47 protein-coding genes and 5 tRNA genes (1 of these 52 running past the window's edge) are annotated in these 56,220 nt (G+C 74.8%); 32 read left to right on the forward strand and 20 right to left on the reverse strand.

Features of this window, described 5'->3' with window-relative positions; genetic code table 11:
• The 3 genes from cysS to AC0VX4_RS09330 form a co-directional block, all read right to left on the reverse strand.
• Positions 1-823, reverse strand: the 5' portion of a protein-coding gene (cysS, locus tag AC0VX4_RS09320; protein WP_002856488.1) for a cysteine--tRNA ligase. It extends 635 nt beyond the left edge of the window; 823 of the gene's 1,458 nt are visible here — the first part of the coding sequence; its start codon is at positions 821-823; the stop codon falls past the left edge of the window.
• Between the two features lie 73 nt (positions 824-896).
• The gene (gene ispF / locus AC0VX4_RS09325) at positions 897-2,195 is read right to left on the reverse strand and encodes a 2-C-methyl-D-erythritol 2,4-cyclodiphosphate synthase (protein ID WP_002856486.1); all 1,299 of its coding nucleotides are present in this window, start codon (positions 2,193-2,195) and stop codon (positions 897-899) included.
• A gap of 130 nt (positions 2,196-2,325) precedes the next feature.
• Positions 2,326-2,808 carry a CarD family transcriptional regulator gene (locus AC0VX4_RS09330; protein ID WP_002858073.1) on the reverse strand — a complete coding sequence of 161 codons (483 nt, stop codon included), beginning with the start codon at positions 2,806-2,808 and terminating at the stop codon, positions 2,326-2,328.
• 201 nt (positions 2,809-3,009) lie between these two features.
• Here AC0VX4_RS09330 and AC0VX4_RS09335 point away from each other — a divergent pair, with 201 nt between their 5' ends.
• Positions 3,010-3,561: a hypothetical protein gene (locus AC0VX4_RS09335; RefSeq protein ID WP_002858072.1), complete on the forward strand. Its 552-nt coding sequence runs from the start codon at positions 3,010-3,012 to the stop codon at positions 3,559-3,561.
• A gap of 91 nt (positions 3,562-3,652) precedes the next feature.
• Here AC0VX4_RS09335 and AC0VX4_RS09340 read toward each other — a convergent pair whose 3' ends face one another.
• Positions 3,653-4,333: a response regulator transcription factor gene (locus AC0VX4_RS09340; protein ID WP_002858071.1), complete on the reverse strand. Its 681-nt coding sequence runs from the start codon at positions 4,331-4,333 to the stop codon at positions 3,653-3,655.
• Positions 4,330-5,559: a sensor histidine kinase gene (locus AC0VX4_RS09345; RefSeq protein ID WP_002858070.1), complete on the reverse strand. Its 1,230-nt coding sequence runs from the start codon at positions 5,557-5,559 to the stop codon at positions 4,330-4,332. The genes AC0VX4_RS09340 and AC0VX4_RS09345 overlap by 4 nt, the downstream gene beginning before the upstream one ends.
• Positions 5,560-5,722: 163 nt before the next feature.
• On the opposite strand from AC0VX4_RS09345, the gene phoU reads away from it, so the two are divergent.
• On the forward strand, positions 5,723-6,391 hold the full coding sequence (phoU, locus tag AC0VX4_RS09350) for a phosphate signaling complex protein PhoU (RefSeq protein ID WP_002858069.1): 669 nt from the start codon (positions 5,723-5,725) through the stop codon (positions 6,389-6,391).
• Positions 6,392-6,452: 61 nt separating this feature from the next.
• Here phoU and AC0VX4_RS09355 read toward each other — a convergent pair whose 3' ends face one another.
• Positions 6,453-7,211: a phosphoglyceromutase gene (locus AC0VX4_RS09355; protein ID WP_002858068.1), complete on the reverse strand. Its 759-nt coding sequence runs from the start codon at positions 7,209-7,211 to the stop codon at positions 6,453-6,455.
• A gap of 49 nt (positions 7,212-7,260) precedes the next feature.
• On the opposite strand from AC0VX4_RS09355, the gene AC0VX4_RS09360 reads away from it, so the two are divergent.
• Positions 7,261-8,103 carry a hypothetical protein gene (locus AC0VX4_RS09360; RefSeq protein WP_002858066.1) on the forward strand — a complete coding sequence of 281 codons (843 nt, stop codon included), beginning with the start codon at positions 7,261-7,263 and terminating at the stop codon, positions 8,101-8,103.
• 25 nt (positions 8,104-8,128) lie between these two features.
• Here AC0VX4_RS09360 and AC0VX4_RS09365 read toward each other — a convergent pair whose 3' ends face one another.
• On the reverse strand, positions 8,129-8,425 hold the full coding sequence (locus tag AC0VX4_RS09365) for a DUF2516 family protein (RefSeq protein ID WP_002858065.1): 297 nt from the start codon (positions 8,423-8,425) through the stop codon (positions 8,129-8,131).
• Positions 8,426-8,506: 81 nt separating this feature from the next.
• Between AC0VX4_RS09365 and tmk the strand changes: the two genes are divergently transcribed.
• Both tmk and AC0VX4_RS09375 read left to right on the forward strand, forming a co-directional pair.
• Positions 8,507-9,166 (forward strand): dTMP kinase, encoded by a 660-nt coding sequence (gene tmk / locus AC0VX4_RS09370; RefSeq protein ID WP_060775558.1) that lies wholly within the window; start codon positions 8,507-8,509, stop codon positions 9,164-9,166.
• The gene (locus tag AC0VX4_RS09375) at positions 9,163-10,353 is read left to right on the forward strand and encodes a DNA polymerase III subunit delta' (RefSeq protein WP_049159617.1); all 1,191 of its coding nucleotides are present in this window, start codon (positions 9,163-9,165) and stop codon (positions 10,351-10,353) included. Before tmk ends, AC0VX4_RS09375 begins: the two co-directional genes overlap by 4 nt.
• 29 nt (positions 10,354-10,382) lie before the next feature.
• Here AC0VX4_RS09375 and AC0VX4_RS09380 read toward each other — a convergent pair whose 3' ends face one another.
• The gene (locus AC0VX4_RS09380) at positions 10,383-11,117 is read right to left on the reverse strand and encodes an HAD family hydrolase (protein WP_036335241.1); all 735 of its coding nucleotides are present in this window, start codon (positions 11,115-11,117) and stop codon (positions 10,383-10,385) included.
• Positions 11,118-11,299: 182 nt separating this feature from the next.
• On the opposite strand from AC0VX4_RS09380, the gene AC0VX4_RS09385 reads away from it, so the two are divergent.
• Positions 11,300-11,373, forward strand: a tRNA-Thr gene (locus AC0VX4_RS09385).
• Positions 11,374-11,447: 74 nt separating this feature from the next.
• On the opposite strand, the gene AC0VX4_RS09390 is transcribed toward AC0VX4_RS09385, so the two are convergent.
• Positions 11,448-11,897 (reverse strand): hypothetical protein, encoded by a 450-nt coding sequence (locus AC0VX4_RS09390; RefSeq protein ID WP_002858061.1) that lies wholly within the window; start codon positions 11,895-11,897, stop codon positions 11,448-11,450.
• Positions 11,894-12,955, reverse strand: coding sequence for an NAD(P)H-quinone oxidoreductase (locus AC0VX4_RS09395; RefSeq protein WP_002858060.1), 1,062 nt, complete (start codon positions 12,953-12,955; stop codon positions 11,894-11,896). Before AC0VX4_RS09395 ends, AC0VX4_RS09390 begins: the two co-directional genes overlap by 4 nt.
• Positions 12,956-13,091: 136 nt before the next feature.
• Here AC0VX4_RS09395 and AC0VX4_RS09400 point away from each other — a divergent pair.
• The 3 genes from AC0VX4_RS09400 (at position 13,092) to AC0VX4_RS09410 (ending at position 18,391) form a co-directional block, all read left to right on the forward strand.
• Positions 13,092-13,179 (forward strand) — tRNA-Ser (locus AC0VX4_RS09400).
• 142 nt (positions 13,180-13,321) lie between these two features.
• Positions 13,322-15,586 (forward strand): bifunctional metallophosphatase/5'-nucleotidase, encoded by a 2,265-nt coding sequence (locus AC0VX4_RS09405; protein ID WP_136941020.1) that lies wholly within the window; start codon positions 13,322-13,324, stop codon positions 15,584-15,586.
• A gap of 27 nt (positions 15,587-15,613) precedes the next feature.
• Positions 15,614-18,391 (forward strand): ExeM/NucH family extracellular endonuclease, encoded by a 2,778-nt coding sequence (locus AC0VX4_RS09410; protein ID WP_475464299.1) that lies wholly within the window; start codon positions 15,614-15,616, stop codon positions 18,389-18,391.
• 83 nt (positions 18,392-18,474) lie between these two features.
• On the opposite strand, the gene AC0VX4_RS09415 is transcribed toward AC0VX4_RS09410, so the two are convergent.
• Positions 18,475-20,430: an FAD/NAD(P)-binding protein gene (locus AC0VX4_RS09415; RefSeq protein ID WP_002858050.1), complete on the reverse strand. Its 1,956-nt coding sequence runs from the start codon at positions 20,428-20,430 to the stop codon at positions 18,475-18,477.
• Between the two features lie 292 nt (positions 20,431-20,722).
• On the opposite strand from AC0VX4_RS09415, the gene AC0VX4_RS09420 reads away from it, so the two are divergent.
• A complete protein-coding gene (locus tag AC0VX4_RS09420) occupies positions 20,723-21,625 on the forward strand; it encodes a PRC and DUF2382 domain-containing protein (RefSeq protein WP_002858048.1) in 903 nt (300 codons plus the stop codon).
• Between the two features lie 196 nt (positions 21,626-21,821).
• Positions 21,822-21,913, forward strand: a tRNA-Ser gene (locus AC0VX4_RS09425).
• A 77-nt stretch (positions 21,914-21,990) separates the two neighbouring features.
• On the opposite strand, the gene AC0VX4_RS09430 is transcribed toward AC0VX4_RS09425, so the two are convergent.
• Positions 21,991-22,842, reverse strand: coding sequence for a hypothetical protein (locus AC0VX4_RS09430; protein ID WP_060775563.1), 852 nt, complete (start codon positions 22,840-22,842; stop codon positions 21,991-21,993).
• 196 nt (positions 22,843-23,038) lie between these two features.
• On the opposite strand from AC0VX4_RS09430, the gene AC0VX4_RS09435 reads away from it, so the two are divergent.
• Positions 23,039-24,394 carry a polysaccharide deacetylase family protein gene (locus AC0VX4_RS09435; protein WP_095695324.1) on the forward strand — a complete coding sequence of 452 codons (1,356 nt, stop codon included), beginning with the start codon at positions 23,039-23,041 and terminating at the stop codon, positions 24,392-24,394.
• 45 nt (positions 24,395-24,439) lie between these two features.
• On the opposite strand, the gene AC0VX4_RS09440 is transcribed toward AC0VX4_RS09435, so the two are convergent.
• Positions 24,440-25,591, reverse strand: a complete 1,152-nt coding sequence (locus tag AC0VX4_RS09440; RefSeq protein ID WP_260840804.1) for an MFS transporter — start codon at positions 25,589-25,591, stop codon at positions 24,440-24,442.
• A gap of 141 nt (positions 25,592-25,732) precedes the next feature.
• Between AC0VX4_RS09440 and AC0VX4_RS09445 the strand changes: the two genes are divergently transcribed.
• Entirely contained in the window at positions 25,733-27,208 is a 1,476-nt protein-coding gene (locus AC0VX4_RS09445; RefSeq protein ID WP_060775566.1) for a phosphomannomutase/phosphoglucomutase, read from the forward strand.
• A 10-nt stretch (positions 27,209-27,218) separates the two neighbouring features.
• Here AC0VX4_RS09445 and AC0VX4_RS09450 read toward each other — a convergent pair whose 3' ends face one another.
• On the reverse strand, positions 27,219-29,414 hold the full coding sequence (locus AC0VX4_RS09450; protein WP_475464300.1) for a RecQ family ATP-dependent DNA helicase: 2,196 nt from the start codon (positions 29,412-29,414) through the stop codon (positions 27,219-27,221).
• Between the two features lie 71 nt (positions 29,415-29,485).
• On the opposite strand from AC0VX4_RS09450, the gene AC0VX4_RS09455 reads away from it, so the two are divergent.
• Both AC0VX4_RS09455 and AC0VX4_RS09460 read left to right on the forward strand, forming a co-directional pair.
• The gene (locus tag AC0VX4_RS09455) at positions 29,486-29,944 is read left to right on the forward strand and encodes an RrF2 family transcriptional regulator (RefSeq protein WP_095695320.1); all 459 of its coding nucleotides are present in this window, start codon (positions 29,486-29,488) and stop codon (positions 29,942-29,944) included.
• A gap of 94 nt (positions 29,945-30,038) precedes the next feature.
• Positions 30,039-31,229: a globin domain-containing protein gene (locus AC0VX4_RS09460; protein WP_475464301.1), complete on the forward strand. Its 1,191-nt coding sequence runs from the start codon at positions 30,039-30,041 to the stop codon at positions 31,227-31,229.
• Positions 31,230-31,297: 68 nt separating this feature from the next.
• Here AC0VX4_RS09460 and AC0VX4_RS09465 read toward each other — a convergent pair whose 3' ends face one another.
• A complete protein-coding gene (locus AC0VX4_RS09465) occupies positions 31,298-33,142 on the reverse strand; it encodes a phosphoenolpyruvate carboxykinase (GTP) (protein ID WP_475464302.1) in 1,845 nt (614 codons plus the stop codon).
• Between the two features lie 244 nt (positions 33,143-33,386).
• Between AC0VX4_RS09465 and AC0VX4_RS09470 the strand changes: the two genes are divergently transcribed.
• A tRNA-Arg gene (locus AC0VX4_RS09470) sits at positions 33,387-33,460 on the forward strand.
• Positions 33,461-33,549: 89 nt separating this feature from the next.
• Here the strand turns inward: AC0VX4_RS09470 and AC0VX4_RS09475 are convergent.
• From AC0VX4_RS09475 to upp, 3 genes are all read right to left on the reverse strand, one after another.
• Positions 33,550-34,074 carry a SixA phosphatase family protein gene (locus tag AC0VX4_RS09475; RefSeq protein WP_002854135.1) on the reverse strand — a complete coding sequence of 175 codons (525 nt, stop codon included), beginning with the start codon at positions 34,072-34,074 and terminating at the stop codon, positions 33,550-33,552.
• A gap of 70 nt (positions 34,075-34,144) precedes the next feature.
• Positions 34,145-34,933, reverse strand: a complete 789-nt coding sequence (locus AC0VX4_RS09480; protein WP_002854132.1) for a winged helix-turn-helix domain-containing protein — start codon at positions 34,931-34,933, stop codon at positions 34,145-34,147.
• Between the two features lie 474 nt (positions 34,934-35,407).
• Positions 35,408-36,043 carry a uracil phosphoribosyltransferase gene (gene upp / locus AC0VX4_RS09485; protein ID WP_073117232.1) on the reverse strand — a complete coding sequence of 212 codons (636 nt, stop codon included), beginning with the start codon at positions 36,041-36,043 and terminating at the stop codon, positions 35,408-35,410.
• Between the two features lie 83 nt (positions 36,044-36,126).
• Between upp and AC0VX4_RS09490 the strand changes: the two genes are divergently transcribed.
• Positions 36,127-36,633, forward strand: a complete 507-nt coding sequence (locus AC0VX4_RS09490) for a nucleoside deaminase (RefSeq protein ID WP_036383689.1) — start codon at positions 36,127-36,129, stop codon at positions 36,631-36,633.
• Positions 36,634-36,707: 74 nt separating this feature from the next.
• A tRNA-Ser gene (locus AC0VX4_RS09495) sits at positions 36,708-36,798 on the forward strand.
• A gap of 66 nt (positions 36,799-36,864) precedes the next feature.
• Here the strand turns inward: AC0VX4_RS09495 and AC0VX4_RS09500 are convergent.
• Complete coding sequence (locus tag AC0VX4_RS09500) at positions 36,865-37,953, reverse strand: CocE/NonD family hydrolase (protein WP_475464303.1); 1,089 nt, start codon at positions 37,951-37,953, stop codon at positions 36,865-36,867.
• Positions 37,954-38,058: 105 nt separating this feature from the next.
• On the opposite strand from AC0VX4_RS09500, the gene AC0VX4_RS09505 reads away from it, so the two are divergent.
• The 8 genes from AC0VX4_RS09505 (at position 38,059) to AC0VX4_RS09540 (ending at position 50,556) form a co-directional block, all read left to right on the forward strand.
• A complete protein-coding gene (locus AC0VX4_RS09505) occupies positions 38,059-38,517 on the forward strand; it encodes a 23S rRNA (pseudouridine(1915)-N(3))-methyltransferase RlmH (protein WP_174232859.1) in 459 nt (152 codons plus the stop codon).
• Positions 38,514-43,568, forward strand: a complete 5,055-nt coding sequence (locus AC0VX4_RS09510) for an ATP-dependent helicase (RefSeq protein ID WP_475464304.1) — start codon at positions 38,514-38,516, stop codon at positions 43,566-43,568. Before AC0VX4_RS09505 ends, AC0VX4_RS09510 begins: the two co-directional genes overlap by 4 nt.
• A gap of 137 nt (positions 43,569-43,705) precedes the next feature.
• A complete protein-coding gene (locus AC0VX4_RS09515) occupies positions 43,706-44,239 on the forward strand; it encodes a VOC family protein (protein ID WP_475464305.1) in 534 nt (177 codons plus the stop codon).
• A gap of 14 nt (positions 44,240-44,253) precedes the next feature.
• Complete coding sequence (locus AC0VX4_RS09520; RefSeq protein ID WP_475464306.1) at positions 44,254-45,195, forward strand: DNA-formamidopyrimidine glycosylase family protein; 942 nt, start codon at positions 44,254-44,256, stop codon at positions 45,193-45,195.
• A gap of 76 nt (positions 45,196-45,271) precedes the next feature.
• Positions 45,272-46,522, forward strand: a complete 1,251-nt coding sequence (locus AC0VX4_RS09525; protein ID WP_475464307.1) for a glucose-1-phosphate adenylyltransferase family protein — start codon at positions 45,272-45,274, stop codon at positions 46,520-46,522.
• 46 nt (positions 46,523-46,568) lie between these two features.
• Positions 46,569-47,615 carry a pseudouridine synthase gene (locus AC0VX4_RS09530; RefSeq protein ID WP_475464308.1) on the forward strand — a complete coding sequence of 349 codons (1,047 nt, stop codon included), beginning with the start codon at positions 46,569-46,571 and terminating at the stop codon, positions 47,613-47,615.
• Entirely contained in the window at positions 47,612-48,217 is a 606-nt protein-coding gene (locus AC0VX4_RS09535) for a DedA family protein (protein ID WP_065572909.1), read from the forward strand. The genes AC0VX4_RS09530 and AC0VX4_RS09535 overlap by 4 nt, the downstream gene beginning before the upstream one ends.
• A 2-nt stretch (positions 48,218-48,219) precedes the next feature.
• A complete protein-coding gene (locus tag AC0VX4_RS09540) occupies positions 48,220-50,556 on the forward strand; it encodes a hypothetical protein (protein WP_475464309.1) in 2,337 nt (778 codons plus the stop codon).
• 12 nt (positions 50,557-50,568) lie between these two features.
• Here AC0VX4_RS09540 and AC0VX4_RS09545 read toward each other — a convergent pair whose 3' ends face one another.
• Complete coding sequence (locus tag AC0VX4_RS09545) at positions 50,569-50,892, reverse strand: hypothetical protein (RefSeq protein WP_065572907.1); 324 nt, start codon at positions 50,890-50,892, stop codon at positions 50,569-50,571.
• A 126-nt stretch (positions 50,893-51,018) separates the two neighbouring features.
• On the opposite strand from AC0VX4_RS09545, the gene AC0VX4_RS09550 reads away from it, so the two are divergent.
• The 6 genes from AC0VX4_RS09550 (at position 51,019) to AC0VX4_RS09575 (ending at position 56,216) form a co-directional block, all read left to right on the forward strand.
• Entirely contained in the window at positions 51,019-52,146 is a 1,128-nt protein-coding gene (locus AC0VX4_RS09550) for an oxidoreductase (protein ID WP_475464310.1), read from the forward strand.
• A gap of 56 nt (positions 52,147-52,202) precedes the next feature.
• Positions 52,203-52,742, forward strand: coding sequence for an NUDIX hydrolase family protein (locus AC0VX4_RS09555; protein ID WP_036316089.1), 540 nt, complete (start codon positions 52,203-52,205; stop codon positions 52,740-52,742).
• Positions 52,743-52,744: 2 nt separating this feature from the next.
• The gene (locus AC0VX4_RS09560) at positions 52,745-53,644 is read left to right on the forward strand and encodes a DUF6707 family protein (protein ID WP_240008963.1); all 900 of its coding nucleotides are present in this window, start codon (positions 52,745-52,747) and stop codon (positions 53,642-53,644) included.
• A gap of 79 nt (positions 53,645-53,723) precedes the next feature.
• The gene (locus tag AC0VX4_RS09565) at positions 53,724-54,296 is read left to right on the forward strand and encodes a GNAT family N-acetyltransferase (RefSeq protein WP_475464311.1); all 573 of its coding nucleotides are present in this window, start codon (positions 53,724-53,726) and stop codon (positions 54,294-54,296) included.
• Positions 54,297-54,370: 74 nt separating this feature from the next.
• Positions 54,371-55,162, forward strand: a complete 792-nt coding sequence (locus AC0VX4_RS09570) for a glutamine amidotransferase (protein WP_475464312.1) — start codon at positions 54,371-54,373, stop codon at positions 55,160-55,162.
• Between the two features lie 91 nt (positions 55,163-55,253).
• The gene (locus tag AC0VX4_RS09575; RefSeq protein ID WP_475464313.1) at positions 55,254-56,216 is read left to right on the forward strand and encodes an ornithine cyclodeaminase family protein; all 963 of its coding nucleotides are present in this window, start codon (positions 55,254-55,256) and stop codon (positions 56,214-56,216) included.
• Positions 56,217-56,220: the final 4 nt, after the last annotated feature.

Raw genomic sequence — 56,220 nt, forward strand, 5'->3', positions numbered from 1 at the left:
CATTGTGCAGCCAGAAGCGGGCGAAGCCGTCACCGGCGGCCGTCGACTGGGCCAGCTCATTCTCGTGGTGCGGGAACCGCAGGTCCAGGCCGCCGCCGTGGATGTCGAACTCGGCGCCGAGGTACTTCGTGGACATGGCCGAGCACTCCAGGTGCCATCCGGGGCGGCCGGCCCCCCAGGGCGACTCCCACACGGCGGTGGCGGGCTCGCCGGGCTTGGCGCCCTTCCACAGGGCGAAGTCGCGGGGGTCGCGCTTGCCGCGCGGGTCGGCGTCGGGCGCGTCCTGCATGTCCTCCACGCGCTGGCGGGTGAGCTCGCCGTAGCGCTCCCACGACCGGACGTCGAAGTAGACGTCGCCCGAGCCGTCCTGCGCGGGGTAGGCGTGGCCGCGCTCCATCAGGCGCTCGATGAGCGCGAACATCTCGGGCACGTGGCCGGTGGCGCGCGGCTCGTAGGTGGGACGGCGGACGCCGAGGGCGAGGTAGGCGGCGTCGAACGCCTTCTCGAACCGGTAGGCCAGGGCCCACCACGGCTCGCGGGCCGGGTAGAGGTCCGAGGCCTCGAAGCCGGCCTCGTGGGAGGCGGCCGAGCGGTCGAGGATCTTGTCGTCGATGTCCGTCACGTTCCGCACCGAGGTGACGCGCAGCCCCGTGGCCTCGAGCCAGCGGATGAGGATGTCGAACACGATCGCGCTGCGCACGTGGCCCACGTGCGGCATGCCCTGCACCGTGGCCCCGCAGTAGTACACCGACGCCTCGCCGGGCACGAGGGGCTCGAAGTCCCGGATCTGCGCGGTGCGGGTGTCGTAGAAGCGCTGGGCCATGGGGGCGCGGTCCTTCCGGAGGGGCGGGGTCCTGACGGGGCTCTGCCAGCCTAGTCGGTGCGCCGGTGCGGGCTCAGGCCGCAGGGATGACGAGCGCGGTCGCGATCCCGACCAGCCCCTCCTTGCGCCCGATGAACCCCAGCCGGTCCGTGGTGGCGGCGGAGACGGACACGGGGGCCCCGCCGAGGGCGGCGGACAGGGCGGCCTCCATCTCCGCGCGGCGCGTGCCCACCTTGGGCCGGGGGGCGACCACCTGGACCGCCACGTTCCCGACGGCGACGCCCGCCTCCGTCAGCAGGCGCAGCACCTCGCGGAGCATGTCCGCGCCGGAGGCGTCCGCCATCTCGGGCCGGTCGACGCCGAACACGGCCCCGAGGTCACCGAGGCCGGCGGCGGAGAGCAGGGCGTTGCACGCCGCGTGGGCGGCCACGTCCCCGTCCGAGGTCGCGGCCACGCCCCGCTCGCCGGGCCAGTGGATCCCGCCGAGCCACAGGGGCCGGGGGGCATCCTCGGGTGCCCACGCGTGCACGTCGGTGCCGATCCCCACGCGCGGAAGGGGGGCGGCCGCGACGGCGGGGCGGGTGGGCTGGCTCATGGAGGCCTCCTGGGGGGCGCGGCGGGCGAGCTCGAGGCGGGCGAGGTCGAGGTCGGCGGGGGCGGTGACCTTGAACGCGGCCGGGTCGCCGGGCACCACCACGACCTCCTGCCCCGCGGCCTCCATGACCATCGCGTCGTCGGTGAGCGCCGCGGCGTCGAGCGTGGGGTCCGTGCGCACGGCCTCGTGGGCCGCCAGCAGGGTGTCCAGGTCGAAGCCCTGCGGCGTCTGGATCGCGCGCAGTCCGGCGCGGGCCGGCGTGGCCGCGACGACGTCGACGCCGCCCCGTCCGGGGGTGACCTGCTTGACGGTGTCCGTCAGCGGCAGGCCCGGGACCGCGGCGACCGCGCCGGTCTCGAGCGCCGCCGTGACGGCCCCGAACACGCTCGGCGGGGTCAGTGCGCGGGCCGCGTCGTGGACGAGGACGCGGCGGGGCGCCCCCGCCGGGGCGAGGTCGGCCAGAGCGCGGGAGGCCGCGGCGAGTCCGGCGCGGACCGAGTCCGCGCGCTCGGCGCCGCCGGGCACGCAGTGCACGGGCACGTCCAGGCGCGGGCCGGCGTCGACCTCGGCGGCCACGCGGCCGGCGTCGGCCTCCGCCGGCGGGGTGAGCACCACGACGGCGTCGAGGGCGAGCCCGGCGGCGCGTGCGGCGGCGACGGACGCCAGGCAGTGGTGCAGGAGGGTGCGGCCGTCCGCGAGGGGGGCGAGGGCCTTGGGCAGCCCGGCGCCGAGGCGGGTGCCGGCGCCGGCGGCGGCGATCACGAGGGCGGTGGGCATGGCCTCATCCTAGGGAGCGCGCCGGTGTCCGTGGCCCGGGACCCCCGACGGCGACGGCCGTGGCCGGGGGCGAGACAGGGGCGGGGCCCGCGTCGTGGACGCGGGCCCCTCCCCTGCCGTGTGCTGCTCGTCAGCCCTCGAGCACCTTGTCCAGGCGGCCTTCGGCCTCCTCCTCGGTGACCTTCTTGGCCAGCGCCAGCTCGGACACGAGCACCTGGCGGGCCTTCGAGAGCATGCGCTTCTCGCCGGCGGACAGGCCGCGGTCCTGGTCGCGGCGCCACAGGTCACGGACGACCTCGGCCACCTTGTTGACGTCGCCGCTGGCGAGCTTCTCCAGGTTGGCCTTGTAGCGGCGGGACCAGTTGGTCGGCTCCTCCACGTGCTCGGCCCGCAGGACCTCCATGACGTGCTCGAGCCCCTCCGCATCCACGACGTCACGCACGCCGACGAGGTCGACGTTCTCCGCAGGGACCTCGATGGTCAGGTCTCCCTGTGCCACCTTGAGCTTGAGGTACATCTTCTCCTCCCCCTTGATGGTGCGCATCTTGATCTCCTCGATCCGCGCAGCACCGTGGTGGGGGTAGACGACGGTCTCTCCGACCTCAAAAACCATGTTGTTGTGCCCCTTTCAGTCGTCTCATTCTATCATGCGGCCTCGTCATGCCGCGCGTGCCGTCACATCTTCGGCCTCCGGATGTGATAGTGGAGGACCCCGCGCCACACGCCTGTCGGCGTCCCGGGATGCGGTAGCCTGACCTGGCAGGACCCCTGCCTCGGGGCTCCTGAGCACGTCATCGCACCTGAGGAGACCTCTGTGAAGAACGCATCCCGGCCCGCCCGGCGCCACCTCGCCGCAGGTGCGCTGGCCGCGGTCGCCCTGCTGGGCGCCACCGGCTGCTCCGCCGTGAGCCCGATCGCCACCGCCATCCAGTACTCCGCCTCGGACGGCATCAACGGCCAGGAGCAGGACTTCCTGAGCTACCGCAACCTCGCCCTCGTCGGCGACGGCGAGTCGGGTCCCGCCCGCCTGATCGGCACCGTGGAGAACACCTCCGGCCAGGACCAGACCTACACCTTCCAGGCCGAGGGCGGCAGCTCCGCGACCCTGAGGGTCCCCGCCGGCGAGAGCCGCAAGCTCGAGGACGACGCGAACACGACCGTCCTGGAGCGCGAGGGCGTGTGGGTCGGCGAGAACCTGCCCGTGACCGTCTCCGGCACCGGCGGCACCGCCGACCTGGCCGTCCCGCTGCTGAGCGCCACCCAGGAGCAGTACCGTGACCTGCTCCCCGAGGGCGTCGAGCCCGCAGACGAGGATCTCGTCGGGCACCTCCACGAGGAGACCCACCACTACGGCGAGGAGCACTGACCTCCGCCGGGCCCGCGCCCGGCACGCCACGGCCCCGGCCCCACCGCGAGGTGGAGCCGGGGCCGTCGTCGTCCCGGGCGGAGCGTGCCGGTCAGGCCTCGAACTTGTAGCCCAGACCGCGCACCGTGACGAGGTAGCGGGGGCTCGAGGGGTCGGGCTCGATCTTGGAGCGCAGGCGCTTCACGTGCACGTCGAGGGTCTTGGTGTCCCCCACGTAGTCGGAGCCCCACACGCGGTCGATCAGCTGGCCGCGGGTGAGCACGCGCCCGGCGTTGCGCAGCAGCATCTCCAGCAGCTCGAACTCCTTGAGGGGCAGGGACACCTGCTCGCCGTCCACGGAGACGACGTGCCGCTCGACGTCCATGCGCACGGGGCCGGCGCTGATGGTCGCCGACATCGGCTCCTCCTGCTCCCCCTGACGGCGCAGCACGGCGCGGACGCGGGCCACCAGCTCGCGCGAGGAGTACGGCTTGGTCACGTAGTCGTCCGCGCCGAGCTCGAGGCCGACGACCTTGTCGATCTCCGAGTCCTTCGCGGTCAGCATGATCACGGGGACGTTGGAGCGCTGGCGCACCTGACGGCACACCTCGGTGCCGGACATCCCCGGGAGCATCAGGTCCAGGAGGATCAGGTCCGCGCTGTCGCGCTCGAAGACGCTCAGCGCCTCGTTGCCGTCGGCGGCGACGGTGACCTCGAACCCCTCCTTCTCCAGGAGGTAGGACAGGGGGTCGCTGAACGACTCCTCGTCCTCCACGATCAGAATGCGGCTCATGCGCTCGTCTCCTTCCGGGTCGGGTGTGCGGCCGAGGCGGTCACCCGGTGACCGCGCCGCTCGGTGACGTGGGCGGCGCCCGGCGCGCCGTCGACGGCGACACCGTCCCCCCACTCGGGCAGGCGGATGGTGAAGGTCGACCCGCGGCCCGGCTGGGACCAGAGGGTGACCTCCCCTCCGTGGTTGATGACGACGTGCTTGACGATGCTCAGCCCCAGGCCCGTGCCGCCCGTCTGGCGCGACCGCGCCGCGTCCACGCGGTAGAAGCGTTCGAAGACCCGCTCCTGCTCCTCCGGGCTGATGCCGATGCCCTGGTCCGTGACGGTGACCTGCGCGAGCCCGTCCACGGAGCTCAGGCCGATGCCCACCGTGGTGCCCTCCGGGGAGTAGCGCACCGCGTTGTCCACCAGGTTGCGCACCGCGGTCATCAGCTGGTCCTGGTCCCCGTGCACCACCGCGTCCACGCGGCCGCCCACGCGCAGCGCGATGCCGCGGTCCTCGGCGGTCAGGCGCAGGCGGTCCACGGCGTCGGCGACGACGGCGTTGAGGTCCACGGGCCCCCCGTCCTGGACCACGTCCTTGGCCTGCAGCCGGGAGAACTCGATGATGTCCTGCACGAGGGCCGTGAGCCGGCGGGACTCGACGCCCAGCCGTGCGGCGAAGCGACGCACCGCCTCCTCGTCCTCCGCGGCGTCGCCGATGGCCTCGGAGAGCAGGGAGATGGCACCCACCGGCGTCTTGAGCTCGTGCGAGACGTTGACGACGAAGTCGTGGCGCATGGCCTCGGTGCGGGTCACGTCCGTGCGGTCGTCGGCCAGGATCAGGATGTACTCCTCGTCCAGCGGGGCCACGCGCAGCTCGACGACGAGGCTCGACTGCCCGAGGGGTCCTCGGGGCAGCTCCATGCGGCGCTCGACGATGACGCCGTCGGCCCGCACGGTCCGCGTGAGCTCCCGCAGCTGGTCCTGGACGAGCGAGTGCCCCCGCACGAGGCCCAGGGCGTAGGCCGCGGGGTTCGCCCGCACCACACCGTCGACGTCGTCCACCACCGCGTACGCGCGGCCGACCACGGAGAGGACCTCGGCGGCGCCCGGCGCCAGGGTGGGTTCGCCGACCGTCAGGTCTACCGTCCGCGAGCGCTCGGACGCCCGGAAGGCCAGCATGGAGGCCACTCCGGTGAACAGTCCGACCGCTCCGCACAGCAGGCCGATGATGACGGGATCCACGGCACCAGACTAGCCTCTGGCGGCCCGGAGACGGGCTGCCCCGGCCCCGCCAGACGCCGGACGATCGGCGTTCATGGGCCGTTCATCTTGCCCTGGCAGGATGGGCCGCTGCCCCGCGGACTCGGGGTCGGCGGCGCACGGGCGTCGCCGGGGAGAGGAGACCATGCGCGAGCTCTACCGAGCCGACCTCGAACGGCTGGGCCGCGACCTGACCGAGATCGCCCGCCTGGTGCACCGCGCCATGATGGACGCGCAGGCCGCCCTCGAGGCGGCCGACGTGCACGGCGCCGAACGGGTCATCTCGGAGGACGCGCGGATCGACCAGCTGCAGGAGTCCCTCGACGAGCAGGCCGTGCGCATCCTGGCGCTGCAGGCGCCCGTGGCCACGGACCTGCGCACCGTCGTCGCCACGCTGCGGATGAGCTCCTCGCTCGAGCGCATGGGCGACCTCGCCCGCCACGTGGCCCAGCTGACCCGGCTGCGCTACCCCGAGCATGTCATCCCGGAGCCGGTCCGGACCGTGTTCACCGCGATGTGCGACGCCGCCGTGGAGGTGGCCGAGGAGGTCGTCCTGCTGCTCGAGACCCAGGACCTGGCGCACGGGGACCGGATCGACACCCTCAACGAGGACGTCAACGCGCTGCACGTGTCCGTCTTCCGCGCGATCGCCGCCCCGGACTGGAGCGCGACGCCGGCCACCACCACGGACGTCACGCTGGCCTCCCGCTACCTCGAGCGGTTCACGGACCACGGCCTGTCCGTGGCCGCCAAGGTGCGCTATCTGGTCACGGGCGAGTGGGCGACCCACCGCCCGGACGCCACCGGCTCCTGACCGTCCCCGACGCCACGGGCCGGGCCCCCGAGCGGGGCCCGGCCCGTCGTCGTCGGGCGCGTCAGTGCGCGGAGCCCTGGGCGGCCACGGCGGCGGCGCCGGCCGCGGCGGCCTCCGGGTCGAGGTAGCGGCCGTTCGCGGTGATCGGCTTGAAGTTCTGGTCCAGCTCGTACACCAGCGGGATGCCCGTCGGGATGTTCAGGCCCGCGATGTCCTCGTCCGAGATGCCGTCCAGGTGCTTGACCAGCGCGCGCAGCGAGTTGCCGTGAGCGGCGATCAGCACGGTCTTGCCGGCCTTGAGGTCGGGCAGGACCTGCTCCTCCCAGTAGGGCAGCAGGCGGTCGACGACCTGCTTGAGGGCCTCGGTGCGGGGGGCGTCCTTGCCCAGGTCCGCGTAGCGCTCGTCGCCGACCTGGGAGAACTCGGAGTCGTCGTCCAGGGCGGGCGGCGGGGTGTCGAAGGACCGGCGCCAGACCATGAACTGCTCCTCGCCGAACTCCTCCTTCACCTGGGCCTTGTCCTTGCCCTGGAGGGCCCCGTAGTGGCGCTCGTTCAGGCGCCAGCTGCGCTTGACCGGGATCCACTGGCGGTCCGCGGCCTCGAGCGCCAGGTTGGCCGTGGTGATGGCGCGCTTGAGCAGGGACGTGTGGACCACGTCCGGGCGGAGGCCCTCCGCCTCCAGCAGCTCACCGCCGCGGGCAGCCTCGGCGCGCCCCTTCTCGGTCAGCGGGACGTCCACCCAGCCGGTGAACAGGTTCTTCTCGTTCCATTCGCTCTGACCGTGCCGCAGCAGGACCAGCGTGTACGTGGTGTTCGCCATGTCACCATCCTAGGCGGACCCGTCCCGCCGCTCCCCTACGCTGGAGCCCATGGTGGAGAAGGCCCGGCGGCTGCGCGCGCGCACGACGCCCGGCCCCGGCCCGGCACGGGGCCCGCAGGGCCACATCACCCGCGGCACGACGGCGGCGCAGCGGATGCGCCGGGTGGACCGCTGGCTCACGGACGTGCACGGCCCCCTGCTGCGGCGCACTCCCCGCCCGCTGGCCGTGGACCTGGGCTTCGGCGCGGAGCCGGTGACCGCCGTCGAGATGGCCCAGCGGCTGCGCGTGCAGAACCCGGCCCTCGAGCTGGTGGGCCTCGAGATCGACCCCGCTCGGGTGGCCCGGGCGCGGGAGCGGGCCGGCGGCCTGCCGGGGGTCACCTGGGCGGTCGGCGGCTTCGAGCTGCCCGTGCCGCGGCCGCCCACCGTGGTGCGCGCGTTCAACGTGCTGCGCCAGTACCGGGAGGAGGACGTGCCCGCGATCTGGTCCCTGCTGTGCGCAGGCCTCGCCGACGACGGCGTGCTCGTGGAGGGCACCTGCTCCGAGGACGGCCGGCGGGCGGCCTGGGTGGATCTGCGCCGGGATGGGCCCGCGAGCCTGACCGTGGCCCTCCGGCTGGGGTCCTTCGCCCGCCCCTCGGACGTGGCGGCGCGCCTGCCGAAGGTCCTCATCCACCGGCACGTGCCCGGGGAGCCCGTCCATCGGCTCCTGGCGGAGGCCGACGCCGCGTGGGCCGCGCACGCCCCGCTCGCGGCCTACGGGACGCGGCAGCGGTGGCTGGCGACGGTCGGCACGCTGCGCGCGGCGGGCTGGCCCGTGCTGGGCGGCCCGCACCAGTGGCGGCGCGGGGAGCTGAGCGTGCGCTGGGCGGCGGTGGCGCCGTCGTCATGAGGGCCGCGCCGGCGGCGCGGGGTCCTCAGCGGCGCAGGGCCGGGCCCATGTCCTGGCGGGGGCCGGCGAGGTAGACGCACGCCACGCACGCGGCCACGAGGCCGAACATGCCCATCCCGCCGCCGGCGAGTACGCCGAGGAGCCCGACGACGGCGGCGACGCCGGTCAGGATCAGCCAGAAGCTCCTGTCGCGGCCCCCGGTGCGGGCGAAGTCGTCGGGGCGGCGCCGGACGACGTCCACCAGCGCCCAGACCTCGAGCACGAGCGCGGCGATCGCCAGGACGCGGAACAGCCAGTGGTCGAAGAGCAGGGCGACGTGCATGGGGGCGCTCATGCCGGTCAGTCTAGGCGGTCGACCCGGCCCGGTTCCTTCCCCGTCCGGGGCGGCGTCTAGGCTCGAGGCGTGAGCACCCAGACCGAGCATCGCGGCCTGTTCGTCGCCGTCGAGGGACCGGACGGATCCGGCAAGTCCACCCAGGCGCGCGCCCTGACCGAGGCCCTGCGCGCCGCGGGCCACGAGGTGGTGCTCACGCGCGAGCCCGGCGGCTCGGACCTGGGCGAGACGCTGCGGGAGCTGCTGCTGGACCCCGGGCACGCCCCCGTGGACCCCCGCACCGAGGCGCTGCTGTTCGCCGCGGCCCGGTCCGCCCACGCCGTCCGCACGCTCCGTCCCGCGCTGGCCCGGGGCGCCGTCGTCGTCACGGACCGGTACGTGGACTCGTCCGTGGCCTACCAGGGCGCGGCGCGCGGGCTGGGCGAGGCGCGGATCGCCGCCCTGAACGAGTGGGCCACGGACGGGCTCGTCCCCGATCTGACGGTGCTGATCGACGTGGACGCGGCCACCGCCGCGGACCGGCGTGAGCGCCGCGCGGCGGGGGGCGAGGGCGCCCCCGACCGCATGGAGCGGGAGACGGCGGACCGGCACGAGGCCCTGCGCGCCGCCTTCCTCGCCCGCGCGGCGGCCGCGCCCGAGCGGTACCTCGTGCTCGACGGCGCGCTGCCGCCACAGGAGCTCACCGCCCGCGCGCTGGCCCGCGTCACCGCCCAGGCGGCCGACCGATGACGGCCCCCGCACCTGCCGTGTTCGCGGACCTCGCGGGCCAGGAGGCCGCGGTGGCCCAGCTGCGCCGCGCCGCGGCCGAGGACCGCCCCACCCACGCCTGGATGTTCACGGGCCCGCCCGGCTCCGGCCGATCGACGGCCGCGCGGGCGTTCGCCGCGGCCCTGCAGTGCGAGGTCGCGGACCCGGCGGCGCGCGGCTGCGGCGAGTGCCACGCGTGCCGCACCGTCCTCGGCGGCACCCACCCGGACGTGACCGTGCTGGCCACCGAGGCGGTGAGCTATCGGATCGAGGACGTCCGCGCCCTCGTGGAGGCCGGCCAGTCCACCCCCGCGACCGGGCGCTGGCGGATCTTCCTCATGGAGGACGCGGACCGCATGACGGAGCGCGCCACGAACGTGCTCCTCAAGGCCATCGAGGAGCCGCCGGCCCGCACGATCTGGATGCTGTGCACCCCGTCCCCCGCGGACGTGCTCCCCACCGTCCGCTCCCGCTGCCGGCTGATCACGCTGAGCATCCCCGCGGTGGAGCAGGTGGCGGAGCTGCTGCACCGCCGCGACGGGCTGGACCGCGAGACCGCACTCACCACCGCGCGGATCTCCCAGTCGCACGTGGGCATGGCCCGCCGCCTCGCGCGGGACCCGGACGCCCTCGAGCGTCGCGAACGCATCCTCTCCCTGCCGCTCCAGGCCACCGCCGTCTCCGACGCGATGGCGCTGGCCGCCACGCTGGCCGAGGTGTCCAAGGCCGAGGCCGAGTCCGCCGCCGAAGCCCGGGACGCCGAGGAGCTCGAGGCGCTGCGCCGCTCCCTGGGCCTCGAGCCCGGCGAGCCCGTCCCGCCCAAGCTCCGCCACCACGTCAAACGGCTCGAGGAGGACCAGACCCGACGGCGGCGCCGCGCCGTCCGGGACTCGCTGGACCGGGCCATGATCGACGTCATGGGCCTGTTCCGGGACGTGCTGCGCGTGCAGCTGGGGGCCGACGGCGAGCTCATCAACGAGCACCGCCGGGGCGAGATCGAGGCGTACGCCCGCGGCGCCGCCGGTGACTCGGCCGAGGTGCTCGCCCGGATCGACGCCGTCACCACGGCCCGCGAACGCATCGCCGCCAACGTGCCGGAGCAGCTGGCCCTCGAAGCCATGATGCTGGCGCTGCTGCCCCGCCGAGTGCGCACCCCGCGACGTCGCTGAGCGGCCGCGCGGGGCGGACCGGCGCCGGCTCAGCGGGTGCGGACCACCAGGTCCGGCACATCGGCCAGGCCCGGCACCACCCGGTCCGCGCCCGCCGCGAGCAGGACGTCGTCCGCGTCGCGACCCGTGCGCACCCCGACCACGAGTCCGGCCCCCGCGCGGCGCCCGGCCGTCATGTCCTCCGCGGTGTCCCCGACCACGAGGACGCTGCGGACGTCGTCCAGGTCGAGACCGAGCAGGGCGGTGAGGATCATGTCCGGGTAGGGGACGCCGCGGCCGGCGTCGTCCGGGGAGAGGCTCAGATCCGCCAGGCCCATCCACCCCAGCGACTCGAGGATCATGTTCTGGGTGTGGCGGGCGTAGCCGGTGCACAGGCACACGTGCAGGCCGAGCGCACGCAGGCGGACGAGCGCCTCCTCCGCGCCCCGCACGGCCCGGACGCCGTGCTCGGCCAGCAGCGCGTCGAAGGCCGCCTCGAACGTGCGGGTCGCCGCCGCGGCCACCGCCCGGTCGGCGAACACGCGGGGGAACACGGCCGTGCGCGAGGTGGGCCGGAGCGCGCGGAACCGCCGCGCGGCGTCGTCGTGCTCCGGTGTGCCCGCCGGGACGCCGTGCTGGTCCAATGTGCGGGCGAACGCCGTGTCCTGGAGCCCGTGCTCCACGATGGACGTGCCGGACATGTCCACCACGGCCAGGCGGAGGGGCACGGCCGACGAGGCCGCGGCGGGGGGTGCGGGGGTGCGAGGGGCGTGGGGCAGGCTCATGCGTCTCCCGTCGACGGTGTGTGCCCACCAGGGAACCGCCCCCGTCTGGCCGCGGCATGGCCTGGGGGTGAACGCCCGCAGAAGGGGCGGGCCACACTCGGTGGCCCGCGCACCCGGCCGCGCGGTGGAATCGGGGCCGCGAAACCGGTATGCTCGTCAGCCGTGGCCGTTCACGGTCACGTGCCTCCTTAGCTCAGCTGGCCAGAGCAGCTCCCTCGTAAAGAGCAGGTCGCCGGTTCGAATCCGGCAGGGGGCTCCCCCGGACCCCGCCGCGTGATCACGCGGCGGGGTCCTCTCGTCTCCGGGCCGGCCCTCCGGGGCGCGCCGCCGTCAGAGCCCGGCTCCCAGCTCCTCCGCCCGGTCCAGGTGGCCGAGGGTGCGTTCGGCGTGCCGGCCGACCGACTCCGCCGAGCCCTGACCGAGCCGGTACAGGGCGAGGGCCTGAGCGGTGGCGGCCAGCTCGTGCGCGGCGCGGGAGAGCTCACGGTGGACGTCGGCGGCCTCGGCCGGGATGTGCTCGCCGTCGCCCTCGTGGTCCCGGTGCAGGCGGACGCACAGGGCACGGACCGCGGGGAGCCGTTCCGTGAGGACGTTGCCGGCGTGGACCACGCCGTTGCGCTCCTCGGGGCTCAGCACGTCCGTGCCCCGCTGGCCCTCCAGCACCTGCCAGTAGCGGTCCAGGGCCCGGCCGAGTCGGTCGTGGGCACGGCGCCACAGCCCCGTGCCGAGCTCGCGGTCGTCGGCACGCTCCTGACGGAAGCGTGCGAAGGGCCCCCTCATGCGCGGTCGCCGGACGGCCGGCGCGCGTCGGCGGGGTCGGTGACGAGCACGACCTTGCCCGTGCGGGTGGCGGAGTCGAACCAGTCGAACGCCTCGGCGGCCTCGGCGAGCGGGAAGCACGCCCCGACGCTCGCGTCGATGCGGCCCGCCGCCACCAGGGGCCACACGGCACGTTCGGCCGCGGCCACGATCCCGGCCTTGTCCACGACCGAGCGGGAGCGGAGCGTCGCCCCCGTGAGCCAGCCGCGCTTGACCACCAGCTTCATGATGTTGAAGTCCTCCGGGACGGCGCCGCCCTGGACCGCGAGCGTCACGATGCGTCCCTCGGGGGCGAGCGCGGACACGTTGGGCGCCAGATACGGGCCGCCGACGACGTCGAGGATGACGTCCGCGCCGTGGCCGTCCGTGACCTCCTTGACCCACGGGGCGAAGGCACCGGACTCGGCGGCGCGGTGGTCGAACATGTGCTCGGCGCCCAGCCGCCGACCGAGTGCCACCTTCTCCGGGCCGCCGGCGGTGCCCAGCACCCGTGCACCGAGCGCGGCGAGGAACTGGACGGCGAAGGAGCCGATGCCGCCGGTGGCGCCGTGCACGAGCACCCGGTCCCCGGCCTGCACGCCCGCCCGGCCCACGAGCGTCGAGTGCACCGTGCAGGCGACCTCCGGCAGGGCCGCCGCCTCGACGAGGCCGACGCCGTCGGGGACGGCCATGAGCTGGCCCGCCGGCACGGCGACGTACTCGGCGAAGCCGCCGCCGGCCAGGAGAGCGCACACCCGGTCACCGACGGCGAAGCGCCCCTCCCCCGGCATCCCGGCCTCGGGTCCCAGCGCCGCCACGGTGCCGGAGACCTCGAGCCCGGGGATCTCGGAGGCGCCGCGCGGCGGCGGATAGCGGCCCTCGCGTTGCGCGATGTCCGCGCGGTTGAGACCCGCGGCGGCCACGTGCACCAGCACCTCGCCCGGGCCGGGGTCCGGCACGGGCTCGTGGCCCACGCGGACGACGCCGTTGTCGCCGGCACCGGTGAATCGCACGGCGCGCATCTGTGCGGGGACGTCCATGGGGGTCTCCTCCTCTGGTCGGGGGTCGAGGGTCCATCCTCGCGCGCGGGGGCCGGACTCGCCACCGGTCGCCCGCCGGGCCACGGGCTAGAGTGGGTCCTCGACGCGGCGGCCCATGCCGTCGCGGTCAGGCCCGGGATGGTTGTCCGAGCGGCCGAAGGAGCCGGTCTTGAAAACCGGTGCGCGGTGACCCCGTGCCGAGGGTTCGAATCCCTCACCATCCGCGTGCACACGACGAGAGGCGGCGGGCCGGACGGCCCGCCGCCTCTCGTTCACCTGGAGGCCACCTGGATGTGATGGACTCCGCGCGTCACCCCGCCGTCCACCGGCGGCGCACCTCTGTCATCACGCATCCCGGGGAGAGCCATGCCCAGCCTGTTCCGCCGCCGTGCCGTCACCACGGCCGCCTGCACCGTCCTCGTCCTCGCGCCCGCGAGCGCGGCGCCCGCCCTGGCCGTCGAGACGGCCGCCGCGGACGAGACCACCATCTCGATCCTGTCCTTCAACGACTTCCACGGCGCGCTGTCCGCGGACTACATCGGCACGCAGTTCGCGGACACCGTGGAGGACTACCGCACCGCGTTCGAGGCCGAGCACGGCGCCGGCTCCACGCTGCTGACCAGCGCCGGCGACCTGATCGGCGGCTCGAAGTCCGTGTCCAACGTGCAGCAGGACAACCCGACGATCGACGTGATGAACGCGCTCGGCCTGGCCTCGCTGACCGCCGGCAACCACGAGTTCGACAAGGGCCTGGACGACCTGCAGGGCCGCGTGGAGTCCCGGGCCCAGTTCCCGGTGCTCTCCGCCAACCTGGTGGACCCGACGAGCAAGGAGCCCGTCCTCACCTCGCACGCCGTCTTCGACGTCGACGGCGTGCGCGTCGCGGTCATCGGCGCCTCCCCCAACGAGCTGTACGCGACCACCACCGGCGCGGGCCTGAAGGGCAACGAGGTCCTCGACGAGGTCGCCGCCGTGAACGCGGTCGCGGACGAGCTGGAGGCCCAGGACGCCGCCGACGTGATCGTGGCCTCGTACCACGACGGCGCCGCCGGCGCGGGCGAGCTGGCCGCCGAGCGGGCGGCCCGGGCCGAGTTCGACCGCATCGTCGGCGAGACCTCCTCCGCCGTGGACGTCATCTTCAACGCCCACACCCACCAGCTCTACCGGTACGACACCGCGGCCGGCGGCGCCCACCGCCCCGTGATCCAGGCGGGCGCCTCCGGCAGCCACCTGGCCGCCGTCGAGCTGACCGTGGGCGCCGACGGCGAGGTCACCGGGCTCACCCCGCGCCTGCTGGCCCGGTCCACGCAGGCCCCCGCCGAGGCCGCCGCGGAATCCCCCGTCACCGCCCAGGTGTACGCGATCGAGCAGGAGGCCGTCGCGGTCTTCGAGGACCTGCAGGGCGAGGTCGTGGCCGACCTGTCCGCCTCCATCACCACCGACTACCAGAAGCTCATCGACGCCGGCGGCTCCTGGAAGGCCGGCGGCACGCGCGCCGCCGAGACCACCCTGGGCACCTGGGTGGGCGACGCCGTCAAGCACGCCGCCGAGCAGGCGAACCCCGAGGTGGACCTCGGCGTGACCAACCCCGGCGGCCTGCGCTCCGAGCTGCTGACGGACCGCTTCACCGACGGCGGCGCGTTCCCGGCCAAGCCGGCCGACCTCGTCGGTCGCCTCACCCTGGGCGAGCTGCTCGACATGGCGCCGTTCGGCAACACCATCACCTACTTCGACATCCCGGGCTCCTCCATCAAGCTGGCCCTCGAGGAGAACTGGCGGAACGACGTGCGCAAGTTCACCCTCGGCTGGTCCGAGGAGCTGACCTGGACCTACGACGAGTCCCGCCCCCAGGGGGACAAGGTGACCGGCGTGTGGATCGACGGCGAGCCGCTCCAGGCGGACCGCATGTACACGGTGGCCAGCCAGTCGTTCCTGGCCGACGACACCTGGACGACGCTCGGGGACCCGACCAAGGCCCCCGACGGCTACACCGCCTTCGCGACCGGCCGCCAGAACTTCGTGAACATGGGCCTGCTGGACTCCCAGGCGATCACGGACTACGCCCGCGCCCAGGACGCGGCCCGCGGCGCCGTCGCCCCGGACTTCGGCAAGAACGGCGTGCCGGTCACCGACGCCCCCGCCTCGGTCGAGGCCGGGCAGGCCGTCGGCCTGACCCTCGGGGACCTCGTGGTGGACTCCGACGGCGCCCCCGCGGCGACCGCGGTCGACGTCGCCTTCCGCACGGCCGAGGGCACCGAGACCGGCCTGGGCACCGTGGCCGTCCCGGCGGGCTCCGAGACCGTCACGCTCTCCGGGATCACCGCCCCCGCCGCCGCGGGCACGGGCGAGCTCGTGATGACCGTGCGCTACGCCGACGGCAGCACGACCGTGGTGCGCCATGCCCTCGAGGTCACCGCGGCCCCGACCCCCACCGAGCCGGAGCAGCCCGCACCGACCCACCCGGGCAAGGGTCATGGCAAGGGCCATGACAAGGGCGCCGACCACCCGGGCAAGGGCCGCGTGAAGGGCGAGGACCACCCGGGCAAGGGCCGCGGCGTGCAGCGCGGCGCCCCCACGCACCCCGTCTTCTCCGCCCATGCCTGGCTGACCGCCGCGGGCCTGCCGCGCTGACCCATCGAGAACGAGACCGAGGACGACATGACCCCCCTGCCCCGCTTCGCCGCGCGCACCGCGGTGACCACCGCCGCCCTGGCCCTGCTCGCCCCCGCTGTGGCCCTGCCCTCCCAGGCCAGCCCGGCCGGCGACTCCCTCGTCATCAACGAGGCGTACACCAACGGCGGCTCCGCGAACGCCGTGTACACCCACAAGTTCGTGGAGCTCTACAACCCCACCGACCAGCCGATCAGCCTCGACGGCTGGTCCCTGCAGTACCGCTCCGCCGCCGGCACGGCCGCGACCCAGGGCACGGTCGCACTGTCCGGCACGGTGCCCGCGAAGGGCCACTTCCTGGTCTCCGGCGGCTCCAACGGCACCGCGGGCGCCGCCCTGCCGCAGGCGGACCTCGTGGCCGGCGGGGCGTTCAACCCCGCGGGCACCAAGGGCACGATCGTGCTCGCGCGCCAGGCCGGCACCGTGACGGACCTGCCGGTCGGCTCCGTGGTGACCGGCCAGGTGCCGGGCGTCGCGGACGTGCTCGGCTACGGAGCCACGAACACCTTCGAAACGGCGGCCGCCGGCGCCCCCTCGGCCAACTCGGACCCGAAGTCCCTCACCCGCACGAACGGCGTGGACACGGACGACAACAGCGCCGACTTCACCGTCACCGACCAGGTCACCCCGACCAACGCCGCCGCCACCGGCGGCGAGCCGACCCCGGAGCCCGAGCCGCAGCCGACCCCGGCCGAGCGGATCACCATCGCCCAGCTCCAGGGCACCGGCACGGCCACCCCGTACGCCGGGCGCCAGGTGACCACCACCGGCGTCGTCACCGCCGTGTACTCCACGGGCGGCTACGACGGCTACTACATCCAGACCGCCAGCACCGGCGGCGACACCCCCGACGCCACCCCGGGCGCCTCCGACGGCGTGTTCGTGTACTCGCCGGACACGGTCGGCTCCGTGACGCTCGGCGACCACGTCCAGGTCACGGGCGAAGCGGCCGAGCACTACGGCCTCACGCAGATCAAGGTCGCCGCCGGCGGCGTGCTGCCGGTCGCCGAGCCCGGCGCCGTGGCCCCCACGCCGGTGGAGTTCCCGCTGGAGGAGGCCGACCGTGAGGCGCTCGAGGGCATGGTCCTCGCCCCGCAGGGCGACTGGACGGTCACGGACAACTACTCCCTCAACCAGTACGGCTCCCTCGGCATCGTCCCCGGCACCACGCCGCTGGACAACCCGACGTCCGTGGCGCTGCCCGGCGCCGAGGCGCAGGCCGTCGCGGCCGCCAACGCGCAGCAGCTGATCGTCCTCGACGACGGGGCCACCACGAACTTCATGCGCTCGCCGGGCAACCAGAACCCGCTGCCGTACCTGGACGCGGACCAGCCGGTGCGCGTGGGCGCGGGCCTGGAGTTCACCACCGGAGTCATCCTCGACTGGCGCTTCGACGCGTGGTCCTTCCAGCCGCTGGGCCACCTCACCGACGCCACGGCGGCCGCCGTCCAGCCTGTGACGATCGAGGACACCCGCCCGGCCGAGGCCGCCCCCGAGGCGGTCGGCGGCAACGTCACCGTCGGCAGCTTCAACGTGCTCAACTACTTCACGACCCTGGGCCAGGACGTGGCCGGCTGCAGCGCCTACCGCGACCGCGCCGGCACCCCCGTCACCACGAACGGCTGCCTGCCGCGCGGCGCCTACACCCCCGAGGCGTTCGCCCGTCAGCAGGAGAAGATCGCGGCCGCGATCAACGGTCTCGACACGTCGGTGGTCGCGCTCGAGGAGATCGAGAACTCCGAGAAGTTCGGCCTCGACCGGGACCACGCGCTGGCCCACCTCGTGGAGGCCCTCAACGCGCAGGCCGGCGAGCAGCGCTGGGCCTTCGTCGCCTCCCCGGCCGAGCGCCCCGCGCTCGCGGACGAGGACGTCATCCGCTCCGCGTTCATCTACCAGCCGGCCGAGGTCACCCCGGTGGGCGAGTCGGTGATCCTGGACGACCAGACGAACTTCGACAACGCACGCGAGCCGATGGCGCAGCTGTTCCGCGCCGCCGACGGCACGTCCGAGGGGGCGGCCGGCACCGAGTTCGTGGCGATCACCAACCACTTCAAGTCCAAGGGCGGCTCCGGTGCGACCGGGGGCAACGTGGACTCCGGCGACGGCCAGGGCGCGTACAACGCGGACCGCGTGGGCCAGGCCGAGGCCCTCGTGGCCTTCGCCGAGCGCATGAAGGCCGAGACCGGCACCGACCGCGTCCTGCTGATGGGCGACTTCAACGCCTACGAGAAGGAGGACCCGATCCGCGTGCTCGAGGCGGCCGGGTACGTCTCCCAGGGTGCGCTCACGGGCGAGTACTCCTACGCGTTCGGCGGCGCCGTCGGCAGCCTGGACGGGATCTACGCCTCGCCGTCCGCGGCCGCGGCGATCACCGGCCAGGACATCTGGATGATCAACGCGAACGAATCCGTGGCCCTGGAGTACTCGCGCCACAACTACGTGGCCGAGGACCTGTACTCCGCGGACCAGTGGCGGTCCTCGGACCACAACCCGATCCTGGTGGGCCTCCAGCTCGACGTGCCCGTGACCGAGCCGACCCCGGAGCCGGAGCCGGAACCCACCCCGGGTGAGACCTGCGACGGCGTGACCGATCCGCGCGGCGTGCCCGGCAAGCCCGCGAACTCCGTGCGCGAGTGGCTGCGCTGCATCGGCGCGACCCCGGGCCACGGCGGTGACCATCCGGGCAAGGGCCACGGCCCGGAGCACCCCGGCAAGGGCCACGGCCCGGAGCACCCCGGCAAGGGCCGCGGGCCGGCCCGTCCCTGACGGGGCGCGGGGCGCCGCACCCGGCATGACGACGGCGGGGCCGTCCGGGATCCACCCGGGCGGCCCCGCCGTCGTCGTGGGGTTCAGCCGGCGAGCACGGCCGCCGCGGCGGCGTCGGCGTCGGCGAGGAAGAGGGCACGTCCGGCCGGATCGGCCCCGGCCTCGGCCGCGATCGCGGTGCCCCACTGCACGCCCGAGAGCTGCAGGCCCAGCACGAACACGTCCGCGTGGACCGTGCCGTCCGAGGCCCGCAGCCGGTACGGGCGGGCCGTGACGTCGAAGCCGGTGGCGGGCACCCGCACGCCCTCCTCGTCCTCCCACGTCCCGGCGGCGGCGACACCGTCCGCCAGCATCTGACGGACCAGCGGGGAGGCGGCGGCCTGCACGCGGTTGGGCGGCATCATGGCCTCCACCAGCCAGGCCCCCTCGACGACGGCGGGCTCCAGCGAGTCCTGCGCTCCCACCTGGGGGCTGCGGGCGGTGAAGCCGTGGTCCTCGGCCTCGACCACGGGCGCGGGGCCGGCCCAGGTGAGCAGGCCGGCCCGGTGCACCGCGAGCATCTGCTCGACGCGCCACAGGGGCGGGCCGGAGGCGAGGCCCTCGGCCAGCGGCTCGAACCAGCCCTGGACGTCCCGGATGCGGGAGGCCTCGGCGATCCGGCCCTCGGCGATCCACGCCTTGATCCGCAGTCGGCCGGCATGGAGCGCGCCGACGGCCATCATGAACGGGGACTCCTCCCCGAGGGCGGCCTCCACGCAGGCCTGCTCCATGAGGTCCGCGACGGCCCGCTGATAGTCCTCATGGGAGGCGAACACGGCGTCCTCGAACGGGGACCCATAGGCCAGGATGTCCAGGAAGCGGCGGCCGGGGGCGTACCGCTGGAGGAGCTCCTCGGCGTGCGCGGAGGTCACGGGGGCGCCGCGGCCGGCCTCCTCGAGCTGGCCGACGAGCTCCCCGAGGAACCGGCGCGCCTCGACGGGGCCGCCGAGGATCTCGGGCTGGGCCCGGACGAGCGTGGCGTAGTAGTGCCGGACCACGTCGCGGTGCAGCAGCGGCCAGAGGTGCTCGGCGAGGTCCAGGGCCCCGTGCCGGGCGGCGAGGGCGTCCACGGCGGCGTCGGAGAGGTAGCTGAGGGTGACGCCGCGGGGCACGAAGGCGTCCACCTCCGCCTTGGGCAGGTACGGGATGCCGCGGCGGGACATCAGGTGCAGGCGCGGCTCGTCCCCCGACGGCTCGTACCGCAGGGCCCGGCCGGGTCCGTCGCCGGTGCGGCGGTACACCCCGCCCCGGCCCTGGGTGAGCTGGGCCAGCAGGTCGAACGCGTTCAGGCCCATGCCCCGCACGAGGACGTCCGCCCCGGCCTCCAGGGTCTCCCAGTCCACGTCCGAGGGGATCTGCGGGCCCTGGTAGTGCAGCTCGTCCCGGCCCCGCGCGGCGGCGGCCATCCGGTTCTGGCCGGGGCTGAGTTCCGCCGGCTGATGGCCCAGGCAGAGCACGACGGCGTCCGCGTCGAGCGCGGCGACCGCGCCGTCGGCGTCCCGCAGCTCCAGGCGGGCACCGCCGTCGGGCCGGGGGTGCAGGGCGGTGGCCTCGGCGCGGTGCTCGACGACCTCGGCGACCTCGGGACGGGCGCGCAGCCCGGCGACGACGTCCTTGTACAGATGCCGGAGGTAGCGCCCGTAGACCGCACGGGCCGGGTACTGGTGGCGGCGCACGCCGAGGCTGGCCTCCGGGTGCACGCGTCGCCACTGGTCGAAGGTCTGGGCGGCGGTGGAGGGGCGCAGACCGGGGTTGTCGGCGGCGCACGCGGTCGGGAAGAACGCGGGGGTGTTCATGAGGTACAGCTCGGACTGGTCAGTGCGCCACACCCGCCCTGGCCCGGGCGGATAGGGGTCCACGACGTCGATGCGCATCCGCCGAGGGTGTGCGTCCGGGGCCGCGCCCTCGAGTCGGGCGAGGATCCGCTCCAGCAGCATGACGCCGCGGGGGCCCGCTCCCACCACTGCGAGGCGGCGATCGGCCACCAGGGGCTCGGACATGGGGCCTCCACTCTCCTCGGGATCGTTATTCACGCCTGCGGCGCGCGTATTCCACACAATATCGGTGGCCGTCAAGGGTCGCGGACCGCTTGCGCCACACTCCCACCGATCCCCCAGGATCTACAGCAGGGCCGGACGGAGAATCCGCGGAATCATGCGGATCGCACCGAGATTCTGAGAGAAGTCTGGGAATTAGGAATCTGGGGGGCCGATGGTTGACGCCACTCGGGCCCATGGGGAATTGTGAATGAGCGTAAGGCAACAAAACACCGATTCAGAAGGAGAATTCCTCATGGACCGCAACGCTCTCGACCAGCTGCAGAACTCCACCGTCTTCGCCACCGACGGCGACAAGATCGGCTCCGTCGGTCAGGTCTACCTCGACGACGTCACCAACGAGCCCACCTTCGTCACGGTGAAGACCGGCCTGTTCGGCGCCCGCGAGACCTTCGTCCCGCTGCAGCAGGCCCAGACCACGGCCGACGGCATCACGGTGCCCTTCGAGAAGTCCTTCGTGAAGGATGCTCCGAACGTGGACGCGGACGGCTCGCTGACCCCCGAGGAGGAGCAGCGCATCTACGAGTACTACTCCATGGAGTACTCCGCCGCGGACTACGACGGCGACGTGCGTCGTGACGACGTGCGCACCGACGCCGGCGCCGCTGGCGTGGCTGGCACTGCGGGCGTGGCCGGCGTGGCCGACCGCCGCGACGAGGCCGTCGTGGACGGCGACCGCCACGACGTGACCGACCGCGACCGCCGCGACGTGGCCGACCATGACCGCCGCGACGTGACCGACGCCGACTCCGTCGTCGTCAAGGACGAGCACCTGAACGTCGGCACCGAGCGCCGCGCCTCCGGCCGCGTCCGTCTGCGCAAGCAGGCCTACACCACCACCGAGACCGTCGAGGTGCCCGTCACCCGCGAGGAGGTCGTGGTGGAGCGCGAGTCCGTCGACCCGAACTCCGCCGAGGCCCGCACCGCCGGCCGCGACGGCGACGTCGAGGTGACCACCTACGAGGAGACCCCGGTCGTCAACAAGACCGTGGACGCCGAGAAGGTCTCCCTGGGCAAGCGCCAGGTGCAGGACACCGAGACGGTGACCGAGGAGGTCCGCCACGAGGACGTCAAGGTCGACGGCGACGCCACCGATCGCGACCTCGACGGCCGCAACGACCGCAAGGATCGCATCTGATCTGAACGGACGCGTCGGCCTCAGGCCGGACGGCTGACAGATCACGCGGGGCCCCGGATCCATGGATCCGGGGCCCCGCTCGTGCGCGGTGGTGGTCCGACCGTGAGCACGTCGCTCCTTTGCCCTGCCCTGGCCTGGCGCGCTAAGCTGGACCGGTCTGACCGCGCGTCGCCCCGTGCGAGGCGCGCCGGACGGAGGAGACGTGCCAGAGCGGCCGAATGGACTTCACTGCTAATGAAGGGCTCGGCGAAAGTCGGGCCGGGGGTTCAAATCCCCCCGTCTCCGCCAGAGAGGGCCGGAATCCACGCGATTCCGGCCCTCTTCGCGTCTGCGCGCGGCGACCTGACATGGCGACCGGCTGGTGACTAGCCCTCCCCGCGACGCTCGCGCATGCGGCGCAGCAGCTCGTACGCCTCCGGGACGGAGAGCTCCGAGTGGCTGGACAGCTGGACGGCGGCGGACTCGAGGTTGCCGTCCCGCACCATGGCGGAGAGCTGGTCGCGCAGCCACGGCGGCAGGTCCTGCGAGGAGAGGCGGACGGACTCCGTCCCCCGCATCACCTCGACCTCGAAGGGGAACTCCTCCTCGGCAGGGGAGGCGGTCCACTCGGCCGGGACGGTCAGGGTGGTCAGCTCGTCGGCGGGCGGCGCCGTCGGACGCGGCGCTGCTGAGTCGTGGTCGGCGTCCTGCCGGGCGTCGTCCTCGGCCACGGCGCCAGAGGTCTCGCCCTCGGTCGTCTGGGCGTCCGGCTCCCTCCGCCCACTCGGATCCTGTCCGGGCCGCTCCGGCCCGGGGGTCTCGGCCGGGGCCGCGTCGTCCCGGTGGGGCTCCCCATGGTCGGCGGGAACGGGCCCCGCGACTCCGGCGGACGTGGCGTCCGGTTCCTGCACCGGCTCGGAGTAGACCTGCGGATGCACGGCGAGGGACTGCACGTCCATGACGGCGTCCTTCAGGCCGCGTCCCGTGTGGGCGCGGTAGTCGCGCACGGCCTCCATCACGCGGCTCTGGGCGATGTGCCCGTACACGCGCCGATGGGCGTCCTCGTCCAGCAGCCCCGCCGCCAGACGCGCCCGCTCCGGTCCGATGTCCAGCCCGCGACCGGACGGCGTGCGCGGGTCCCCCGCCTGACGCGCTCGACCGGCCGACATCCACCGGGCGGCGGCGAACGCGAGGGCGCCGATGACGACCACCGCGAGGACAGGGACGAGATATTCCATGCCTCCATTCTAGGTGTGGCCCGCGAGGGCCATGCCGGCGGCCGCGGCGCCACATCACAACCTGGTCACAGTTCTGCCAGGGCTCCAGGGCCACCGGGGGGCCTCCCCTACGGTGGAATGTGGAGTCCTCCGTGTCGGGCCACGGCGGCCCTGGAGGAGACACTCCGCCCGCCACTCGACCGAGCCAGGAGACCGCATGTCCTTCCCCCGCCCGTCCGCCCGCACCGTCGACACCCCCTCGCCCCGGCGACGCCGCTGGTGGGGGACGTCGGTGGCGCTCGCCCTCGTGCTGGCCGGCTGTGCCGCCCCGCAGGGGGACGAGGGGACGACGGCCGGGTCCTCGGGCGCCACGGACGCTGCCGTCTCGTCGCCCGCATCTGCGGACGGATCGGAGGCCTCGTCGTCGCAGGGACGGTCCTCGGATGCGGCCTCCTCACAGGCTGCGGCGTCGTCCGGCGAGGGCTCGCCGTCGGCCGCCGCGGACCCCGCGGTCCCCCTGGCCGCCCGCTCCCATGAGGGCGTGCCGATGCGGGCCTTCACGGCGGAGGAGCGCCCGCCGCAGTTCGTCCTCTTCTCCTTCGACGGCGGCCGTCAGGACGCGCGCTGGAAGACCTTCCTGGACGCGGCGGCGGACTCCGACGCGAAGTTCACGGTGTTCCAGTCCGCGATCAACCTCATCGAGACCGCCAACCGGGAGAACTACACGGCGCCCGGCAACACGCCCGGCTACGTGGGCACGGAGTTCGGCGGCGACGAGGCCGAGGTGGCGCAGCGCATCGAGAACATCAACACGGCCCACGCCGCCGGCCACGAGATCGGCACCCACTACGCGGGCCACCTGTGCGCCCTTGCGACATACGGCGGCGACCAGTGGTCCACGGCCGAATGGGAGCAGGAGTACGGCTCGTTCGCGGACATCCTCTCCGACCCCGGCGCCTACAACCCGGGCAGCTCCCTGCCGGCGCTGGAGGTCACCCCCGAGGACGTCAAGGGCGGACGTCTGCCCTGCCTCGACGGGGAGTGGGACCAGCTCGTCCCGATGTGGAAGGACAACGGAATCGAGTACGACACGTCGCGTGCCGCGGCCACCTCCGGCGTCGCCTGGCCCTACCAGGAGGACGGGATCTGGGAGTTCGAGATGCCGATGACCTGGTCCCCCGTGCTCGCCGAGAAGGGTGCGACCAGCCCGTTCGTGATGGCGATGGACTACAACTTCTGGATCTCCGGCAACGGCGGCAAGGACATCCCGGAGGACGTCGCCCGGCTCACCGACTTCCAGTACCGCACCTACCGCTACATGTACGACTCGGCGTTCGCGGGCAACCGCGCCCCGCTGGTCTTCGGCAACCACTTCAACGACTGGGGTCTCAACGCGTTCAACCCGGCCGTGGAGAAGGTCATGCGGGAGGTCTGCGTCGAGGAGGACACCTACTGCGTGACCTACCAGCAGATGATCGCGTGGCTCGAGCTGCAGGACCCGGAGGTCCTCGCCGCCTGGCGTGACCAGGCCCGGTCCGCCACCGGCACGGATGCCGAGGCCCTCGGCTGGTGACCGGCGGGTCGACCCACTGACACCCGCCCCGACGACGGCCCCGGCTCAGCGCGCCGGGGCCGTCCCGCGCCCGCGCAGCACGACGACGGCGCTCGCCAGGGCGGTCAGCACCAGGGCCAGGACCATCAGCACCGTCCCCGGCCACCCGTGGGACTCGTGGAACACGCCGCCCAGCCAGCCGAAGAGGCTCGAGCCGGCGTAGTACGCGAAGTTGTACAGGGAGGTCGACTGGGCGCGGCCCGTGGGGGCGGCCGTCCCGGACCACGCGGAGGCCACGGCGTGGGCGGCGAAGAACGCGCCCGTCACGAGCACGAGGGCGGGCACCAGCACCGCCGGATGCGGGACCAACGTGAGGGCGACGCCCGCGGCCATGGCCGCCGTCGCGCCGGCCAGGACGGGCAGCCGGCCCACCCGCGCGGCCAGCCAGCCCGCGCGCGGCGACGACCACGTGCCCGCGAGATAGGCGAGGAAGACGAGGCCGGCCGCCGTCGGCGTCCAAGAGAACGGCGGGTCGAGCAGGCGGTACCCCACGAAGTTGTACAGCGCCACGAACCCGCCCATCAGCAGCGCCCCCTGCAGGTAGACGGCGACGAGCTCCGGCGAGCGCAGGTGACCGCGCACGATGCGCACGAGCGTCGCCGGGGAGGTGGGCGACGGCGTGAAACGCCGGGCACGCGGCGTGATCGCCAGGAAGCCGACCGTGCACAGCAGCCCGACCACGGTGACGGCCAGCATCCCGCCGCGCCACGAGGACGCCTCCGCGACGGGCAGGGCGAGGAGCCGGCCGGAGAGCCCGCCGAGGGTGGTGCCGGCGATGTAGGTGCCGGCGGCCGCCGCGACCGCGTGCGGGGCCACCTCCTCCGCCAGCAGTGCCACGGCGAGTCCCGCGACGCCCCCGTGCGCCATGCCCTCGAGCAGGCGCAGGCCGAGCATGGCCTCGAACGTGGGCGCGAGGACGCCCGCGAGCGCGCACGCGCTGGCGGAGACCATCGAGACCACCATGGCGCGTCGGCGGCCCCATCGGTCCCCGGCCACGGACCACGGCACCACCGACAGGGCGAGGCCGAGCGTGCCGGCAGAGACGAGCAGGGCGGCGCGGTCCGCAGGAACGCCCAGGTCGTCGCTGACCAGCGGCAGCAGGCCCTGCGGGGAGTAGAGCTGGGCGAACGTGGCCACCCCGGCCAGGAACAGCCCGATCAGCAGCCTGCGGTACGCGGGCTCCCCGGGGGCGGCCGGCGCGGGACCCGACGGCGGAACGGCCGGGGGCCCCGCGGGCGGGGGCGAAGTGGTCGGGGGCACGCCATCACTGTATCCAGGCTGTCCACTACGATCGGTCGAGTGACTACCTCGACCCCCTCCCTCGACCTGCACGATTCCTTCAAGGCGTACGACGTCCGCGGCATCGTGGGCGAGTCCATCACGGCGGAGAGCGTCCGCGCGGTGGGCGCGGCCTTCGTGGACGTGCTGGGCCTGGCCGGTCAGACCGTGCTGGTCGGCGGGGACATGCGCCCCTCCTCGCCCGCGTTCATGACGGCCTTCGCCGAGGGCGCCACGCGCCGCGGCGCCGACGTCGTCACCCTGGGGCTGATCTCCACGGACATGCTCTACTACGCGGCGGGCGTGAAGCAGGCCGCGGGCGTGGTGTTCACCGCCTCGCACAACCCGGCCGAGTACAACGGCATGAAGATGGCCCAGGCCGGCGCCGTGCCGGTCTCCTCGGACACCGGGCTGTTCGAGATCCGCGACGCGGCCCAGGCCTACCTCGACGCCGGTGAGATCCCCGCCGCCGAGACGGTCGGCACCGTGACGGAGGAGGACATCCTCCCCGGCTACGCCGCGTACCTGCGCTCGCTCGTGGACCTGACGGGGGTGCGCCGCCTGAAGGTCGTGGTGGACGCGGGCAACGGCATGGCGGGCAAGACCACCCCGGCCGTCCTCGGCGACGCCGAGCTGGCCGCCCTGCCGCTGGAGATCGAGCCGCTCTACTTCGAGCTGGACGGCACCTTCCCGAACCACCCGGCCAACCCGCTGGAGCAGGAGAACCTGCGGGACCTGCAGGCCGCCGTCGTGGAGCACGGCGCGGACATCGGCCTGGCCTTCGACGGCGACGCCGACCGCTGCTTCGTGATCGACGAGCAGGGCGCCCCGGTCTCCCCCTCCGCGATCACCGCCCTGGTGGCCCGCCGCGAGATCGCCCGCGCGAAGGCCGACGGCGAGCAGACCCCCGTGGTCATCCACAACCTGATCACCTCCCGCGCCGTCCCCGAGCTCGTGGCGGCCGACGGGGGCCGGGCCGTGGAGACCCGCGTGGGCCACTCCTTCATCAAGGCGGTCATGGCCGCCGAGTCCGCCGTGTTCGGCGGCGAACACTCCGCGCACTACTACTTCCGCGACTTCTTCAACGCGGACACCGGCATGCTGGCGGCCATGCACGTGCTGGCGGCCCTGGGCGGCCAGGAGCAGCCGCTGTCCGAGCTGGCCGAGGAGTACGAGCCGTACGTGGCCTCCGGAGAGATCAACTCGCAGGTCGAGGACAAGGACGCCGCCGTGGCCGCGGTGGTGGCGCAGTTCGCCCCCGCCGTGGGCGAGGGCGTCGGCGAGGGCCAGGCCGTGCACGAGGACTTCGCCGGGGTGGCCACCACGGTGACCCGCATGGACGGCACCACGGTCGCCGCCCAGGACGGCACGTGGTGGTTCAACCTGCGCCCGTCCAACACGGAGCCGTTCCTGCGCTACAACGGCGAGGCCCGCACGGCCGGCACCATGGAGGCGCTCCGCGACGCCGTGCTGGCGATCGTCCGCGCGGAGCGCTGACCGCGGCGGCTCATCCGGCCTGGGCGAGGGCGAGCGGCAGCACCCCCTGCGCGCCGGCCTCGCGCAGCACCCGCGCGGCCTCGGCGAGCGACCACCGCGAGTCGACGAGGTCGTCGACGAGCAGCACGGGGCCGTGCCGGCCGGCGTCCGGGGCGGTGCGCAGCATCTGCGCCATCGCCTCGGGGACGGCGAACCGGCCGTACACGGACCCGAGCCGGTAGGCGCTGTTGCCGCCCGGCCCGGCCGTGGGGCCGCCGCGCGCGTGCTCGAGCGAACCGAGGAACGGCAGCCGGCCGATCCGGGCGATCCCCTCGGCGAACGACCCCACCAGCTGCGGGCGGGTGCGCGAGGGCATCGCGACGACGGCGATCGGCCGCGTCCGCCACCCCCAGCCGGCCAGGACGTCGACGGCGCCCCGCAGGACCTCCTCCGGCACCGGGGCGTCCTCCCGGTCCAGCAGGTCCCGCAGGACGGTGCCCCACCCGAGGTCCGTCAGGCGGGCGAGCGCGCGGCCCTCCTCGGCCTGCGACTCGGACGCGATGCGCCCCTTGACGGGCACGCCCAGCCGGTCCATGCCCGAAGGCCACATGCGACGGGGCTCGATCGGCACACCGGTGCGGCGCAGGGCGGCCTCCGCGCGCTCACGCGCCGCCCCGTCCGAACCCGTCGGGTACCAGGGGCCGGCGCAGACGTCGCAGCGGCCGCACGGCGCGGCAGTGGGGTCGTCCAGGGTGCGGGCCAGGAACTCCATGCGGCACCGGTCCGTGGTCTGGTAGTCGAGCATGAGCCGCTCCTCGGCCCGGCGGGCCTCGGCCACGCGGGCGTACCGCTCGGCGCCGTACGTCCACTCCCGCCCGGTGGCGCGCCAGCCGCCGCCCACCCGCTCGACCGCCCCGTCCACGGCGAGGACCTTGAGCAGCAGCTCCAGGGAGGTGCGCTTGATCCGCACGGCCGGCTCGAGCGCCGCCACGGAGAGGGCCCCGCCGTGGTCCGCGAGCGCCCCCAGCACGGCGCGCGCCTGCTCCTCGTCCGGCATGGAGGCGGTGGCGAAGTACTCCCAGATGCGACGGTCCTCGGGCCCGGGCAGCAGGAGCACGTCCGCGTGGTCCGTCCCGCGGCCGGCGCGGCCGACCTGCTGGTAGTACGCCACGGGGGAGCCCGGCGCACCGAGGTGCACCACGAACGTCAGATCCGGCTTGTCGAAGCCCATGCCGAGCGCCGAGGTGGCCACGACGGCCTTCACCCGGTTGGCCTTGAGGTCCTCCTCGATCTCGGCGCGACGCTCCGGGTCCGTGCGGCCCGTGTAGGCGACCACCTCGTGCCCCGCCTCGCGCAGGGCGCGCGCCGTGTCCTCGGCGGCGGAGACGGTGAGGGCGTAGACGATCCCGGAGCCCGGCAGGTCCCCGAGGTGGTCGAGGAGCCAGGCCAGGCGCGCGGCCGGGCTGGGCATGCGCAGCACGCCCAGGCGCAGCGAGGCGCGGGCCAGGGGGCCGCGGAGCACGAACACGTCCTGCTCGGAGGCGACGCCGAGCTGCTCCACCACGTCCGCCACCACACGGGCGTTGGCCGTGGCGGTGGTGGCCAGCACGGGCACCGCGCGCGGCCCCTCGGCGGGCAGCAGCCCGATCAGGTCCCGGATGCGGCGGTAGTCCGGCCGGAAGTCGTGCCCCCAGTCGGAGATGCAGTGGGCCTCGTCCACCACGAGCAGGCCCATGCGCGCCACGAGGTCCGGCAGCTGCTCGTCCCGGAACCGGGGGTTCGTGAGGCGCTCGGGCGAGATCAGCAGCACGTCCACCTCGTCCGCCGCGAGCCGGGCGCGGACCTCGTCCCACTCCGTGGCGTTCGCCGAGCTCACGGACACCGCGCGCACGCCCGCCCGGGCGGCGGCCGCGACCTGGTCCCGCATGAGCGCGAGCAGCGGGGAGACGATCAGCGTGGGCCCCGCGCCGCGGGCGCGCAGCAGGAGGGAGGCCACGAAGTACACGGCGGACTTGCCCCAGCCGGTGCGCTGCACCACCAGGGCGCGGCGGCGGTGGGCCACGAGCGCGTCGATCGCTTCGAACTGCCCGTCCTTGAATCGCGCGTCCGGCCGGTCCACGAGCCGACGCAGGACGGCCAGGGCCTCCTCGTGCAGCGCGGCGTCGCCCCCCGGCGCGGAGGTCTCGGGGAGGCGGGGGCCGGCGTCGGGGTGCGAGGTGGCGTCCATGGCGTCAGTATGCCAACCGGCCCGGACACCGCAGGCGCGGCGGCGCCGTGCACCGGTGGGATGATGGCGGGATGAAGCTGAGCGCCTACACCGACGTCTGCCTGCGTGTGCTGATGACGCTCGCGGCGGCCGAGGGGGAACGGCTCACCAGTCAGCAGATCGCGGACCGGATCCAGGTGCCCTACAACCACGTGATCAAGGCGGTCGCCGAGCTGCGTCGCCGCGGGACCATCGAGGTGCTGCGCGGTCGGCACGGCGGGGCCATGATCGCCGCGGCCGGTCTGGACCAGCGTGTGGGCGAGCTCGTGCGCACGCTGAGCAGCCGCGACGAGGTGATCGACTGCGCCGGGCGCGACTCCGGGGTGGCGTGCCCCTACGCCGGCGACTGCCGCCTGCGCGGCGCCCTGCACCGCGCACGCGAGGCCTTCCTCGCCGAGCTCGACACCGTGCGGATCCGGGATCTGGTGAGCGCCGGGCCTGTCGGCGGGCCCGTGCTGCTGGGCCTGCCGGAGATCCCCGTGGCGCACTGAGGGAACGGCCCGGGGGCGAGTTCCCGACGGCGACGGCCGGGTGTAATCTGGCAAAGGCAGCGCAAGATTCGCCACCGAGGAGACGGAGACTCCCGTGCTGTCCGAGAAGTCCCACCCCGTCATCGAGGCCACGGCCGCCGTCGTCGCCGAGCACATGCCGGAGATCACGCCCCTGTTCTACGCCCACATGTTCGAGGCCCACCCCGAGCTCCTCGACGGCGTCTTCTCCCGCGCCAACCAGCGCAACGGCGAGCAGGCCCAGGCCCTGGCCGGATCCATCGTGCACTTCGCCGTCCACCTGCTCGAGCACCCGGACACGCTCCCCGAGGCGGTCCTCTCCCGCATCGCCCACAAGCACACCGCGCTCGGCATCGTCGAGGAGCAGTACCCGATCGTCTACGAGAACCTCTTCTGGGCCATCGGCGAGGTGCTCGGCGACGCCGTCACCCCCGCGGTGGCCGACGCCTGGACCGAGGTCTACTGGCTCATGGCCGACGCCCTCATCAAGATCGAGAAGGGCCTCTACGCCCAGCAGGCCAACGACAGGATGTGGACGGACTGGAAGGTCGTCGCGAAGGAGCCCACCGGCAACGCGGCCGTCACCTTCCGCTTCGAGCCGGCCGACGACACCCCGCAAACCCGCGGCAAGGCCGGCGGCTACGTGTCCGTACGACTGAAGGTCGAGGACGGCCTGCGCCAGTGCCGCCAGTACTCCCTCTCCGAGAAGGCCGGGTCCGCCACCGAGCGCGTCATCACCGTGAAGCTGGACGAGGGCGGCGAGGTCTCGCCCGTGCTCATCCAGAACGTGGAGGTCGGCGACGTCATCGAGCTGTCCAACCCCTACGGCGACATCACCCTCGAGGACGAGGACTCCACCGCTCCCCTGGTCCTGGCGACCGCCGGCATCGGCATCACCCCGGCCGCGGCGATCCTGGACGCCCTCGCCCGGCAGGGCTCGGACCGCCAGGTCCTCCTCTTCCACGGCGACGCGTCCTGGGAGGCCGTGGCCCTGCGGGAACAGGTGGCGGAGTCCCTGGCGGCGCTGCCGCACGGCGACGCCCGCCTCTTCCTCGGGGTGCGACCCGAACAGGACCCCGAGGGCGTCACGACCGTCGAGGGTGTGATGCACTTCGACGACGTCGAACTGCCCCGCGACGGGCACTACATCCTGTGCGGCCCGCTCGCGTTCATGCAGTCCACCCGCTCGAAGCTGATCGACGCCGGCGTGCCCGCGAGGTCCATCCGCTACGAGATCTTCGGCCCGGACCTCTGGCTCGCCGCCTGATCCGGCCCTGGAACGCGGAACGGCCCGCACCCCTCACGGGGTGCGGGCCGTTCCGCGTGCGGCGGGGCTCAGGCCTGGGCGAACCGGGCCTTCTGCGCCTCGAAGCGGTCGCGGATGGCCTGGGGCAGGGACTCGCCGAACCGGCCGAGCCACTGCTCGATCTGCTCGTTCTCCTCGGCCCACTCCGCGGCGTCGACCTTGAGGGCGTCCTCGAGGTCCTCGGCCGACACCTCGATGCCGGACAGGTCGAGCGAGCCCGCGGCCGGCACGAGGCCGATCGGGGTCTCCTCGGCCTCGGCCTTGCCCTCGAGGCGCTCCACGATCCACTTCAGGACGCGGGAGTTCTCGCCGAAGCCGGGCCAGGCGAAGCCGCCGTCGCGGTTGCGGCGGAACCAGTTGACCAGGTAGATGCGCGGCAGCTTCTCCGGGTCGGCCTTGCCGGACTCCCTGACCCAGTGGGCCAGGTAGTCGCCGGCGTCGTAGCCGAGGAACGGCAGCATGGCCATCGGGTCGCGGCGCACGACGCCCACGGCGCCGGCGGCGGCCGCGGTGGTCTCCGAGGAGAGGGTGGCGCCCTTGAGGATGCCGTCCTCCCAGTCGAAGGCCTCGGTCACCAGCGGCACGGTGGTCTTGCGGCGGCCGCCGAACAGGATGGCGTCCAGCTTCACGCCCCGCGGGTCGCGGTACTCGTCGGCCAGCATGTCCGTCTGCTCGATGGGCGTGCAGAACCGGGAGTTCGGGTGGGCGGCCGGGGTGCCGGACTCGGGCGTCCAGTCGTTGCCGCGCCAGTCGGTGAGGTGCTCGGGGACCTCGTCCGTCATGCCCTCCCACCACACGCCGCCGTCGTCGGTGAGGGCGACGTTGGTGAAGATGGAGTTGCCCTTGGAGATCGCGCGCATGGCGTTCGGGTTGGTGGACCACCCGGTGCCGGGGGCGACGCCGAAGTAGCCGGTCTCCGGGTTGATCACGCGGAACTCGCCGTCCTTGCCGGCGCGGATCCAGGTGATGTCGTCGCCCAGGGTCTCGGCCTTCCAGCCCTCGATCGTGGGGTCGATGAGGGCGAGGTTGGTCTTCCCGCAGGCCGACGGGAAGGCGCCGGTGATGTGGTAGGACCGGCCCTCGGGGTTGGTCAGCTTGAGGATCAGCATGTGCTCGGCGAGCCAGGCCTCGTCCCGGGCCATCACGGAGGCGATGCGCAGCGCGTAGCACTTCTTGCCGAGCAGGGCGTTGCCGCCGTAGCCGGAGCCGAAGGACCAGATGGAGCGCTCCTCGGGGAAGTGCACGATCCACTTGGTCTCGTTGCACGGCCACGGCACGTCCTCCTGGCCCGGCTCCAGCGGGGCGCCCACGGAGTGCACGGCCGGCACGTAGAAGGCCTGCTCGCGGGACATCTTGTCCAGCACGTCCTGGCCGATGCGGGCCATGATGCGCATCGACAGGACCACGTAGGCGGAGTCGGTGATCTCCACGCCGTACTTCGGGTCCTCGGCGTCGAGGTGGCCCATCACGAACGGGATCACGTACATGGTGCGGCCGCGCATGGCGCCGGTGAACGCGTCGTCGAGGATGCCGTGCATCTTCGCCGGGTCCATCCAGTTGTTGGTGAAGCCGGCGTCCTCCTCCTTCTCGGAGCAGATGAAGGTGCGGTCCTCCACGCGGGCGACGTCGGCGGGATCGGAGAACGCGGCGAAGGAGTGGGGGAACTTGTCCTCGGCCAGGCGGGTCAGGGTGCCCGCCGCCACGAGCTCGTCCGTGAGGCGGTCGCGCTCCTCCTCGGAGCCGTCGACCCACTGGACGGAGTCCGGCTGCGTCAGCTCTGCGATCTGGGCGACCCACTCGCGCAGCTGGGCGTAGTCCGTGGGCGCGTCCGCCAGGGCGCGATCCGCGAACGAGGTGGTGGCGTTGTCAGCCATGGTCGAGAGTCCTCCCATTGGGGTCCGGGGCCGTTCCGTCCCGTCCACTCCGATGCGTGCACCGCCGAAGCGCGCACCACATCGTTGTGGCCGCACGGTCCTGCCATGGTACCCGAGCGCGGCTATCATGACCGCGCCTCCGCCACACCCCCGCCGCAGACCACCGCAGACCGCCGATTTGCACTTCGTCAGCGAGGTCCTGTAGTGTTCTACGAGTTCGAGCCGCTCCGGCGGATCGGATGATGCGCCCATAGCTCAGCTGGATAGAGCGTCTGTCTACGGAACAGAAGGTCAGGGGTTCGAATCCCTTTGGGCGCACGATCGGAAGGCCCCGCTCCTGCAGGAGCGGGGCCTTCGTCATGTCGGCGCGCTCCTCCGCCACGCGCCCACGCGCGCCGCCGCGGAGGTCAGCGCCCCGGCACCACGAAGTGCGTCAGGGCGGCGTCGCGGCCGTCGAGCTCGGCCCACGGCTTCTCCACCCGGAACACCTGCATCCCGAGCGTCGGGTAGTGCTCGCTCATGCGCAGCGCCGCGTCCTGGTCCGAGTCCAGGCTCATCAGCCGCATGCCCAGCTCCTGCACCCACGGCATGTGGCCCACCACCAGCAGCCGTCGCGTGGTCTCCTCCGTCTCGTTGACGACGGCCAGGGCCCGCGCCGCGTCGGCGCCGTACAGCCGCGGGTCCAGGTAGGGCGTGGGCGCCAGCTCGCCCAGGCGCTCGCACACCCACACGCACGTCTGACGGGTGCGCAGCGCATCGGAGCACACGACGGCGTCCGGGACGAGGTCGTGCTCGCGGAGCCAGTCACCGGCGGCGGGCGCCTGGGCGTGGCCCCGCTCGGCGAGCGGGCGGGCGTGGTCGTCGGCCGCGTCGGGCCAGCCGGCCTTGGCGTGCCGGAGGACGATCAGGGTCTTCGCGTCGGCGGTGCTCATGCGGCCAGGCTACGGCGACGGCCCCCGCTCGGGTGAGCGGGGGCCGTCGTCGGACACGGGCGGGCGCGGGTCAGATGCTGTACTCCGGCGCCGCCCACACGACCACCTCGGGGTGGCGGTAGAAGCGGTAGCCCTGGCCGCGCACGGTGCGCACGGTGTTCGCGAGACGCCCGAGCTTGGCGCGCAGTCGGCGGATGTGCACGTCGATGGTGCGCTCGTTGGGCACCTCGTCGGCGTTGCGCCACAGGGCGTCGAGCAGCTCCTCGCGGCCGACGGTGCGCTCGCCGTTCTCCACGAGGTAGTTCAGGAGCTCGAACTCCTTGAAGGTGAGATTCAGCGACTCGCCGTCCAGCTGCACCTCGCGCCGGGACAGGTCGATCAGCACACCGGGCTGGCGCGTGGACACGGGGGCCGGTGCCTGCGCCAGGTCGGGACGGGTGCTGCCCTGCACGGTCGGATCGCCGAGCACCTGGCGCACGACCTCGAGGTCGCGGCCCTCCGCGCCGGCGGGGGCCAGGGCGACGGCGGCGTGCGACTCCGCGCCGGGGACGAGGGACTCCACGTAGTGGCGCAGCTCGTTGGCCAGCCGCGTGAGGGAGGTGCCGGCGGCCGAGGCGGCCAGCTCGTCCATGCCCACGTAGATGACGAACCCACGCGCCTCGTTCTCCCGGGCCACCGCCTGGGGGCCCGGAATGCCGTTCGGCGCCAGGACCGGCGTCGGCGCCGTCTGGGAGTCGGGGGCGTCGGTGCCACCGGCCAGGCGCAGGCCTGCGCGGGCCTGGCCTCGGCGGGACATGCCGTCGGCCCGGCGCTGCGCATTGCGGACGGAGATGTGCACGTATCCGGCGGACTGACCCATGGCCACCACTCCTCTTTCGGCTCATGGCCCCTCCACCGCTCGGTCGGTGCGGCGGACGAGGCGTCACATGACAAGAATGTGACGTCACCGAGGAGACTGGCAAGTAACGTTCGCGGTTTTGTCTCACTATTTGAGAGAACGAGTCCTGAATGTGCTCAACATCACTATTCGCGGATCGGAATAGCGTTGCGCGGCCGCTCGGCTCGCCCGCATAACTCTTTCATTGTTCGACAGGGCAGGGTGCGCCACAGGACGAGTGAGTATGCGGAATATTTATGCAGGCGACTTCCAGGTTTGCCATGTGACGCCGTGATGACGGGTCACAGCGGGCCGCGACGTCCACTAGATGGACGACACATTCGCGGCTCCGCTTGACGTCCCCGCCGGAGACGCTCCCGCGAGACGGCCACGGCCCCCGCCGTGTGGGGGCGGGGGCCGTGGCCGTCTCGTGGCGGACGCGGAGGTCCGTTCAGGTCATTCCGCCAGACCGTAGAGCCGGTCGCCGGCGTCGCCGAGGCCGGGGACGATGTAGGACCGCTCGTCCAGGCGCTCGTCGACGGCGGCCAGGTACAGGTCCACCTCGACGTCGCCCAGCGAGGCCTCCAACCGCTCGATGCCCTCGGGCGCTCCGAGCAGGCAGAGGCATGTGACCCGCGCCGCGCCGCGCTGGTAGAGGAAGCGGATGGCCTCGATCAGCGTGCCGCCCGTGGCCAGCATGGGGTCCAGGACGAACACGTGACGCCCGGACAGGTCGGCCGGCAGCCGCTCCGCGTAGGTGACGATGTCCAGCGTCTCCTCATTGCGGGCCATGCCGAGGAACCCGACCTCGGCGGACGGCGCCATCTTGGTCATCCCCTCCAGCATCCCGAGCCCCGCGCGCAGGATCGGCACGACCAGCGGACGCGGGCGGGCCAGCCGGAAGCCGGTGGTCTCGGTCACCGGGGTCTCGATCCGCACCTCCTCCATGGCCACGTCGCGCGTCGCCTCGTAGGCGAGCAGCATCACGAACTCCTCCGTGAGCTGCCGGAAGATCATGGACGGGGTCTTCTTGTCCCGCAGGACGCTGAGCTTGTGGGCCACGAGCGGGTGGTCGACGATGTGGACGCGCATGGCGCCCACGGTACCGCCCACGCGCGCCCCTCCGCCCGTCCCCGCGCCCGCGGGGGCGCCGACACCGCCGCTAGGCTGGCCGCGTGTCCGCCCCCGTCCCCTCCCCCGCGCCCACGGCCGAGCAGGAGCACGCGTGGATGGGCCTGGCACTCCGGGCCGCCCGCGCGGCCGGAGCGGCCGGCGACGTGCCGATCGGCGCCGCGCTCGTGGCCGGCGACGGGACCGTCCTGGCCGTCGTCGGGAACGAGCGCGAGCAGCACCACGATCCCACCGCCCACGCCGAGGTCCTCGCGCTGCGCCGCGGCGCGGAGCTGCGGGCCGCCGCCGGAGCGGGCGACGGCTGGCGCCTGACGGACTGCACCCTCGTGGTGACCCTCGAACCCTGCCCCATGTGCGCCGGCGCGCTGCTGCTGGCCCGCATCCCGCGCGTCGTGTTCGGGGCGTGGGACCCGAAGGCGGGCGCGTGCGGCTCGGTGCTGGATGTGGTCCGCGACCCCCGCTTCAACCACCGGGTGCAGGTCCGCGCCGGCGTCCGCGCCGAGGAGAGCGCGGCGCTGCTGCGGGGGTTCTTCGCGGCACAGCGCGACTGAACGCGCCCGTGCCCGACGACGGCGGGCGACCGGTTTGGGCGCGCCGCCACGGCTCGGGTAGGGTGTCCTGGTCTGGTGACGTGTCCGAGCGGCCGAAGGTGCAGCACTCGAAATGCTGTGTACGGTAACCCCGTACCGTGGGTTCAAATCCCACCGTCACCGCCAGATGTGAAGCCCGGGAGCCTCGTGTTCCCGGGCTTTCGCCATGCCGGGGCGGGTCCGGCCGCCGGCTCAGCGAGGCAGGACGGCGTCCAGGAACGAGGCCACCGCGGACCACGAGATGGTGGCGTGCACGGCGCTGGCCGGCACACCGGTGCGGAGCACCTCCGCGCTGCGGGTCTTCGCGGTCATCATGCCCAGGTCGTGGCCGCCCTCGGCCACCGAGTAGAACGCGGTGCGCAGTCCGGCGGCCTCGGCGGCCCGGTACAGCTCGAGGCTCTGCCCCCACGGGACCGTGACGTCCTTGCGCCCGTGGACGACCAGCAGGGGCGGCGAGTCCGGGCGCACGTGTGTGATCGGCGAGGCCAGCCGGGTCAGGCCGCCCGAGGCCAGGACCGGCACCCCCAGCATGTCCGACTTGGTGCTGCGGTCGTCGAGGTGGCAGTGCTCGAGCCGGTTCGCGCGGTTGTAGTCCGCGCACGCGCCCGGGAGCATCTGACGGTTCATCGTCAGGAAGTCCGTGGGGCCGAAGAAGTCCACGATCGCCTGGACGCGGTCCTCCTCCGGGATCGCGTGGCCGCCGTCGGGCACCTCCCGGCCGGGCGGCGGCACCTGCTCCCGGTCCAGGTCCTGCCCGCCCGTGAGGCCGGCCATGAGTGCGTTCCAGCCGCCCGATGACGAGCCGGCCACCGCCACCCGCCCCGCGTCCAGCTGCAGGCCCGGGGCGTTGCGTCGCACCCAGCGGACCGCCGCCGTCGCGTCCTCCACCTGGGCAGGGAACGTGCCCTGCTTGGAGCTGCGCACCGAGAACGCGGCGACGGCGTAGCCGTGCGGGACCAGGCCGCGGGCGACGTCGGCGCCGTCGCTGTAGCCGCGATCGCTGCGCCAGCCGGAGCCCGCGTTCCACACGAGGACCGGGAACGGGCCCTGGCCCGGCGGCCGGTACACGTCGATGCGTCCGGCGCGCCCGGGCAGGGCCGCGTACGTGTGGCCGGTGGAGCTGCGCATGCCGTACAGGGCCGTCGCGTTGGCGCCCAGCGGCCCGGCGGGCGCGCCGGCCAGGTCGGCGACGACGGCCACCCCGCCCACCGCGAGGGCGCCGACCCCGAGGCCGAGCGCGGCGCGGCGGGACACCCGCGCGGACCGTGTCGCCGACGTCATGGGCCCCCTTCCGGTGCGGAGCCAGGCACCCCGCCCCGGCGAGCGTAACCGAGCGGCGGGGGCCGACCCCCGTACCGTGTCCGCGGCCGGTGCGATCATGGGGCCATGTCTGTTCGGGTGCTAGCCATCGGCAAGAAGCATGAGGCGTGGGTCGTCGACGGGATCGACCGCTACGAGCGTCGCCTCAAGAAGCCCTACGACCTCTCGTGGCGTCTGCTGCCGCACTCCGCGCGGCAGGAGGAGGCGGCGCGCACGGAGGAGTCGGACCGGATCCTGGGCGCGGTCGGCGCGGACGAGCACCTGATCCTGCTGGACGAGCGGGGGACGGCGTTCGACTCGCCGGGTCTGGCGCGGCACCTGCAGAGCCGGTTCGACGTCGGCGCCCCGGTGACGATGGTGATCGGAGGCGCGTACGGGGTGGACGCCCGGGTCCACGCCCGCGCGGACCGCGTCTGGTCCCTGTCCCCGCTCGTCTTCCCGCACCAGCTCGTGCGGCTGATCCTGGCGGAGCAGGTCTACCGAGCCCAGGAGATCTCCGCCGGCCGACCGTACCACCACGCATGAGCGGGCCCGCGGAGACCGCAGCGGGCTCGGCCACGCCCGCGGCCGACGTCGTCCTGGGCCGGTTCACCGAGCCCACGCGCGCCTGGTTCACGGGCGCGTTCGAGGCCCCGACGCCGGCCCAGCTCGGCGCGTGGGACGCGATCTCCTCGGGGCGGCACGCGCTGGTGATCGCGCCGACCGGCTCGGGCAAGACCCTCTCCTCCTTCCTCTGGGCGCTCGACTCGTTCGTGCGCGAGCCTGCCGCCGAGGGGACGGCGGCCACCCGCGTCCTCTACGTCTCGCCGCTGAAGGCGCTCGGCGTGGACGTGGAGCGGAACCTGCGGGCCCCGCTGGTGGGCATCACGCAGACCGCCGCGCACCAGGGCAGGCCCGTGCCACGCGTGCGGGTGGGTGTGCGCTCCGGGGACACCCCGGCGGCCGAGCGGCGGCGCCTGCAGCAGGATCCGCCGGACATCCTCATCACCACGCCCGAGTCGCTGTACCTCATGCTCACCTCGCAGGCCCGCACGGCGCTGGCCGGGGTCCGCACGGTGATCGTGGACGAGGTGCACGCCGTGGCCGGGACCAAGCGCGGCGCCCACCTGGCCGTCTCCCTCGAGCGCCTGGACGCCCTGCTGGACACGCCGGTGCAGCGGATCGGCCTGTCCGCCACGGTCGAGCCGGCCGCCGAGGTGGCCCGGTTCCTCGGCGGCACGCAGCCGGTGACGGTGGTGCGGCCCGCCTCGGCCAAGCGCTGGGACCTGACGGTCACGGTGCCGGTGCCGGACCTGACGGACCTCTCCTCCCCCGCCGCGGCCCACGACATGGGGCCCGGCTCCTCGACGGGCGGGCTCGGCGACGAGGGCGCGGTGCCGGGCGGGTCCATCTGGCCGCACGTCGAGGAGCGGATCGTGGACCTGGTGGCCGAGCGGCGCTCCACGCTCGTGTTCGCCAACTCGCGCCGCCTGGCCGAGCGCCTCACCGGTCGGCTCAACGAGATCTGGGAGGCCCGCGCCGAGGCCGCCGCCGCAGCCGAGCACCCGGACGCCGTCCCGGGCTTCCGCACGCCGGATCCGACCGGCTTCCACGGCCCCGCCCAGGTGGCCGGGCAGGCCGGCACCGGATCGGGCACCGTCTCCGACTTCGCCCGCGCCCACCACGGCTCCGTGTCCAAGGAGCAGCGCGCCATCGTGGAGGAGGCGCTGAAGACCGGCCAGATCCGCTGCGTCGTGGCCACGAGCTCGCTCGAGCTGGGCATCGACATGGGCGCGGTGGACCAGGTGATCCAGGTGGAGTCGCCGCCCTCGGTGGCCTCCGGTCTGCAGCGCGTGGGCCGCGCCGGCCACCAGGTGGGCGAGGTCTCCCGCGGCGTGTTCTTCCCCAAGCACCGGGGCGACCTCGTGGACACCGCCGTCGTGGCCGAGCGCATGACGGCCGGGCGCATCGAGTCGCTGCGGATCCCCGCCAACCCGCTGGACATCCTCGCCCAGCAGACCGTGGCCGCCGTCGCCGTCGCGGACCTGGACGCCCAGGAGTGGTTCGACCTCGTGCGCCGGTCCGCGCCTTTCGCCACGCTGCCGTTCTCCGCCTACGAGTCCGTGCTCGACCTGCTGGCCGGCCGCTACCCCTCGGACGAGTTCGCCGAGCTGCGCCCGCGCATCCTGTGGGACCGGGAGAACGGCACGCTCGCCGCCCGCCCCGGCGCCCAGCGCCTCGCGGTCACCTCGGGCGGCACCATCCCGGACCGCGGCCTGTTCGGGGTGTTCCTGGCCTCCGACGGCGGCGCGGACGGCACCCCCGGCGGCGCGGCGGCCGGGGACACCGCCGAGTCCGCGGGCACCGCGTCCGCGGGCTCGGCCCGCTCCGGCGGACGCCGGGTCGGCGAGCTCGACGAGGAGATGGTCTACGAATCCCGCGTGGGGGACGTCATCCTGCTGGGCGCCACGAGCTGGCGCATCGTGGACATCACCGCGGACCGCGTCCTGGTGCTGCCCGCCTACGGGCAGCCCGGCAAGCTCCCGTTCTGGCGGGGCGACGCCGCAGGCCGGCCGGCGGAGCTGGGCGACGCCGTCGGGCGCTTCCGCCGCGAGCTGGACGCGGACCCCGAGGCCGGCCGCACCCGCCTGGGGGCCGCGGGCCTGGACCCGTGGGCGCAGGACAACCTGCTGGCCTACCTGAAGGACCAGCGTGAGGCCACCGGGGTGCTGCCCACCGAGCAGACGCTCGTGGTGGAGCGGTTCACGGACGAGCTCGGCGACTGGCGCGTGGTGCTGCACTCCCCCTACGGCATGGCGGTGCACGCCCCGTGGGCGCTCGCAGTGGGGGCGCGGCTGGCGCAGCGGTACGGGCTGGAGACCGGCTCGGGCGCGGCGATGGCCGCCGACGACGGGATCGTGCTGCGCATCCCGCTGATGGACGCGGAGCCACCGGGCGCGGAGCTGTTCGAGTTCACGGCCGAGGAGCTGGACGAGATCGTCACGGCGGAGGTCGGCGGGTCTGCGCTGTTCGCGGCCCGGTTCCGGGAGAACGCGGCCCGGTCCCTGCTGCTGCCGCGCCGTGATCCCGGGCGACGGACCCCCCTGTGGCAGCAGCGGCAGCGCTCCGCGCAGCTGCTGGACGTGGCGCGGAAGCACCCGCGGTTCCCCGTGATCCTGGAGACCGTGCGCGAGGTGCTCCAGGACGTCTACGACCTCCCGGCGCTCAAGGAGCTCGCGGGGCGGGTGGCCTCGCGGGCCGTCCGGCTCGTGGAGGTCACGACGACGGCGCCCTCGCCGTTCAGCCAGTCCATCCTGTTCGGCTACATCGCCCAGTTCATCTACGAGGGCGACTCCCCGCTGGCCGAGCGCCGCGCCGCCGCGCTCTCCCTCGACCCGGCACTGCTGTCCGAGCTGCTGGGCACGGAGGAGCTGCGCGAGCTGCTCGACGCCGAGGTCATCGCGGAGGTCGAGGCCCAGCTGCAGCGGCTCGCGCCCGACCGGCGCGCCCGCGGGGTCGAGGGCGTGGCGGACCTGCTGCGCCTGCTGGGACCGATGTCCGCGGCGGAGGCCGCGCGGCGCACACGCCCCGAGGGGGAGGCGGAGGAGGCCGCGGACGAGGACGCCGTCGCCGGGATGCTGGCGGAGCTCGAGCGCGCCGGCCGCGCGTTCCGCCTGCGCCAGGACGGGGTCGAGCGGTTCGCCGCCGTCGAGGACGCCGCCCGCCTGCGGGACGCGCTCGGCACGCCGATCCCGCACGGGGTGCCCACCGCGTTCCTCGACCCGGTTGACGACCCGCTCGGGGACCTCGTGGGCCGCTACGCCCGCACCCACGGCCCCTTCACCGCCGCCGAGGCGGGGGCCGCGCTGGGGCTGGGGGGCGCCGTCGTGCTCTCGGTGCTGCAGCGCCTGGCCACCGAGCGCCGCGTGAGCACGGGCGCGTTCCGGCCGGAGGGCACCCCCGGAGCCGCCGGCCTGGACGCCGAGTGGTGCGACGCCGAGGTGCTGCGGCGGATCCGCATGCGCTCCCTCGCCGCGCTGCGCGCCGAGGTCGAGCCGGTGGACCAGGCCGCCTACGCCCGGTTCCTCGCCGACTGGCAGCACCTGCGGCCGCGGACGGGGCGCGACGGGGCCTGGCGGCCGCCGGCCACGCTCGAGGGCGTGGACGGGGTGGCCACCGTCCTGGACCAGCTGGCCGGCACGCCCCTGCCCGCGAGCGCGTGGGAGTCCCTCGTGCTGCCCGCCCGCGTGCGGGACTACGCCCCCGCCCTGCTCGACGAGCTGCTGGCCACGGGCGAGTACGTGTGGTCGGGCGTCGGGGAGGCCACCGGCAACGACGGCTGGGTGGCGCTGCACCCCGCCGACGCCGTGGACCTCACGCTGCGCCTGCCCGAGCCCGCCGAGGAGACGCCGGCCGACGCCGCCCTGCGCGCGGCCGTGCTCGAGGTGCTCGCCGGCGGCGGGGCCTGGTTCTTCCCCCAGCTCGTGGAGCGGGTGCGGGCGGTGCAGGCGGCGGCCGGCGACGGCGGCACGGGGGCTGCGGGCGGGGCGGTCGGGCCCGACCCGCACCGCGACCCGGCCGACCTGGCCCGCGGACCCGCGGTGCTGGGCGCGCTGTGGGGCCTGGTGTGGGACGGCCGGGTCGGCAACGACACGTTCGCCCCCGTCCGCGGCCTGCTCTCGCTCGGCAAGACCGCGCACCGCACCGGCCGGCAGAGCCCGCGGGCCCGCACCGCGCGGACGGGCGGAGCCGCGGGGGCGGCGGCCGGGCGCGGGCTCGGCGGGCGGCTGGCCGGGGTGCGCGGGCGTGGCCGGTACGCGGGGCTCACCTCGCCCGAGGACGGCGCCCGGGGCTCGGCCGGCCTCACGGCGGGGACCGTCGGGCTCTCGGCCGCCGAGCAGGCCCGCTCGGCCGGCCGCTGGTCCTTGCTGCCGGCCGCCGAGCAGGACCCCACGATCCGCGCCCACGCCACCGCCGAGCTGCTGCTGGACCGGTATGGCGTGATCACGCGCGGCTCCGTGGTGGCCGAGGAGGTCCCCGGCGGGTTCGCAGGGCAGTACCGTCTGCTCACCCGGATGGAGGACGCGGGCCAGGTGCGCCGCGGCCACTTCGTCGACGGGCTGGGCGGCGCGCAGTTCTCCACCGGCGCCGTCGTGGATCGGCTGCGCGGGTTCCAGCGGGACGAGGAGGACGCCGCCGTCGACGCCGCCCCGCTCGCCCTCGCCCTGGCCGCGACGGATCCGGCGAACCCCTACGGCGCCGCGCTGGACTGGCCGTCCGTGCCGGCCGGGCCGGACGGCGTCGTGCCCACGGGCCACCGCCCGGGCCGGAAGGCGGGCGCCGTCGTCGTGCTGATCGCGGGGCGGCTGGCCCTCTACATGGAGCGCGGCGGGCGCACGCTGCTCGCGTTCACGGAGGAGCCGGGCGAGCTGCGGGCCGCAGCGGAGGCGCTCGTGTGGGCATTGCGCACCGGCCGGACCGAGCGGCTGAGCCTGGAGAAGGTCAACGGCGGGCCCGTCCTCGGCACGCCGCTGGCCGAGGCGCTGCTGGCCGCGGGGTTCTACTCGAGCCCGTCGGGCATCCGGTTCCGGAACTGAGAGCCCGTGTCCGTCCGTCCGTCCGCAACGCGGGTTGAGTTGTCGCGGGTCCCGCCGTCGAACACCCGCGACAACTCAACCCGCGTTGCCCAGGGTGGCCCTGTCGCGGAGGCGGGGCCCGGGGGTAGGTTCGGCCCATGAGCATCGACGCCGCCCCGCCCGAGGACGTGGGCACCGCCCCCACGGGCACGTCCCCCGCCCCCACGGGCACGTCCCCCGCCCCCGAGGCCCTCGAGGACTCCCTGCCGCACCCCTCGGACCCCTCCGTCACCCCGTTCCTCATGTTCGAGGGTGACGCCGGTGCGGCCATGGACGCCTACCTGACCGCGTTCGTGGAGCACCTGCCGGTCACCGAGGTCCGCCGCGACCTCTTCGACGACTCCTCCCCGCGCGGCGCCGCATGGGCGGGCAAGGTCCTGCACGGCGAGCTCGAGATCGCCGGCCAGCGGCTGCGGTTCTTCGACTCCTTCACCCCGCACGGGTTCACGTTCACCCCGGCCATCAGCCTGTTCGTCGAGCTGCCGGACGCCACCGCGGTGGACGCGATCCACGACGCGCTCCTCGCCGGCGGCGGCCGGGACTACATGCCGCCCGACGACTACGGCTTCTCCCGCCGCTTCGCGTGGGTCGGGGACCGCTTCGGCGTGACCTGGCAGCTCAACGCGGCCTGAGCCGGTGACGGCCCGTGCCTGAAGGCGACTCCCTCGTCCGCGTCGCGCACCGGCTCCGCCCCGTGCTCGAGGGCCGGGTCCTGACGCACGCGGATCTGCGCGTGCCCCGCCACGCCACCGCGGACCTGACCGGCTGGAGGGTGGCCGAGGTCCTGCCGCGCGCCAAGTACCTGCTGATGCGGCTGACCCCGCCCGCGGCCCGCCCCGGGGCCCGGCCGCTCACCCTGATCTCGCACCTGAAGATGGAGGGGCGCTGGCTCGTCTCGGCCGTCGACGCGCGGTGGGGCGCCCCCGCCTGGCAGGTGCGGGCGGTGCTGGAGACGGCGGAGCACCGCGTGCTCGGCGCCCAGCTGGGCCTGCTCACCCTCGTGCCCACCACTGACGAGGCCACCGTCCTCGGCCACCTCGGCCCCGACCTGCTGGACCCGGCCTGGGACACGCCCGACGACGGCGCCGCGCTGCTCGCCGAGGGCGTGCGGCGACTCACGGCCCGGCCCGAGCGGCCGGTCGGCCTGGCCCTGCTCGACCAGCGGCTCGTCTCCGGGATCGGCAACATCTACCGCTGCGAAGCCCTCCTGCTGGCCGGCATCGACCCGCACCGGCCGATCGGCGAGGTCGACGACGTCGCCAGACTCGTGCTGCTCGCCCGGGACCTGCTGCGCGCCAACGTCCCGCCCGCCGCCCCCGCCGCGGGCGCCCGGCGCCGGACCACGAACGTGCGTCCCAACCCGGGGCGACCCTTCGGGATCGAGGTGCTCGTCCCGGCCGGTCCGGCACCCGGCACGCCACCCGGCCGGACGGCCGGCGCGCGCGGCGGCGGGACGCCGTCGTACTGGGTCTACGGGCACGACCGCACCCCGTGCCTGCGCTGCCGCGGCCCCGTCCGCCAGGAGGACTACGGCTCCCCCGAGGACGACGCGCGGCGGCTGTGGTGGTGCCCGCACTGCCAGCGCTGAGCCGGACGCGCCCGAACGGTGGCCACGTGTCGTCCCCGCTCCCTACGCTGAACCCGCCCCGACCCGAGGAGGAGTCATGGCCGACCCGTTCCCCAAGGACCCGGAGGGTGCCGTCGTCGCGCTCGTGCTGGCCGGCGGTACCGGCGGCCGCCTCATGCCGCTCACCGCGGCCCGCGCCAAGCCGATGGTGCCGCTGGCGGGCCAGTACCGGCTGATCGACGTCGTGCTGTCCAACCTGGCCCACTCTCGCCTGCGGGACGTGTGGATCGTGGAGCAGTACCGCCCCTTCACGCTCAACCAGCACCTGGCCGGCGGCCGGCCGTGGGATCTCGACGGCACCCGCCACGGCCTGCGGCTCCTGCCTCCCGCGCAGGGCCGCGCCGAGGAGGGCTTCGCCCGCGGCAACGGCCACGCGATCGCCCAGCAGCTGCCGCTGCTGGAGCAGTTCGGCGCCGAGACCGTCGTCGTGCTCTCCGCGGACCACCTGTACCAGCTGGACCTGCGCCCCGTGCTGGCCGAGCACGCCCGCTCCGGCGCCGAGCTCACCGTGGTCACCACCGAGACGGACGAGGACCCCTCGCGCTTCGGCGTCGTGCAGGTGGACGACGACGGCGCCGTGACCGACTACGCCTACAAGCCGGAGGACCCGGCCGGCACGCTCGTGGCCACCGAGGTGTTCGTGTTCGACGTCGCCGCGCTCTCCGAGGTGGTCGGCGACCTCGTGGCGGGCGAGGACGAGGCGGCCACCAAGGACGAGGGCGAGACCGATGAGGACGGCGACCCCGTGGGCTCCTCCCTCGGCGACTACGGGGAGAGCATCATCCCGGCGTTCGTGGCGCGCGGACGCGTGCGGGAGCACCGCCTCGTCGGGTACTGGCGGGACATCGGCACCCTGGACGCGTACGTCCGCGCCCACCGGGAGATCCTCGAGGGCACCGGCCTGGACGTGGCCGCCGAGGGCTGGCCGCTGATCACCAACCCCCACCAGGCGCCGCCGGCGTGGGTGGCCCCGGACGCCCGCGTCTCCGGCTCGCTGCTCAGCCCGGGCTGCCGGATCGAGGGCGAGGTGTCGGACAGCGTGGTCGGCCCCGGGGTGGTCGTGGCGGCCGGCGCCACGGTGCGCGGCAGCCTCCTGCTCGGCGACTGCGAGATCCCCGCGGGCGCGGTGCTGGACACCGTGGTGGTCGACGTCGGCGGGGCGGTCCCGGCGCGCGAGGTGACGGGGCGCGCCGCGCCGGCCGAGGAGGTCGTGGTGCTCACCCCGCAGGACCGGGGCCCGGCCGAGGACGAGACCACCGGCTCCGGCCGGCCCGGCGGGTCGGACTGAGCGGCGCCGGTCGGACGCAGCCGCGCCGGGCTGGGAGGATGGACCCGTGGCCGTCCCCTCTCCCCTCCCCCCGCGCAACGGCGTCAACGCCACGCGCCTGCGTCTGCCCGCCGCCGGCTGGCCCACCGCGCAGGACTACGTGCTCCACCGGTTCGGTCACGTGGACCCGGACGGCATCCGCGCGCGCTTCGCCCGCGGCGAGGTCGTGGCGGCGGACGGCACCGCACTGACGCCGGCGACGCCGCTCGGCGTGCACGACGACCTCTGGTACTACCGGGACGTCCCCGATGAGGCCCCGCTGCCCGTGACGCACACGCTCCTGCACCGCGACGAGCACCTCGTGGTCATCCACAAGCCGCACTTCCTGCCCACCACCCCGGGCGGCCGCTTCGTCCAGGAGACCGCGCTGGTGCGGCTGCGCAACGAGCTCGGCCTCGATGACCTCGTGCCCCTGCACCGGCTCGACCGGGCGACGGCCGGCGTCGTGATGTTCTCCGCGAATCCGGCCACCCGCGGCGCCTACCACCTGCTGTTCGAGCGGCGTGCCGTGGCCAAGACCTACGAGGCCGTGGCGCTCCTGCCGGACGCCCCCGACGACGGCGCCCGCCGCCCCGGCGCCCCGGCCGACCCCGTCCTGGGGCGGTTCCCGCTGACCGTGCGCAGCCGGATCCGCAAGGACAAGGGGGTCCTGCGCTCCGTGGTGGAGGAGATCCCGCCGGCCGCGTCGGGGCGCCGGGCGGGCGCGCCGGTGCGGACCCGGCGGGCGAACCGGCCCCACGCCGGGGCGAACGCGGAGTCCCGGGTGGAGCTGCTGGGCGTCGGCGTCTCCGCCGGGACGCTGGCGGGGCGGCGCGTGGCGCACCTGCGGCTCACCCCGCGCACGGGCCGCACCCACCAGCTGCGCATCCACCTGGCCGCCCTGGGCCTGGGCATCGCGTTCGACCCGTTCTACCCGGACCTGCTCGACCTCGCCCCGGACGACGTCGCACGGCCCCTGCAGCTGCTCTCCCGGTCGCTGCGCTTCACGGACCCGGTGACGGGCGAGGAGCGGGAGTTCACCTCCCCCGCCGAGCTGCAGGAGCGACCGCGGTGACGGGCGGGGACCCGGCCGGCCTGCTGGACGCGCTCGGAGCGTGGTTCCACCCGCTCACCGCGCTGCTCGTGGCCCTGGACGCCCCGATCCCGCCCGTCCCGTCGGAGGTGGTGGTCATCGGCTCGGGCGCGCTCGCGGCGGAGGGCCGGGTCTCCCCCGTGGCCGCGGTGCTGGCGGCGTGGCTGGGCTGCTGGGCCGGGGACGTCGGCCTCTACGCGCTGTTCCGCCACGGCCTCGCCGACCGCCTGGACCGCTGGGCGTGGTGGCGGCGGATCCACCGGGGGATCCGGACTCTGCTGGTGCGGGTGGGCCCGGCGGGCAGCCTGGCGGGGCTGTCCGTGCTGCGGTTCGTCTCGGGCGGACGGACGGCGTCGATGGCGGCGGCCGGGATCGGCGGGATCCGCTGGCCCGTGTTCCTGTGGCTGTCCGGGGCGGGCTCGCTCGCGTGGTCCGGGTCCATGGTGGGGCTCGGCTGGATCACCGGCCGGGCCACCGGCCTGCCGTGGTGGGCGTCCGCGGTGGTCGGCATGGTGTTCGGTACCCTTGCAGGGTTGATGATCGCGGGGATCATGGCCCACCGTCGCCGGGGCCGGAAGGGGTGAGCATGCAGGACGCGTCCTCCGAGTCCCGCGCCGCCCTCGAGCGCCTCCGGGACGCCTCGGCGCCCCGTCCCGACGACGACGCGCCGCGTGCCCCCGCCGCGCGCCCCCGCCGCGCCATGGCCGCGCCCGGGGAGATCTCCCGCCGCGATCTGCGCCGTCACGAGCGCGCCCTGCGCTCGGGCCGACCCGAGACCGCCGCCGAGCGCCGCGTGCGCGAGGACCGCCGCGCGGATGTGCACCGCGCCATGGACCGCCTGCGCACTCCGGGCGCTCCCGCCCAGCAGCGCCCACGCCGCGACCTCAGCGAGATCCTGGACCGCCTCGGCAGCCCGGACCTCGCCCGTTTCACCGACCCGCTCGTCGGCACGGTCGAGCGCATCCTCCCCGCCCCGGGGCGGGACCCGGAGAAGGCCGCGGAGGCCGCACGCCGCCGCACTGCAGCCGAGGAGCGGCGGCGGGCCCGCCTGCGAGCCGGCCGGGAGCGCGCCGCCGAGGCCGCCCGTCGCCGGGCCACCGAGCATGAGCGGCTCGCCGCCGAGGCCGCCGCCGCCGTCCAAGCCCGCGACGCCGCCCGGGCTCGCGACGCCGCCGCCCTCCAGGCCCGCCTCGACGAGGAGGCCCGCCGGGCCCAGGCCGCGCGGGTGGCCCGCCGCCGCCGCGAGGAGGAGAAGCAGCGCCGTCGGCGTGAAGCGGAGCGGCGCCGTCGGGTGGCGGCCGAGGAGAAGGCCCGTGCCGCCGCCGAGGCGGAGGCCCGCCGCCGGGAGCAGGAGGAACGGCGCCGCCGGGAGGCGGAGGTCGCCGCCGAGCGCTCCCGCGTGCAGGCGGAGCGGCGGGCCCGCGAGGAGGCCGCGCTCGCCGAGCGGGAGCGGCTCCGGCTCGAGGCGGAGGCGGAGGCGGAGCGCCGTCGGCAGGCGGCCGAGGCCGAACGCCGTCGCCGGGAGGCCGAACGCGTCGAGGCCGAGCGGCGCCGTCGGGCCGAGGAGGCCGAGCGGCGCCGTCGCGAGGCGGAGGAGGCCGCCCGTCTCGAGGCCGAGCGACGTCGACGCCATGCCGCACGCGTCCGCGCCCACACCGTGCTGCACGCCGAACGCGCCCTCGCCCAGGCCCGGCTCCTCGAGGACCGAGCCCGGGAGGCCGAGCGCCGTGCGGCGGAGGACGCCGCCCGACGCCGTCGCGAGCACGAGGAGCGGGAGTCCCGCGCGCTCGCCCGGGCCGCGCGCGAGCTCGAGGGCCCCGAGGTCTTCCCGGCCGCAGCCGACCGGCCGCTGCTGTCCGACCCGGAGGAGCGGCTCACCGATGAGGAGCTGTTCGCCCGGGCCCGGGTGGCCCTGCCCGAGTGGCGGCGGCGGCAGCGACTGTCCACGAAGGCGCAGGCCGTCCGGGCCGAGGCCATCGCCCACTCCTCGGCGGGGCCGGTCACGGGCGCCCTGCCCTTGATCCCCGGCTACACCCCCGCTCCGCCCGAGGAGCCGGCCGGCTCACCGACCCCTGCGGACCGACGCGGCCAGGCGCTGCTGACCGTCGTGTGGGCGCTGTTCGTGCTCTCGAGCGCGTGGGGCCTCGGTCTGGCCGGGCGCGTCCCGGGACTCGGCGCGCTCGACGCCGGCGCCTACCCGTTCACCGCCGACGGCCGACACGGCCCCGGCGCGAGCGTGTTCGGGCTGTCCCCGCTGCACCCGGCGATCTGGCCGGTGCTGTGGCTGCTGACCGGGATGTACGTGCTCCGGCAGTGGGGGCGGGGCCAGGGCGCGTCGCCGCGGCACCGCCGCATCCGAGGGGCGGTCGCGGGGACCCTGCTGGCGCTGGCCCTGTGGTTCCCCCTGGCCGTCCTGGCCCCCGGGGGCCTCGACGTCGTCCCGTGGCTGCTCGCCCTGGTCCTGATGCTCCGTGTGGTCCGGCGCCTCGGCGCCCGTCCGGCGGCCCGCCGCCTCGCACGGGTGGCCGAGGACGGCGCGCTCGGCGTGCTGCTGGGCACCCTCCTCGCCGGTGCGCCCACCGCGGTGGGCGCCGCCCTCCACGCCTGGGGTGTGCACGTCGACGGGTTCCCGACCGAGCTGCTCGCCCTGCTGGTGCTGGTGGCCCTGCTGCTGGCGGCCCTGCGCCTCGTGCTCGGTGGGCGCGGCCGCATGGGTGTGGCCCTGGGCATGGCCTGGACCCTGCTCTGCCTCGCCCTGCCCCGCCTGCTGCCCAGCCCGCTCGGGGCACAGCAGAGCGCGTGGGTGGGCTTCGCGGCCGCCTTCGGGGCGCTGCTGCTGCTCACCGTCGCGGCCGTGCGCCGCTCCTGGGTCCGCCAGGTCGAGCGCGACGCCGCCCGCCGGCCGCACCCGGCCGGCGCCTGAGCCCGGCCCCGTTCAGCGCCCGGGCCCAGCGGGCACCGGGACCCACCGGCCGCCGTCGCGCCGGAGCACGTCCAGCCGGCCCGTCACGGCGACGCCGGACACCGCCTCCGCCATCCGCCGCGCCACCTCGGCGGCCTCGGCGTCCTCCCCGGCCCGGTGCGAGCCGGGCACCGTGAAGCGCAGCACGATCCGCGGGACGCGCGCCACGACCTCGATGTCCTTGGCCGCGAGCTCGTGCGTGGCCTGGACGGCCGCCTCGGCCAGGTCCATGACCTCTTCGGGCCGGTGGCCGGGCAGGAGGTCGCCGATCTGCAGGCGGGCGCGGTAGGAGGGCATGGGCCCAGGGTAGGGGCGGACGCAGCAACGGTGACGACGTCTCTCGTCGTGCGGGCCGGGCCCACCCTTCCGCCCGCGGCGGACGCGTGCCCTCCCGTGTCCGGACCCGCTCGTAGGGTGGGGTGCATGACTCAGACCGCCACCCCGCAGACCGACGCCCCCGCCGTGCCCGCGATCTTCGAACCGTTCGAGATCAACGGCGTGCGCGTGCGCAACCGCCTGATCCTGCCGCCGATGTGCCAGTACTCGTGCGAGGCGCGCGACGGCGTCCCGCACGGCTGGCAGTTCCAGCACCTGGGCGCCCGCGCGGCCGGCGGTTTCGGGATCGTGGTGGCCGAGGCCACCGCCGTCACGCCCGAGGGTCGCATCTCCCCGTGGGACACCGGCCTGTGGAACGACGAGCAGCAGGACGCGTGGGCGCCGATCGCCGCGTTCATCGCCTCCGAGGGTGCCCTGCCCGCCATCCAGCTGGGTCACGCCGGCGCCAAGGCCTCGACCGTCCCCATGCACCCGGGCGCGCCCGCCGGGCAGCCGATCCTGGAGGGCCCCGACTCCTGGGAGACCCTCTCCCCCTCCGGCGTGGCCACCAACTCCATGGAGATCCGCACCCACGCGATGCGGGTGGACGAGATCCGGGAGACCGTCCAGGCCTTCGCCGACGCTGCCGAGCGCGCCGACCGTGCCGGCTTCGGCGCCGTGCAGCTGCACGCCGCCCACGGCTACCTCATCCACCAGTTCCTCTCGCCGCTGACCAACACCCGGACCGACGAGTACGGCGGGGACTTCGAGGGCCGCACCCGCTTCCTCAAGGAGGTCGTGGCGGCCGTGCGCGAGGTGTGGCCCGCAGACAAGATCCTCGGCATCCGCATCTCCGGCTCGGACTGGGTCGAGGGCGGCTGGAGCATCGAGGAGACCGTCCGCCTGGCGCAGGAGCTGCAGGGACAGGTGCACTGGTTCGACCTGTCCTCCGCGGGCATCGGGGACACCTACGAGGGCCCCCAGGGCCCGGGCTATCAGGTGCCGCTGGCCACCGCCGTGAAGGAGGGCACCGAGGGGATCCTGGTGTCCGCCGTCGGCTCGCTGACCGGCGCCGAGGAGGTCGCAGCTGTGGTGGACGAGGACCGCGCCGACGCCGTCTGCGTGGGCCGCGCCGCCCTGGCGAACCCGAACTGGCCGACCGCGGCCGCCCTCGCGCTCGACGTCCCCTCGGAGCAGGTGCCGATGGCCCGGCAGTACTTCCGCGCCAAGTGGTGAGCGGAACACGCGGGACCCGGTGTGCCCCCGGCGCGGAACTCCGGTAGAACAGAACCATGAGCGTGCGCACCCCCGACCCGAATCCGGGCTGGCTGTCCGACGAGGACCTCTATGAGGCCCGGCGTCGGCTGCCCATGGTGTATGTGGAGGCCATCCCGGTACGGCTGGACTCCCTCGGCTACGTCACCGAGATCGGCCTGCTCTATGTGGCGGACGAGACCGGCACGTTCCAGCGGACGTTCGTCTCCGGCCGCGTCCAGTACCGGGAGACCATCCGCGCCGCGCTGATGCGCCACCTGGAGAAGGACCTCGGCCCCCTCGCCTTCCCGCAGCTGCCGCCGTCGGTGGTCCCCTGCACCGTCGCCGAGTACTTCCCGGCGCCGTCCGAGACCGGGCTGACGGACGACCGACAGCACGCCGTGGCCCTGGTCTACGTGGTGCCGGTGACGGGTGAGTGCCAGCCGCGCCAGAACGCGCTCGAGCTGACCTGGCTCACCCCCGAGGAGGCCCTCGGCGAGGACATCCAGGCCGAGTTCATCGGTGGCCGCGGGGACCTGGTGCGCCAGGCCCTCGCCCACGTGGGATGGGGGCGCTGAGCATGGCACCGGTCGTCGGCGGCTATCTCCGCCATCTGAAGTCCCAGGACGTGCAGCCCGGGGACAGCTTCCTGACCCGCCGCGGCGAGCCCGCCCCGCCCGTGGCCTCGACCCGGGTGATGCGGGACGACTTCGGCACCCCCGCGCTCGTGATCGCCACCCTCGAGGGCGGCCGCGAGGTCAAGATCGCGCACGGCTCCGTGATCCGGGTCCGAACGGACCGCCCGGAGGAGCGCAGGGCCGTCCCGGACACCACCTTTTCCCCCGTGGACGCGGGATCCCCCGAGGAGCGGATCGTCGCCGTCGGCAAGCGCCACCTCGAGGACACCGAGCTGACCGCCACCGCGGCCCGGCTCTCCCACGGGTTGAACCTGCGCTCCGGCTCCCAGCTGGAGGACGTGTTCGGCATGGCCGAGCGGCTCTACCTGCTGCACGAGGACACCGAGGGCACGCTCGCCACCCTGGGCCTGCTGACGAACCTGCCGTGGGACGGGGCCGTGGGGCGGTGGAAGTCCATCCAGGCCGCGCTGTCCCTGGCGTCGCTGATCCTGCGCGAGGAGGGCGAGCACATCGCCGCCGCCAACCTCGGTCGGCGCCTGCTCGAGGCGGACGAGGTCCCCTCCGAGCCGGGCCGGGCGGCCCGGGTGCTCGAGGTGCGCCAGCGTCAGCTCAACGAGCCGCCGCTCTACGACCGGGAGATCTCCCGCGCCCTGCAGGCCCGCGACGCCGAGGCCGAGTATCAGTGGCGCCGCGCCCGGTTCGACCAGCTGCTCTACCTGCGCGCCCGCGGTGGCTCCGAGACCCTCACGGACGGGGACCTGGACTCGCGGATCGCCCGTGAGCTCGGCACGCTGCGCACCCTCGCCGACGAGCTCGAGGCGAAGGCTGCGTCCCGGCGCTGACCCCGGTGACCCGCCCTCCGGGCTCCGGTTCGTGTGGCGCACCTCACTTTCCAGCCCCTGTCGGGGCTATGCTCCCGGCATGACCGGCTCCGCACCCGCCCAGCTCCGCCTCCTCCGCGCCACGGACGCGCCCGCCGTCCTGGCGGCTTTCCACGCGGGCACCGTCGGCATGGCCGATCCCGCAGAGGTCACCGACGAGGCCTCCGCCCGCGCCTACGTCGACGGACTGGTCCAGGCGGAGGGGACGGACGCCGTCGCCGTGGTGGAGCGCGGGACGGACACGCTGATCGGCCTGGTCGCCGTCGTGCGCGACGAGGCACATGGCACCGGCGCGCTCATCGCCTGGCTGCATCAGGGCTGGCGCGGGGACGCGATCATGTCGCGTGCGGCGACCACCGTGGCGGACGCCGAACTGGCCGATGGCGGGCTCGAGCGGATCGAACTGGCCCACCGGGCGGACAGCCCGACGGCGGGGGCCGTCGCCCGGGCCGCCGGGCTCCGTCACGAGGGCACGCAGCGCGGCCGCCTCCGCGCGGGCGGGCGGCGGCTCGACGTGCACCGCTACGGCCGGCTGGCCACGGACCCGCTGCCCGAGGAACGCGTCCGCCCCCTGCCGTGGGCCTCCGACGCCCACCCCTGGGCCGGCCGCTGACCGCGGCCCGCCCCCGACGACGCCCCACGACGCCGCCACGCCATCCCGGCCCGATGCCCCGCTAGTCTGCCGAGATGACCACCCCGACCGACGCCGTCCCGAACCCGCACCCACGGCCCTTCCTGCTCGTCCAGACGCGCCCCGAGGACGACGCCGCGGCCGCCGAGGTCGAGGCCGTCGAGCGGCTCGGCGGCTACCCGGAGGGCCGGCTGCGCGTGCTGCGCCTGGACCGCGCGGTGCAGCAGCCGGCCGCGGCCGACGGCCTGGACTGGGAGGCGGAGCTCGCGGACGTCGCCGCCGTGATCCTGCCCGGCAGCCCGTTCACGGGCACCGACCCCGAGGAGACCAAGTCCCCCGTGCAGCGCGCCGTGGAGGCGGAGCTGGGGCGGATGCTCGACGTCGTCCGGCGCCGAGACCTGCCGTTCCTCGGCTGCTGCTACGGCGTCGGCACGCTGGGCCGGCACGCCGGCGGCGTCGTGGACAACGCCTACGGCGAATCGGCCGCGCCCATCGAGGTCACGCTCACCGACGAAGGTGCCGCGGATCCGCTGCTGGCCGGGGTCCCGCGCAGGTTCGCGGCGTACGTCGGTCACAAGGAGGCGATGAGCGCGCTGCCGCCCGGCGCGGTGCTGCTCGCCGCGGGCGCCGACTGCCCCGTGCAGATGTTCCGGCTCGGCACCCGCCAGTACGCCACCCAGTTCCACCCGGAGCTGGACCAGGCCGGGATCCTCGAGCGCCTCGAGATCTACCGCGACCACGGGTACTTCGCCCCGGGCGAGTACGAGCCCACGGTGGCGGGGCTGGCCGCCGTCGACCCCGAGCACCCGCGCCGGATCCTGGTGAACTTCCGCACGCTGTTCGGCTGAGCCGCCCCTCGCGCCGAGGCCCGCCCGCGGCCATGCCGGGCCGGTCGTCTCGCCCGCCCCGCCCCGTCCCGCCCCTCCGTAGGGTGGGGCCATGAGCACCCCGACCTCGACCGCCCCCGGCCTGCCCTGGATCGACGGCCCCGCCGTGCGCGCCGCCCTGAGCCCGCGCGCCGCCGTCGACGCGCTGGAGGCGGCCCTCGCCGCCGGCCTGGACCCGGAGGCCGACGCCCCCCGCACCCGCGTGGCCACCGCCGCCGGGCAGCTGCTGCAGATGCCCTCGACGCGCGGGACCGAGGTCGGCACCAAGCTGCTCACCCTCACGCCGGACAACCCGGAGCGCGGACTGCCCGTCATCCAGGGCGTCTACGTGCTGTTCGGCGCCCCGGGCACCCCCGGCCAGGCACCACGGGCCGTGCTGGACTGCGTCGAGCTCACGGGCCTGCGCACCTCCGCGGTGTCCGCGCTCGGGGTGCGGCTGCTCGCGGACGCCTCGCCCCGGCACCTGGTCGTGTTCGGCACGGGCGTGCAGGCGTGGGAGCACGCGCTCACGCTCCAGGACGTGTTCGGGCTGGAGCGGGTGTCCGTGGTGGGCCGCGACGCCGGCCGGGCCGCCGCCCTGGCCGCGCGGATCACAGCGGAGCTGGGCGTGACCGCGAGCGCCGCGGGCCCGGAGGCCGTGGCGGAGGCGGACGTCGTGGTGACGTGCACGGCCGCGACGACCCCACTGTTCGACGGGACGCTCGTGCCGGAGCACGCGACGGTCGTGGCGATGGGCTCGCACACCACGGACGCCCGCGAGACCGACGACGCCCTGGCCCGCCGCGCGACCGTGGCGGTGGAGTCGCGGGACTCGGCCGCCCGCGAGGCCGGGGACGTCACCCTCGCGATCGACTCCGGCGCGCTGGCCGGGATCGAGGACACGGTGACGCTGACCGAGCTCGTGGCCGGGACCACGCGTCGTCGGGAGGGCGCGCCCGCCCTGCTCGTCACCACCGGCATGCCCTGGCAAGACCTGGTGGTGGCGAGCGCGGTGGCGCGGGAGGTGCTGGGCTGAGCCG

It is taken from the genome of Micrococcus sp. 63XJN7_8_ISO-PGPR-S23-253 (genome assembly GCF_056173425.1).

Coding starts and splice junctions, on each gene's coding strand:
- AC0VX4_RS09570 (WP_475464312.1), top strand. CDS start 54,371: ATGACCACCCCGACCGACGCCGTCCCGAACCCGCACCCACGGCCCTTC.
- AC0VX4_RS09575 (WP_475464313.1), top strand. CDS start 55,254: ATGAGCACCCCGACCTCGACCGCCCCCGGCCTGCCCTGGATCGACGGC.
- AC0VX4_RS09540 (WP_475464309.1), top strand. CDS start 48,220: ATGCAGGACGCGTCCTCCGAGTCCCGCGCCGCCCTCGAGCGCCTCCGG.
- upp (WP_073117232.1), bottom strand. CDS start 36,043: ATGCGCGTCCACATCGTCGACCACCCGCTCGTGGCCCACAAGCTCAGC.
- AC0VX4_RS09465 (WP_475464302.1), bottom strand. CDS start 33,142: ATGGCTGACAACGCCACCACCTCGTTCGCGGATCGCGCCCTGGCGGAC.
- AC0VX4_RS09545 (WP_065572907.1), bottom strand. CDS start 50,892: ATGCCCTCCTACCGCGCCCGCCTGCAGATCGGCGACCTCCTGCCCGGC.
- AC0VX4_RS09330 (WP_002858073.1), bottom strand. CDS start 2,808: ATGGTTTTTGAGGTCGGAGAGACCGTCGTCTACCCCCACCACGGTGCT.
- AC0VX4_RS09455 (WP_095695320.1), top strand. CDS start 29,486: ATGAAGCTGAGCGCCTACACCGACGTCTGCCTGCGTGTGCTGATGACG.
- phoU (WP_002858069.1), top strand. CDS start 5,723: ATGCGCGAGCTCTACCGAGCCGACCTCGAACGGCTGGGCCGCGACCTG.
- AC0VX4_RS09415 (WP_002858050.1), bottom strand. CDS start 20,430: ATGTCCGAGCCCCTGGTGGCCGATCGCCGCCTCGCAGTGGTGGGAGCG.
- AC0VX4_RS09510 (WP_475464304.1), top strand. CDS start 38,514: ATGAGCGGGCCCGCGGAGACCGCAGCGGGCTCGGCCACGCCCGCGGCC.
- AC0VX4_RS09365 (WP_002858065.1), bottom strand. CDS start 8,425: ATGCACGTCGCCCTGCTCTTCGACCACTGGCTGTTCCGCGTCCTGGCG.
- AC0VX4_RS09505 (WP_174232859.1), top strand. CDS start 38,059: ATGTCTGTTCGGGTGCTAGCCATCGGCAAGAAGCATGAGGCGTGGGTC.
- AC0VX4_RS09420 (WP_002858048.1), top strand. CDS start 20,723: ATGGACCGCAACGCTCTCGACCAGCTGCAGAACTCCACCGTCTTCGCC.
- AC0VX4_RS09435 (WP_095695324.1), top strand. CDS start 23,039: ATGTCCTTCCCCCGCCCGTCCGCCCGCACCGTCGACACCCCCTCGCCC.
- AC0VX4_RS09430 (WP_060775563.1), bottom strand. CDS start 22,842: ATGGAATATCTCGTCCCTGTCCTCGCGGTGGTCGTCATCGGCGCCCTC.
- AC0VX4_RS09560 (WP_240008963.1), top strand. CDS start 52,745: ATGGCACCGGTCGTCGGCGGCTATCTCCGCCATCTGAAGTCCCAGGAC.
- AC0VX4_RS09480 (WP_002854132.1), bottom strand. CDS start 34,933: ATGGGTCAGTCCGCCGGATACGTGCACATCTCCGTCCGCAATGCGCAG.
- AC0VX4_RS09525 (WP_475464307.1), top strand. CDS start 45,272: ATGGCCGACCCGTTCCCCAAGGACCCGGAGGGTGCCGTCGTCGCGCTC.
- AC0VX4_RS09475 (WP_002854135.1), bottom strand. CDS start 34,074: ATGAGCACCGCCGACGCGAAGACCCTGATCGTCCTCCGGCACGCCAAG.
- AC0VX4_RS09550 (WP_475464310.1), top strand. CDS start 51,019: ATGACTCAGACCGCCACCCCGCAGACCGACGCCCCCGCCGTGCCCGCG.
- AC0VX4_RS09405 (WP_136941020.1), top strand. CDS start 13,322: ATGCCCAGCCTGTTCCGCCGCCGTGCCGTCACCACGGCCGCCTGCACC.
- AC0VX4_RS09565 (WP_475464311.1), top strand. CDS start 53,724: ATGACCGGCTCCGCACCCGCCCAGCTCCGCCTCCTCCGCGCCACGGAC.
- AC0VX4_RS09380 (WP_036335241.1), bottom strand. CDS start 11,117: ATGAGCCTGCCCCACGCCCCTCGCACCCCCGCACCCCCCGCCGCGGCC.
- AC0VX4_RS09340 (WP_002858071.1), bottom strand. CDS start 4,333: ATGAGCCGCATTCTGATCGTGGAGGACGAGGAGTCGTTCAGCGACCCC.
- AC0VX4_RS09450 (WP_475464300.1), bottom strand. CDS start 29,414: ATGGACGCCACCTCGCACCCCGACGCCGGCCCCCGCCTCCCCGAGACC.
- ispF (WP_002856486.1), bottom strand. CDS start 2,195: ATGCCCACCGCCCTCGTGATCGCCGCCGCCGGCGCCGGCACCCGCCTC.
- AC0VX4_RS09500 (WP_475464303.1), bottom strand. CDS start 37,953: ATGACGTCGGCGACACGGTCCGCGCGGGTGTCCCGCCGCGCCGCGCTC.
- AC0VX4_RS09515 (WP_475464305.1), top strand. CDS start 43,706: ATGAGCATCGACGCCGCCCCGCCCGAGGACGTGGGCACCGCCCCCACG.
- AC0VX4_RS09360 (WP_002858066.1), top strand. CDS start 7,261: ATGGTGGAGAAGGCCCGGCGGCTGCGCGCGCGCACGACGCCCGGCCCC.
- AC0VX4_RS09555 (WP_036316089.1), top strand. CDS start 52,203: ATGAGCGTGCGCACCCCCGACCCGAATCCGGGCTGGCTGTCCGACGAG.
- AC0VX4_RS09395 (WP_002858060.1), bottom strand. CDS start 12,955: ATGGACGTCCCCGCACAGATGCGCGCCGTGCGATTCACCGGTGCCGGC.
- AC0VX4_RS09355 (WP_002858068.1), bottom strand. CDS start 7,211: ATGGCGAACACCACGTACACGCTGGTCCTGCTGCGGCACGGTCAGAGC.
- AC0VX4_RS09410 (WP_475464299.1), top strand. CDS start 15,614: ATGACCCCCCTGCCCCGCTTCGCCGCGCGCACCGCGGTGACCACCGCC.
- AC0VX4_RS09390 (WP_002858061.1), bottom strand. CDS start 11,897: ATGAGGGGGCCCTTCGCACGCTTCCGTCAGGAGCGTGCCGACGACCGC.
- AC0VX4_RS09375 (WP_049159617.1), top strand. CDS start 9,163: ATGACGGCCCCCGCACCTGCCGTGTTCGCGGACCTCGCGGGCCAGGAG.